This is a genomic window from Saccharothrix deserti (assembly GCF_009769385.1).
In the GTDB taxonomy this organism is placed as follows: Bacteria; Actinomycetota; Actinomycetes; order Mycobacteriales; family Pseudonocardiaceae; genus Actinosynnema; species Actinosynnema deserti.
In genome coordinates this window covers 1-56932 of record NZ_VKAB01000023.1, presented here as the reverse complement: position 1 = coordinate 56932, position 56932 = coordinate 1, and the positions used below count along the sequence as shown (strand labels likewise).

56 protein-coding genes and 1 pseudogene (1 of these 57 cut by a window edge) are annotated in these 56932 nt (G+C 70.6%); 28 read left to right on the top strand and 29 right to left on the bottom strand.

Annotated features, from left to right (window positions below):
• A protein-coding gene (locus tag FM051_RS31690; protein WP_158849818.1) for a Gfo/Idh/MocA family protein crosses the window boundary here: on the bottom strand, positions 1-393 show its beginning. Its footprint begins 627 nt before the window's first position; only the first 393 of its 1020 coding nucleotides appear in the window; it begins with the start codon at positions 391-393; the stop codon falls past the left edge of the window.
• Between the two features lie 53 nt (positions 394-446).
• On the opposite strand from FM051_RS31690, the gene FM051_RS31685 reads away from it, so the two are divergent.
• Together FM051_RS31685 and FM051_RS31680 are read left to right on the top strand one after the other, a co-directional pair.
• Positions 447-1487 (top strand): ROK family transcriptional regulator, encoded by a 1041-nt coding sequence (locus FM051_RS31685; protein ID WP_158849816.1) that lies wholly within the window; start codon positions 447-449, stop codon positions 1485-1487.
• A gap of 55 nt (positions 1488-1542) precedes the next feature.
• Positions 1543-2292, top strand: coding sequence for a PP2C family protein-serine/threonine phosphatase (locus FM051_RS31680; RefSeq protein ID WP_158849814.1), 750 nt, complete (start codon positions 1543-1545; stop codon positions 2290-2292).
• Between the two features lie 6 nt (positions 2293-2298).
• Here the strand turns inward: FM051_RS31680 and FM051_RS31675 are convergent, their stop codons facing one another.
• The gene (locus tag FM051_RS31675; protein ID WP_238412796.1) at positions 2299-2976 is read right to left on the bottom strand and encodes an ArsR/SmtB family transcription factor; all 678 of its coding nucleotides are present in this window, start codon (positions 2974-2976) and stop codon (positions 2299-2301) included.
• Between the two features lie 65 nt (positions 2977-3041).
• Here FM051_RS31675 and FM051_RS31670 point away from each other — a divergent pair, with 65 nt between their 5' ends.
• Positions 3042-4337: an isocitrate lyase/PEP mutase family protein gene (locus tag FM051_RS31670; RefSeq protein WP_158849810.1), complete on the top strand. Its 1296-nt coding sequence runs from the start codon at positions 3042-3044 to the stop codon at positions 4335-4337.
• 1 nt (position 4338) lies between these two features.
• Here FM051_RS31670 and FM051_RS31665 read toward each other — a convergent pair whose 3' ends face one another.
• From FM051_RS31665 to FM051_RS31650, 4 genes are all read right to left on the bottom strand, one after another.
• Positions 4339-6171 carry a cellulase family glycosylhydrolase gene (locus tag FM051_RS31665; RefSeq protein ID WP_158849808.1) on the bottom strand — a complete coding sequence of 611 codons (1833 nt, stop codon included), beginning with the start codon at positions 6169-6171 and terminating at the stop codon, positions 4339-4341.
• 120 nt (positions 6172-6291) lie between these two features.
• On the bottom strand, positions 6292-7251 hold the full coding sequence (locus FM051_RS31660; protein WP_158849806.1) for a PDR/VanB family oxidoreductase: 960 nt from the start codon (positions 7249-7251) through the stop codon (positions 6292-6294).
• Positions 7252-7272: 21 nt separating this feature from the next.
• The gene (locus FM051_RS31655) at positions 7273-7572 is read right to left on the bottom strand and encodes a hypothetical protein (protein ID WP_158849804.1); all 300 of its coding nucleotides are present in this window, start codon (positions 7570-7572) and stop codon (positions 7273-7275) included.
• Positions 7569-8642, bottom strand: a complete 1074-nt coding sequence (locus FM051_RS31650) for an aromatic ring-hydroxylating dioxygenase subunit alpha (RefSeq protein ID WP_158849802.1) — start codon at positions 8640-8642, stop codon at positions 7569-7571. Before FM051_RS31650 ends, FM051_RS31655 begins: the two co-directional genes overlap by 4 nt.
• A 134-nt stretch (positions 8643-8776) precedes the next feature.
• Here FM051_RS31650 and FM051_RS31645 point away from each other — a divergent pair, with 134 nt between their 5' ends.
• The 8 genes from FM051_RS31645 (at position 8777) to FM051_RS31610 (ending at position 17683) form a co-directional block, all read left to right on the top strand.
• Positions 8777-9643: a PaaX family transcriptional regulator gene (locus FM051_RS31645; RefSeq protein WP_238412795.1), complete on the top strand. Its 867-nt coding sequence runs from the start codon at positions 8777-8779 to the stop codon at positions 9641-9643.
• A 64-nt stretch (positions 9644-9707) separates the two neighbouring features.
• A complete protein-coding gene (locus FM051_RS31640) occupies positions 9708-10037 on the top strand; it encodes a hypothetical protein (RefSeq protein WP_238412794.1) in 330 nt (109 codons plus the stop codon).
• Complete coding sequence (locus FM051_RS31635) at positions 10024-11496, top strand: sensor histidine kinase (protein ID WP_158849800.1); 1473 nt, start codon at positions 10024-10026, stop codon at positions 11494-11496. Before FM051_RS31640 ends, FM051_RS31635 begins: the two co-directional genes overlap by 14 nt.
• Entirely contained in the window at positions 11493-12158 is a 666-nt protein-coding gene (locus FM051_RS31630; RefSeq protein ID WP_158849798.1) for a response regulator transcription factor, read from the top strand. The genes FM051_RS31635 and FM051_RS31630 overlap by 4 nt, the downstream gene beginning before the upstream one ends.
• A gap of 269 nt (positions 12159-12427) precedes the next feature.
• Complete coding sequence (locus FM051_RS31625) at positions 12428-13825, top strand: SLC13 family permease (RefSeq protein WP_238412793.1); 1398 nt, start codon at positions 12428-12430, stop codon at positions 13823-13825.
• 171 nt (positions 13826-13996) lie between these two features.
• Entirely contained in the window at positions 13997-15157 is a 1161-nt protein-coding gene (locus tag FM051_RS31620) for a glycerate kinase family protein (protein WP_238412792.1), read from the top strand.
• 215 nt (positions 15158-15372) lie between these two features.
• Entirely contained in the window at positions 15373-16968 is a 1596-nt protein-coding gene (locus tag FM051_RS31615; protein ID WP_202919123.1) for a pectate lyase family protein, read from the top strand.
• A 181-nt stretch (positions 16969-17149) separates the two neighbouring features.
• Complete coding sequence (locus FM051_RS31610) at positions 17150-17683, top strand: SgcJ/EcaC family oxidoreductase (protein ID WP_202919122.1); 534 nt, start codon at positions 17150-17152, stop codon at positions 17681-17683.
• 2 nt (positions 17684-17685) lie between these two features.
• Here FM051_RS31610 and FM051_RS31605 read toward each other — a convergent pair whose 3' ends face one another.
• The 6 genes from FM051_RS31605 to FM051_RS31580 all read right to left on the bottom strand — a co-directional run bounded on the left by FM051_RS31605 (position 17686) and on the right by FM051_RS31580 (position 24180).
• Positions 17686-19044: a sensor histidine kinase gene (locus FM051_RS31605; protein WP_158849792.1), complete on the bottom strand. Its 1359-nt coding sequence runs from the start codon at positions 19042-19044 to the stop codon at positions 17686-17688.
• Complete coding sequence (locus tag FM051_RS31600; RefSeq protein WP_158849790.1) at positions 19041-19697, bottom strand: response regulator transcription factor; 657 nt, start codon at positions 19695-19697, stop codon at positions 19041-19043. The genes FM051_RS31605 and FM051_RS31600 overlap by 4 nt, the downstream gene beginning before the upstream one ends.
• A 158-nt stretch (positions 19698-19855) precedes the next feature.
• Positions 19856-21028, bottom strand: a complete 1173-nt coding sequence (locus FM051_RS31595; protein ID WP_158849788.1) for an alginate lyase family protein — start codon at positions 21026-21028, stop codon at positions 19856-19858.
• Positions 21029-21061: 33 nt separating this feature from the next.
• Positions 21062-22255: an MFS transporter gene (locus FM051_RS31590; protein WP_238412791.1), complete on the bottom strand. Its 1194-nt coding sequence runs from the start codon at positions 22253-22255 to the stop codon at positions 21062-21064.
• A gap of 61 nt (positions 22256-22316) precedes the next feature.
• Complete coding sequence (locus tag FM051_RS31585) at positions 22317-23585, bottom strand: PepSY-associated TM helix domain-containing protein (RefSeq protein ID WP_158849786.1); 1269 nt, start codon at positions 23583-23585, stop codon at positions 22317-22319.
• A gap of 73 nt (positions 23586-23658) precedes the next feature.
• Positions 23659-24180, bottom strand: coding sequence for a hypothetical protein (locus tag FM051_RS31580; protein WP_158849784.1), 522 nt, complete (start codon positions 24178-24180; stop codon positions 23659-23661).
• A 430-nt stretch (positions 24181-24610) separates the two neighbouring features.
• Here FM051_RS31580 and FM051_RS53325 point away from each other — a divergent pair, with 430 nt between their 5' ends.
• Together FM051_RS53325 and FM051_RS31570 are read left to right on the top strand one after the other, a co-directional pair.
• On the top strand, positions 24611-27277 hold the full coding sequence (locus tag FM051_RS53325; RefSeq protein ID WP_158849782.1) for a helix-turn-helix transcriptional regulator: 2667 nt from the start codon (positions 24611-24613) through the stop codon (positions 27275-27277).
• Between the two features lie 67 nt (positions 27278-27344).
• Positions 27345-27608 (top strand): GNAT family N-acetyltransferase, encoded by a 264-nt coding sequence (locus tag FM051_RS31570; RefSeq protein WP_238412790.1) that lies wholly within the window; start codon positions 27345-27347, stop codon positions 27606-27608.
• A gap of 31 nt (positions 27609-27639) precedes the next feature.
• Here the strand turns inward: FM051_RS31570 and FM051_RS31565 are convergent, their stop codons facing one another.
• Complete coding sequence (locus FM051_RS31565; RefSeq protein WP_158849780.1) at positions 27640-28404, bottom strand: NAD(P)H-binding protein; 765 nt, start codon at positions 28402-28404, stop codon at positions 27640-27642.
• Positions 28405-28465: 61 nt separating this feature from the next.
• Here FM051_RS31565 and FM051_RS31560 point away from each other — a divergent pair, with 61 nt between their 5' ends.
• The gene (locus FM051_RS31560) at positions 28466-29131 is read left to right on the top strand and encodes a helix-turn-helix domain-containing protein (RefSeq protein WP_202919121.1); all 666 of its coding nucleotides are present in this window, start codon (positions 28466-28468) and stop codon (positions 29129-29131) included.
• Between the two features lie 54 nt (positions 29132-29185).
• Here FM051_RS31560 and FM051_RS31555 read toward each other — a convergent pair whose 3' ends face one another.
• The 4 genes from FM051_RS31555 to FM051_RS31540 form a co-directional block, all read right to left on the bottom strand.
• Complete coding sequence (locus tag FM051_RS31555) at positions 29186-29620, bottom strand: VOC family protein (protein ID WP_158849776.1); 435 nt, start codon at positions 29618-29620, stop codon at positions 29186-29188.
• A gap of 119 nt (positions 29621-29739) precedes the next feature.
• Entirely contained in the window at positions 29740-30246 is a 507-nt protein-coding gene (locus FM051_RS31550) for a GNAT family N-acetyltransferase (RefSeq protein ID WP_158849774.1), read from the bottom strand.
• A 10-nt stretch (positions 30247-30256) separates the two neighbouring features.
• The gene (locus tag FM051_RS31545) at positions 30257-30802 is read right to left on the bottom strand and encodes a phosphotransferase (RefSeq protein ID WP_158849772.1); all 546 of its coding nucleotides are present in this window, start codon (positions 30800-30802) and stop codon (positions 30257-30259) included.
• A gap of 1 nt (position 30803) precedes the next feature.
• A complete protein-coding gene (locus tag FM051_RS31540) occupies positions 30804-31433 on the bottom strand; it encodes a class I SAM-dependent DNA methyltransferase (RefSeq protein WP_158849770.1) in 630 nt (209 codons plus the stop codon).
• Positions 31434-31544: 111 nt separating this feature from the next.
• Between FM051_RS31540 and FM051_RS31535 the strand changes: the two genes are divergently transcribed.
• Positions 31545-32003, top strand: coding sequence for an SRPBCC family protein (locus FM051_RS31535; protein WP_158849768.1), 459 nt, complete (start codon positions 31545-31547; stop codon positions 32001-32003).
• Positions 32004-32007: 4 nt separating this feature from the next.
• On the opposite strand, the gene FM051_RS31530 is transcribed toward FM051_RS31535, so the two are convergent.
• The 6 genes from FM051_RS31530 to FM051_RS50825 all read right to left on the bottom strand — a co-directional run bounded on the left by FM051_RS31530 (position 32008) and on the right by FM051_RS50825 (position 36968).
• On the bottom strand, positions 32008-32988 hold the full coding sequence (locus FM051_RS31530; RefSeq protein WP_158849765.1) for an NADPH:quinone reductase: 981 nt from the start codon (positions 32986-32988) through the stop codon (positions 32008-32010).
• Positions 32989-33195: 207 nt separating this feature from the next.
• Positions 33196-34443 (bottom strand): RNA polymerase sigma factor, encoded by a 1248-nt coding sequence (locus FM051_RS31525; RefSeq protein WP_158849763.1) that lies wholly within the window; start codon positions 34441-34443, stop codon positions 33196-33198.
• A gap of 63 nt (positions 34444-34506) precedes the next feature.
• Entirely contained in the window at positions 34507-34953 is a 447-nt protein-coding gene (locus FM051_RS31520) for a YciI family protein (protein ID WP_158849761.1), read from the bottom strand.
• A 131-nt stretch (positions 34954-35084) separates the two neighbouring features.
• Complete coding sequence (locus FM051_RS31515; protein WP_158849759.1) at positions 35085-35924, bottom strand: SDR family oxidoreductase; 840 nt, start codon at positions 35922-35924, stop codon at positions 35085-35087.
• Between the two features lie 92 nt (positions 35925-36016).
• The gene (locus FM051_RS31510) at positions 36017-36487 is read right to left on the bottom strand and encodes a DoxX family protein (protein WP_158849757.1); all 471 of its coding nucleotides are present in this window, start codon (positions 36485-36487) and stop codon (positions 36017-36019) included.
• Position 36488: 1 nt separating this feature from the next.
• Entirely contained in the window at positions 36489-36968 is a 480-nt protein-coding gene (locus FM051_RS50825) for an MSMEG_6728 family protein (RefSeq protein WP_202919120.1), read from the bottom strand.
• A 111-nt stretch (positions 36969-37079) separates the two neighbouring features.
• On the opposite strand from FM051_RS50825, the gene FM051_RS31500 reads away from it, so the two are divergent.
• The 3 genes from FM051_RS31500 (at position 37080) to FM051_RS31490 (ending at position 39142) form a co-directional block, all read left to right on the top strand.
• Positions 37080-37724 (top strand): TetR/AcrR family transcriptional regulator, encoded by a 645-nt coding sequence (locus tag FM051_RS31500; protein ID WP_158849755.1) that lies wholly within the window; start codon positions 37080-37082, stop codon positions 37722-37724.
• A 105-nt stretch (positions 37725-37829) separates the two neighbouring features.
• Complete coding sequence (locus FM051_RS31495) at positions 37830-38330, top strand: hypothetical protein (RefSeq protein ID WP_158849753.1); 501 nt, start codon at positions 37830-37832, stop codon at positions 38328-38330.
• 170 nt (positions 38331-38500) lie between these two features.
• Positions 38501-39142, top strand: coding sequence for a ThuA domain-containing protein (locus FM051_RS31490; protein WP_202919119.1), 642 nt, complete (start codon positions 38501-38503; stop codon positions 39140-39142).
• 18 nt (positions 39143-39160) lie between these two features.
• Here FM051_RS31490 and FM051_RS31485 read toward each other — a convergent pair whose 3' ends face one another.
• Positions 39161-40426 (bottom strand): ROK family transcriptional regulator, encoded by a 1266-nt coding sequence (locus FM051_RS31485; protein ID WP_158849751.1) that lies wholly within the window; start codon positions 40424-40426, stop codon positions 39161-39163.
• A gap of 172 nt (positions 40427-40598) precedes the next feature.
• Between FM051_RS31485 and FM051_RS31480 the strand changes: the two genes are divergently transcribed.
• The 4 genes from FM051_RS31480 to FM051_RS31465 are packed head-to-tail and all read left to right on the top strand — an operon-like array spanning position 40599 to position 46003.
• On the top strand, positions 40599-42284 hold the full coding sequence (locus FM051_RS31480) for an ABC transporter substrate-binding protein (protein ID WP_158849749.1): 1686 nt from the start codon (positions 40599-40601) through the stop codon (positions 42282-42284).
• Between the two features lie 27 nt (positions 42285-42311).
• Positions 42312-43301: an ABC transporter permease gene (locus FM051_RS31475; protein ID WP_158849747.1), complete on the top strand. Its 990-nt coding sequence runs from the start codon at positions 42312-42314 to the stop codon at positions 43299-43301.
• Positions 43302-43319: 18 nt separating this feature from the next.
• Positions 43320-45146, top strand: coding sequence for a dipeptide/oligopeptide/nickel ABC transporter permease/ATP-binding protein (locus FM051_RS31470; RefSeq protein ID WP_238412789.1), 1827 nt, complete (start codon positions 43320-43322; stop codon positions 45144-45146).
• The gene (locus tag FM051_RS31465; RefSeq protein ID WP_158849745.1) at positions 45143-46003 is read left to right on the top strand and encodes an ABC transporter ATP-binding protein; all 861 of its coding nucleotides are present in this window, start codon (positions 45143-45145) and stop codon (positions 46001-46003) included. The genes FM051_RS31470 and FM051_RS31465 overlap by 4 nt, the downstream gene beginning before the upstream one ends.
• Before the next feature lie 127 nt (positions 46004-46130).
• Here FM051_RS31465 and FM051_RS31460 read toward each other — a convergent pair whose 3' ends face one another.
• The gene (locus FM051_RS31460) at positions 46131-48266 is read right to left on the bottom strand and encodes an alpha-galactosidase (RefSeq protein ID WP_158849743.1); all 2136 of its coding nucleotides are present in this window, start codon (positions 48264-48266) and stop codon (positions 46131-46133) included.
• Between the two features lie 118 nt (positions 48267-48384).
• Between FM051_RS31460 and FM051_RS31455 the strand changes: the two genes are divergently transcribed.
• The 5 genes and pseudogenes from FM051_RS31455 (at position 48385) to FM051_RS31435 (ending at position 54281) form a co-directional block, all read left to right on the top strand.
• Positions 48385-50829, top strand: coding sequence for a glycoside hydrolase family 2 protein (locus FM051_RS31455; RefSeq protein ID WP_158849741.1), 2445 nt, complete (start codon positions 48385-48387; stop codon positions 50827-50829).
• The gene (locus FM051_RS31450) at positions 50826-51656 is read left to right on the top strand and encodes a LacI family DNA-binding transcriptional regulator (protein ID WP_202919118.1); all 831 of its coding nucleotides are present in this window, start codon (positions 50826-50828) and stop codon (positions 51654-51656) included. The genes FM051_RS31455 and FM051_RS31450 overlap by 4 nt, the downstream gene beginning before the upstream one ends.
• A 10-nt stretch (positions 51657-51666) precedes the next feature.
• The gene (gene mgrA, locus FM051_RS31445; protein ID WP_158849739.1) at positions 51667-52647 is read left to right on the top strand and encodes an L-glyceraldehyde 3-phosphate reductase; all 981 of its coding nucleotides are present in this window, start codon (positions 51667-51669) and stop codon (positions 52645-52647) included.
• 122 nt (positions 52648-52769) lie between these two features.
• Positions 52770-53249: pseudogene (locus FM051_RS31440) on the top strand (Gfo/Idh/MocA family oxidoreductase); the annotation flags it as partial.
• Positions 53250-53324: 75 nt separating this feature from the next.
• On the top strand, positions 53325-54281 hold the full coding sequence (locus FM051_RS31435; RefSeq protein WP_158849735.1) for an ROK family protein: 957 nt from the start codon (positions 53325-53327) through the stop codon (positions 54279-54281).
• Between the two features lie 137 nt (positions 54282-54418).
• Here the strand turns inward: FM051_RS31435 and FM051_RS31430 are convergent, their stop codons facing one another.
• From FM051_RS31430 to FM051_RS31420, 3 genes are all read right to left on the bottom strand, one after another.
• Positions 54419-55090: a lytic polysaccharide monooxygenase auxiliary activity family 9 protein gene (locus tag FM051_RS31430; RefSeq protein ID WP_158849733.1), complete on the bottom strand. Its 672-nt coding sequence runs from the start codon at positions 55088-55090 to the stop codon at positions 54419-54421.
• Positions 55091-55264: 174 nt separating this feature from the next.
• On the bottom strand, positions 55265-55672 hold the full coding sequence (locus tag FM051_RS31425; RefSeq protein ID WP_238412788.1) for a nucleoside deaminase: 408 nt from the start codon (positions 55670-55672) through the stop codon (positions 55265-55267).
• Between the two features lie 8 nt (positions 55673-55680).
• The gene (locus FM051_RS31420; RefSeq protein ID WP_158849729.1) at positions 55681-56514 is read right to left on the bottom strand and encodes an LLM class flavin-dependent oxidoreductase; all 834 of its coding nucleotides are present in this window, start codon (positions 56512-56514) and stop codon (positions 55681-55683) included.
• Positions 56515-56617: 103 nt separating this feature from the next.
• On the opposite strand from FM051_RS31420, the gene FM051_RS31415 reads away from it, so the two are divergent.
• Complete coding sequence (locus tag FM051_RS31415; protein ID WP_158850055.1) at positions 56618-56797, top strand: Lrp/AsnC ligand binding domain-containing protein; 180 nt, start codon at positions 56618-56620, stop codon at positions 56795-56797.
• Here the strand turns inward: FM051_RS31415 and FM051_RS31410 are convergent.
• Positions 56775-56932, bottom strand: a 158-nt coding sequence (locus tag FM051_RS31410) for an integrase core domain-containing protein (RefSeq protein ID WP_202919117.1), incomplete at its 5' end; no start/stop codon positions are given. The two genes, FM051_RS31415 and FM051_RS31410, sit on opposite strands and share 23 nt — an antisense overlap.

Below are 56932 nucleotides of genomic sequence, written 5' to 3'. Positions count from 1 at the left end.
GCGGAAGTCGCTGTCCCACCGCCGGTTCTGGAACACCGTCACCGGCACGCTCCGGTACCGCGCCGCCTGGAGCACCCGACGGGCGTCGGCGGACGTCGGCGCGAACGGCTTGTCCACCACGACCGGCAGACCGGCCTCGATCGCGGCCAGCGCCAGCGGCACGTGCGTGCGGTTCGGGGTGGCGACCACGACCAGGTCCAGGTCGAGCGCGAACAGCTCCTCGGCCGTGTGCGGCAGGTCGACGCCGGGGTGGGCGGCCAGAGCCTGCTCGCGTCGCACCGGATCGGCGGTGACGACGGCGCTCAGCTCCAAGCCGCTGGTGGCGGCTATCAGCGGTGCGTGGAACACACGGCCGGCGATGCCGTAGCCGAGCAGTCCGGTGCGGAGACCCATGGGCCGATTAAAGCAACGGCGTGTAGTAACTGGCTAGGTGCGATGATGTAGTTGTGGCCAACTTGCGCTTCCTGCGGGGGTACAACGACGCGGTAGTGCTGGGCTTGGCCCGGTCGGGCGCGGTCACGAGGGTCGAACTGGCCGATCGCAGCGGCCTCACCCCGCAAGCGGTGTCCAAGGTGGTGAGCCGGCTCATCGGCGACGGCCTGCTGGTCGAGTCCGGCACCCGCAACGTCGGCGTCGGCAAGCCGCGCACCCTGCTCAAGCTCGTCGCGGACAGCAGGCTCGCGCTCGGCGCCCAGGTCGAGCGGGACGAACTGCGCGTCGTGCTCACCGACCTCGCGGGCACCGTGCTGGACCGCGCCGTCGCGCCGCTGCCGCGCGACTTCGACCCGCCGACGTTCGTGGAGGAGCTGAACCGACTGGTCGACGGTCTGCGCAGCGACCGGCTCCTCGGGGTGGGCATCGGGTTCGTCGGACCGCTCGACCACCGCACCGGCGTGGTGCACTACCCGACCGGTCTGACCGCCTGGCACGACGTGCCGCTGCGCGCGTTGGCCGAACAACGGCTGGGCCTGCCGGTCGTGCTCGACAAGGACACCAACACGGCGGTCGTCGCCGAGGCGTGGCGGCGCGGCGAGGAACTGCGCGACGCGGTGCTCGTGCTCGTCGGCACCGGCCTGGGCGTGGGGATGCTGCTCGACGGTCGCGTGCACCGGGGCGTGCGGACCAACGCGGGCGAGTACGGGCACACCACGATCCAGCTCGACGGCCCGCCCTGCGTCTGCGGCCGCAGCGGGTGCATCGAGGCGCTGCACAACCTCGCCGCCGCACGGGGTGACCTGGTCGAGGCGACGTCCATAGTGGGCGTGGCCGTGGCCGATCTGGTGCAGTTGCTCGACATCGACCACGTGGTGCTGGCCGGCCGCGCGGTGCTCGCCGAACCCACCGCCTACCTCGACGGTGTGCGTGCCCGGCTGCCCAAGGACGAGTGGCTGCCGGTGGACGTGTCGATCACCCCGCTGGGTGACGACGTGGTCGCGGCGGGTGCCGCCATGCTCCTCCTGAGCGAGTTCTACGGCCGCCCCAGGTGACCGGATTGGACATGCACTGCTCACGGGCACCCGTGCGGGTGATTCACTGTGCGACATGTATGCGCTCCGGTACGCCGTCGGCACCGACCCCGGCCTGCGCCGTGAAGCGAACGAGGACTCCGTGTACTTCAGCGAACGCCTGTTCGCCGTCGCCGACGGCATGGGCGGACACGCGTACGGCGAAGTGGCGAGTTCGATCGCGGTGGCGGTGCTGGCCGACCTCGACGTGGAGGCCGACGACCCACTCGGTGAACTGTCCGGCGCGGCACGGGAGATCGCCATCCGGCTGACCGACCTGGCCGAGGAGAACTTCGACATGCGCGGCATGGGCACCACGCTCACCGCGCTGCTCTGGGACGGTGAGCGGTTCGCGGTCGGGCACATCGGCGACTCGCGCTGCTACCTCGTCCGCGAGGGCGAGCTGACCCAGATCACCAGGGACCACACCATGGTCCAGGCGTTGGTGGACGACGGTCGGATGGCCGCCGAACAGGCCGCCGAGCACCCCGGCCGGTCCATGCTCATGCGCGCGCTCCAGGCGGGCAGCGCGCACGACCCGGACCTGTTCTTCCAGGACGTCGAGGCGGGCGACCGGTACCTGATCTGCTCGGACGGGCTGTCGGACGTGATCGGCGCGGCGGACATCGCCGGGCTGCTGGCGGCTTCCTCGGACGGTGACGAGACCGTGCGCGCGTTGATCGAGGCGGCCAATGCGGGTGGCGGGCCGGACAACATCACGTGCGTGGTGGTCGACGTGCTGCCGACGGGGAACTCCTCGTGGCTGCCGTCGTGGCTGACGAGCTGAGACGTCCTAGGGCGCGGAAACGCCGAGCAGGTCGCGCAGTGCCGCTTCGCCGGTCGGGGTGAGGCGGACGGCGCGTCCCGTGCCGATCTTCCGCACCCAGTCCCGGGCGTGGAGGTGGGAGCACACGTGCGCGCCCGCCGTGCCCGCCAGGTGGGAGCGGCGTTCGGTCCAGTCCAGGCACGCCTTGGCGAGCGGGCGGCGGGTGCCGGGTGGCGTGAACGCCAGTTCGTCCTTGAGCCACGTGAGGCCGTCGTCGGTGACGGTGAGGCCGTCGGTGAGCAGGCCGCGTGCCGTCATGGCGTCGGTGATGGCCACGCCCAGGCGGCCGGCCAGGTGGTCGTAGCACGTGCGGCCTCGGCGGAGGGCCTGGTTGGCGGCGGACGCGCTGAGGGTGGGTTTCGGCGGTTCGGTGGGACCCAGGTAGCCGAGCAGGTCTTCGAGCAGCCGGGCTTGTTTGGCACCTGCGAGTTGGACGTAGCGGTGGCGGCCTTGGCGGCGTTCGACGAGGAGGCCGCCGTGGACGAGGCGGGTCAGGTGCTCGCTGGCCGTCGAGGGTGCGACTTCGGCGGCGTCGGCCAGTTCGCCGGCCGTCCACGCCTTGCCGTCCATGAGGGCGAGCAGGAACCGGGCGCGGCTGCGGTCGGCCAGGAGCGCGGCCAGGTTCGCCAGTTCGTCGGCTGCCATGTCGGCCATTGTGCGCGTTCGACGGTTCGGCGTGCGCCGAAGTTTTTCGGGCTTACGTTCGCTCCATGACTTCCGAGGAGTTGCTGCTCAACGAGGCTTACGTCGTGACGCCGGTGCCGTTGGCGGAGTCCGGGGTGGCGTGGCTGCGGGCCGGTGTGGCGCGGTTCAGCGAGGGGGTGGACCACTCGCGGCGGCGGGCGTTCGTCGAGCGGACTCTGTCCACTGTGGATCTTGCGTCGTTGCGGCGGGCGGGGGCGCCGGTGGCGGTGTTGGCGGAGGCGTTGGGGCTGTCCCGGTCGGTCGCGTCGGATGTGGCGGTGGTGGCTCGGTGTTACCAGCCGCACGTCGAAGTGACGCGTGAGGCCGATGAGGCGGTGGCACGGCTGGTCGCCGCTTGTGGCGGGGTGTGGGACGAGGAGACGGCCAACCGGATCGGGTTGCTGGTGCAGGCGTGTGACGCGACGCGGGCGTTGATCGCCGGGGTCGAGCCGCCGGTGCCGGTGACGCGGCGGGTCGCGCCTGACGGTGCGGTGGTCGAGGTGGATCTGCGTGACGCTTGGTTCGGGGCCGGGCGGCACTCGTGTCCGGGGCGGGCGCACGCGTTGGCGTTGGTGGAGGGGGCGCGGGCGTTCCACCGGATGCACGACGGGTTCCTGGTGCTGCCGAACGCTTGGGACTTCGCGTCGGCGGCGGCTTTGGTGCGGGCCGGGTTCGCGGCCGTCGGCACGACGAGCCTGGGTGTGGCGGCGGCGCACGGGATTCCGGACGCGGCGGGGGCGGCGCGTGCGGAGACGGTGGCGTTGGCCCGGATGTTGGTGCGGCTGCCCGTGCCGGTGACGGTGGACGTCGAGGCCGGGTTCGGTGGTGATGTGCGTTCGTTGGCGGCGGAGCTGTGGGAGCTGGGCGTTGCGGGGGTGAACGTCGAGGACGGGCGTGGTGAGGGGTTGGCCGATCCCGTGGAGCAGGCGGGGATCGTGCGGGCGTTCAAGGAAGCCGCGCCCGGCATGTTCGTCAACGCCCGCGTCGACACGCACTGGCTAGGCGTAGACCGGGAATCAACGATCCCCCGCGCCCTCACCTACGTGGACGCAGGCGCCGACGGCATCTTCGTCCCCGGCCTCAAGGACGAGCAGGGGATCGCCGCCGTGGTAGCCGCCGTCCCCGTGCCCCTGAACGTGCTGGCACAGCTGGACGTCCGGATCTTGGAAGACCTGGGCGTCCGACGTGTCAGCACCGGCTCGCTGCTCTTCCGCGCCGCGCTGGGGGAGGCCGTCCGAACCGCCGAAGCCGTTCGGGACGGCGCTCCCACGCCCACCAACGTCCCGACCTACGAGGAAATTCAGTCCCTGACGGGTGTGTGAGCTACTGGGGGAAGGTGGCTGTCGCCCATGCGGCCAGCTCGGCTTGGGCGGCGGCCGGCGATCCCGTTGACGGGTTGTTGGTCACCAGGGCGAAGTGCAGGCCCGGGGTTTGGGTGGACAGGAGCAGGCGGTTCACGCCGGGGGTGCCGGGTTCCGGCGCCACGGACACGCGTTGGGTGCCGGTGTAGGCGGGGAGGCCGGTGACGGTGGCCAGGTCGCTCACGACCGTGGTGGACGCGGGGGCGAAGGTCGACGGCAGGTGCAGTTCGGTCGGGGCGGCGACGCCGTTGGAACGCCACACGAGAACGCCGAACTGTCCCGTGCCGACCAGAGCTCGCACGGCGGGCATCGTGTCGGGGATCTTGTTCCACGACAGCACGGTGCTGCCGTCCCTGGCACGGTCCTCGTAGGTGAACGCGGCGGTCTTGCCCGCGACGGCACGCGGGAACAGCCGGTCGACCACGCGGCTCTCCACCGTGAGCACGGGGTTCCCGCTGTCATCGAGGCGCACGGCCGAGAAGTGCTCGTCGTTCATCGCGTCGCCCTCGGTGCGCACCTTGTCCGGGTTGTCGTTCATCAACTCGTGGTGCCGTCCGTAGTTCACGTCCCAGTGCCACTGGCTGCCCGACAGCACCGGACCGGACCGGGCCGCGCCGGCCCACCACTGCGCCCCGGACAGCCGGGAGTCCAGCGCCTGGTACATCGCCTTCAGCACGGTCGGGTTCTTGTCCGACGTGAAGCCCGCGACCGGGTGCCCGAACTCGGACACGATCCCCGTCGTGCCGAGCGCGCTCGCACGATCGCGAATCCGGCCGAACGCGGTCGTGTACTCGCCGTCGCCGGCCTTGCCCGGCTTCAGCACACCGGACTGCGCGGCGCCGTCGTAGAAGTGCGAGTTGAACACGTACCGGCTGCCCAACGCGGGCACGGCGGGGAACCCGCCCGGTTCGGCGAAGAAGTCCACGTTCTGGTTCCAGAACACCAGCGGCTCGATGAGCGCGGGCTTGTCGGCCCAGCCCGCCTCGTCCATCCGCTGCCGGAACTGCTGGTAGAACGGCCAGAGCAGGTCACGTTCCCAAGCGACGCTGTCCTGCCCCTGGTCGTACCGCCCGGCGTAGGGCTCGTTGAGCGGGTTGACGCCGAGCACCAGCCGGAACGCCTGGGCGGACAGCCGCGACTTCACGTGCCGCATCGCCTCGCCCGCCTGGTAGTGGAACTCGTCGCGGATGCGGATCGGCCCGGCCGAGGTGGTGACCTCGCGGTTGTGCCAGAAGTCGTACACGGCGGCGGTGACCGCGTTGTTGTTCTTCATGTTCTGGCCCCAGTGCGCGCAGAGCCCGCAGGACTCCTTCGGGTAGCCGCCCGCGCGCACGACCCACTCCGGCGCACCGTCGCCGGTGTACCAGCTGTCGCGGTTGAAGATGTACCGCGAGTACAGGTCCTGGTGGAAGTCGACGTAGACCCGGATGCCCTGGTCGGTGAACGCGCTGATCTGCTCGGTCACCCGGTCCAGGTAGGCGTGGTCGATCCGGCGCGGTTCGGGCTCGACCCACGCCCACGTGACCAGGAAGCGCACCGCGTTGGCCCCGGTCAGCTTGCGCATCGCGACCGCGGACGACCGGGCGTCCGCCGTGCTGGCGAACGGCAGACCCCGGTGCTCGGCGAGCTTGGCGGTGCCGGAGACGTTGAACCCGCGCAGCACCACCTCGCGCCCGTGCTGGTCGCGGAACGCCCCGTCGGCGACCACCAGCGTGGTGTCGTCGAACGGCAGACCGTCCGCGGCCGCGACGCTGGGTGTCGCCAATGACATCAACAGCAGCACGAGCACGAGCATCGATCGCTTCACCGAACGGCCGCCCTTCACTCACCAAGAAGATGAAGACGTTTCACGTTAAGCGTAGCGGATCAAGCGAGTCGCACAAGTGCCGCAAATGGCGTCAGTGCCGTCGGCGTGTCAGAGGTCGAGCACCAATCGCGGGCCGCACGACCTCGACACGCAGATCATCATCACGTCGCAGGCGGCCTTCTCCTCGTCGTTGAGCAGGGAGTCCCGGTGGTCGGGGGTGCCCTCCAGCACGCCGGTCTCGCACGTGCCGCAGGTGCCCTCCTGGCACGAGGACAGCACGGTGATCCCAGCTTCCTCGATGGTGTGCAGGATCGACTTGTCCTCGGGCACGACCAGCGTCCGGCCCGACAGCGCCAGCTCCACCTCGAACGACGTCCGCTCGCCGCTGTCGGCGTCGGCCTTGGGCGTGAAGCGCTCGACGTGGGCGCGACCGGGTGGGAGACGCTGCTCGACGGCGGTGAGCAGCGGCTCCGGCCCGCAGCAGTAGACCGGGACGTCCGGGTCCTGCGCCACGAAGGAGTCCAGGTCCAACAGTCCCGTCTCGTCCTGCGGCGCGATGATCACCCGGTCGCCGTACCGCTCGCGCAGCTCCGCGACGAAGGCCATCGACGAACGCGTCCGCCCGCCGTACAGCAGCTGCCAGTCCGCCCCTTGCTCGTGGACGGCGGCCAGCATCGGCAGGATCGGCGTGATCCCGATGCCACCCGCGACGAACTGGTAGCGCCGCGCCTCCACCAGCGGGAAGTTGTTGCGCGGCCCGCGGATGCGCACGGTGCTGCCCGCCGCGAGCTGTTCGTGCACGTGCCGGGAGCCGCCGCGGCCCTCCGGCTCGTGGAGCACCGCCACCTCGAACACCGAACGGTCCGCCGGGTCGCCGCACAGCGAGTACTGCCGGACGAGGTCGGGCCCGAGCACGAGGTCGAGGTGGGCGCCGGGCTCCCAGGCGGGCAACGGCTCGCCGTCGGGGTGGCGCAGGGTCAGCCGCACCACGCCGTCGGCCACGCTCTCCTTGCGCTCAAGCAGGACGTCGAGTTCCACCACGGTACGAGGCTCGGTGAACGCGGTCATCCGGACTCCTGTTCGGATTGTTCAGGACTGGGCGCCGACGGGCTGCCGGTCGACAACGGGCTCGCGAGCGGCAGGCGGCTGGTCGGCGGGAAGCTGGTCGGCGGGAGGTTGGTCGGCCGCGGACGGGTCGACCGGAGGCTGGTCGGTGGACGGCGGTTCGTGGCCGTCCGGGTGGGCCAGCAGCCACTCCCACAGCTCCACCGGGTCCTCCGAGTCGTGCTCCGCGCCGCAGTGGCACACGCCGATCAGCACGTCCGTCCCCAGTTCCCAGTGGATCCGGTAGACGGTGTCGCCGCGCAGCATCGCGGCCCGGTCACTCATGCCTTGGCCGCCTTGGCCGCCTTGGCCGCCTTGACCGGCTCGTCGGACTCGGCCGCCATGCGCTTGAGGATGCGCCGCGCCGCCAGACCACCGGTGTCGATGTTGATCGACAGCTCCTGGTAGTCCTCCGGCTCCTTCTGGATCACCTGCTCGAGGATGTCCAGCGCGACGACGTCCTGCATCACCACCGTGCGGTTGTTCTCCCGCAGGAAGTCCGACACCTCCTGGTCGCCCAGGGCGAAGTCCCGCGCCACGGCCCAGAAGTCGTGCGTGCTGTGCTCGGTCTCCGGGGTGATCGCGTAGACGACCTCGACGTGGAAGGCGTCCGGGTCCGAGCCGTCCTCGTTGGGCAGCACGCCGACCGGCGCGATCCGGCTGTGCAGGATGTACAGGCACGGCGGGTGGTACTCGATGTCCTGCCACCGGGTGATCCGGCCCTCGATGCCGGTGGACTTGGAGTAGAACGGCGGGCACGCGGCGTCGGCCATGTGCCGGCTCACGTAGATGATCTTGTTGTCCTCGTCGACCTCGGTGGTGATCGGGGTGTTCGCCACCTCCGGCGTGCCGATGTAGCCACCGTGCAGGTAGGTCTCGTGCGACAGGTCCATCAGGTTGTCGACCAGCAGCTCGTACCGGGCGGCCAGCGGTTCCATCCCGCACACCGTGGTGTAGTCGGGGTCGGCCAGCCAGGGCGCCCGGGGGATCAGCGCCTCGTCGGCCCGGTCGCGGTCGCCGATCCACACCCAGACGAACGAGTCCTGCTCGACCACCGGGTACGACGCCACCCGCGCGGTCCGTGGGATCCGCGCCTGTCCCGGCACGAACACGCAGGTGCCGGCCTTGTCGTAGGTGAAGCCGTGGTAGCCGCAGACGATCGTGTCGCCTTCGAGCCTGCTCTCCGACAACGGGTAGCGCCGGTGCACGCACCGGTCGGCCAGCGCCACGACCTCGCCCGTTTCCTCACTGCGGTAGAACACCAGCGGTTCGCCGAGGATCGTCCTGCCGAACAGCTCGCGCCCGATCTCGTGGCCGTAGGCCGCCACGTACCACTGGTTGCGTGCGAACGTCATGACTCTGTTACCTCCAGGTGTGGCGAGGTGCGGTAGTTGTCGAAGTTAGGCTGATATGTGTCGGCCGTCAAGAATGTGCCTAACATCCTCGTCGAGGGAGGACGCCCGTGAACGCCTCGGGTTACGCTCGCACCGTGACCTCGCACGACGATCCGCCGGCCAGGGGTGGTGAGCAGGAAGCATCGGTCCGGCCCCAGTCGCTGATGCTCAGCTTCCTGGGCGTTCACGTGCTCAACCGCGGCATCGCGGTCTTCTCCGGCAGCGTCATCGACGTGTTCGCCCGGATCGGCGTCTCCGAGGAAGCGGTCCGCTCGACGTTGACCCGCATGGTCAAGCGGGATCTGCTGGTCAGGCACCGCAACGGCAGGCGGATGTACTTCGGGCTGACCGCGCGTTCGGCGGCCGTCCTGGACGACGGCGAGCACCGGGTCTGGCACAGCGGTGCGGTCAACAACGACTGGGACGGCACCTGGACCATGGTGGGATTCTCCCTGCCCGAGTCCTGGCGCAGCCAGCGACACGACCTCCGCTCGCGTCTCATCTGGGGCGGATTCGGTCCGCTGCAGAACGGGCTGTGGGTCGCCCCCGGCGCGGTGGACGTGCCCAACCTGGTCGACGACCTCGACCTGAACGACTACCTCAACGTGTTCACCGCGCACGCGACCAAGCCGACCGAGGCCGACCAGATCGTGCACGCCGCGTTCGACGTGTCCGCGATCGCGGAGCGCTACCACGCGTTCCTGCGCCGCTGGGACGGCGACCGCCCGTTGCCCGACGCCCCGGACGACCTGGCCAGACAACTGCTGCTGCACACCGAGTGGCTGCAGCTCGTCCGGCAGGACCCCCGCCTGCCCGCCGAGCACCTGCCGGAGGACTGGCCGGCGATCCGCGCCGAGCAGGTCTTCCGCGGTCTGGCCGAGGCCTACCGGGAGCCGGCCCGGTCGATCGCGGAGTCGGTCCTGGACACCATCCCGATCGACGGCCCGCCGACCGACTCATGACGGCTGCGGGCGGCCGACGGGCCGCTGCCGCGTCGCTTCATGAAGAAATCCTCATGGTCGTTTAATGGTCCTGCCGAAGTCGAGCGCGATGCTCGGACGCGTGACCCCCTCGCGGCGCACCGCAGCCCTGCTCGTGACGGCGGCTGCCCTGTTCGCGGCGGTCTTCGTCGTCTTCACGCTCGCCGGGCAGGCGCAGCCGCCCCGGATACCGGCCGAGGTGAGGATCGGTGAGTCCGCTCCACCGACCAGCGCGACCACGGCCCCGAGCACGTCCCTGCCGCCGACCACGTCGCCGCCCCCGACCACGCAGGAACCGCCGCCACCGCAAGCACCCCTGACCACGGTCGTGCCCCCGCCACCGCCGGTCGGAGACGATGACGATGACGACGACTGATCCTGTGCGGGACACCCGCGACCCGGATCGGATCCGGGGCACCCGCATCCCGGCCAGGGTGAAGATCATGGCGTGGATGCTCGGCCTGATGCTCCTCGTGCTGGCCACCGTCGTGCTCGTGGTCTGGCAACTGCTCGCCTCCGGCGTGGACAACCGGGTGGCCAGGGCGATCGAGCAGGAGGCGGGCGAGTTCGCCAACTTCGCCGGCGAGGCGAAGGACCCGGCCACCGGACAGCCGATCAGCGATCCGTACCGGCTGCTGGACGCCCACCTCCGCGCCCAGTACCCCGACGCGTTCGAGGTGCACCTCGGGATCACCCGGACCGGTGACCGACTGCGGGCGCTGCGCCAGGGTGAACCGCCGTACGACATCGGCGCCGACGACGCGCTGCTGCGGCAGATCGTCGACTCCCCGACGCCCCACGGCCAGGCGGACACCCCGGCCGGGCCGTTCCGCTGGGGCAAGGTGCACGCCCTGCCGCGAGAGGGGACGGGCGACGGCGGGTGGTTCGTCACCGGGTACTTCCTGACCGGTGTCGGCGCGCAGGACCGTCAGACCATCGACCTGATGGTGCTGGTCAGCGCGGTGGGACTGCTGGTGGCGGCGCTGGTGGCGTGGCTGGTCGCGGGCGAGATCCTGGCGCCGGTGCGGATGGTCCGCTTGGCTGCCGCGCAGATCGGCGAGGAGGACCTGAGGCGGCGCATCCCGGTGCACGGGCGGGACGACATCTCGGCGTTGGCCGAGCAGTTCAACGCGATGCTGGACCGGCTGGAACAGGCGTTCCGGGCGCAGCGGGAGTTCATCGACGACGCGAGCCACGAACTGCGCACGCCCATCACGATCGTGCGCGGGCACCTGGAGGTGATGGGTGACGACCCGGTGGAACGCGCCGAGGTGGTGCGGCTGTGCACCGACGAGCTGGACCGGATGAGCCGCATCGTGGAGGACCTGTTGTTGCTGGCCAAGGCGCAGCGGCCGGACTTCCTGCGCCCGGAGCCGGTGTCGCTCGCGGAGCTGACCAGCGATATCGACGCCAAGGTCCGGGCGTTGGGGCGGCGCAGGTGGGTGCTGGAGACGTTGGGGGAGGGCAATGTGCGGCTCGATCCGCAGCGGGTGACCCAGGCGGTCGTGCAACTGGCGCAGAACGCCGTGCAGCACACGTCCGACGGCGACGAGATCCGTCTCGGTTCGGCGTTGTACGGCGGCGCGGTGTCGCTGTGGATCAGCGACGAGGGCCGCGGTATCGCGCCCGCCGACCTGGACCGGATCTTCGAGCGGTTCGCCAGGGGACCGAGCAGGCCCGCCGACCGCGGCGGCGCCGGGCTGGGGCTGGCGATCGTGAAGGCCATCGCCGAAGGGCACCGGGGCACGGTGAAGGTGCTCTCCTCACCGGGAAAGGGCACCACCGTGGGAATCGAGCTGCCGAACAGTCAGTCCGTTGTGGACGGTGTCGGGTGAGCGGCCGGATCCTGATCGTGGAGGACGAGCAGCGCATCGCGTCGTTCGTGGAGAAAGGGCTCCGGGCCAACGGGTTCACGACCAGCGTGGTCGGGGACGGCGACACGGCGCTGTCGTGGGCGCTGACCGGTGACTTCGACCTCGTGGTGCTGGACCTCGGGTTGCCGGGTCGGGACGGGTTCGCCGTGCTGCGCGCCCTGCGCGAGGCGCGGGTGGCCACGCCGGTGGTCATCCTGACCGCTCGGGATTCGGTGCACGACACCGTTGCCGGCCTGGAGGGCGGCGCGGACGACTACATGACCAAGCCCTTTCGGTTCGAGGAGTTGCTGGCTCGGGTTCGGCTGCGACTGCGGCCGGCGGACCGCGCGCCCGAGGTGACCGTGCTGCGGCACGACGACCTGTCGTTGGACCTGCGCACGCGGCGGGCGCGGCTGCCCGATGCCGTCATCGACCTGACGGCCAGGGAGTTCGCTCTGCTGGAGCTGTTCTTGCGGCACCCCGGCCAGGTGTTGTCGCGGGAGCAGATGCTGTCGCACGTGTGGGGTTACGACTTCGATCCGGGCTCGAACGTGGTCGACGTGTACGTGCGGGCGTTGCGCCGCAAGATCGGCAACGAGCGGATCCAGACGGTGCGGGGGATGGGCTACCGGCTCGGGGTTTAGGCCCGGTGCGGGTTGTTGTCGGGGCGCGTAGATGAGGGCGGTTTCATCAACCGCTCACGGGTCGTTCAGCCGCCGGCAACAGGCTTGTCGTCATGAAGGTCGCGACAGACGTGAACGCGGCGCCACCCTGGGCGTCGGCCAGGACCGTGCCGATCGGGACCGTGCCGATCGGGACCGTGCCAGGCCGGAACTCATCTGGCCGGAACGCGCCGGGCCGGAACTCATCTGGCCGGAAGTCAGCGAGCCGGCCGGGGCGCAAGCGGACCGCGGTGAAGGCCGCGATCGGTGTGCTGGGCGTGGGCGCGGTGGCGCTGTTCCTGTTCATCGGTGGCACGGGGCTTCCGGCTGACGGCAAGGCGACGTTGCTGGTGTTCACCGTCGCGGTCGCCGCGTGGGTGTTCACCGGGCTGGACGACACGTACGTCGCCCTCGCCGCCGCGCTGCTCCTGGTCATGCTCGGCGTACTCGGCGGCGATCAGCTGTTCGGCGCGCTCGGCGGTGACACGATCTGGTTGTTGATCGCCGCTTTCGCCCTGGCGGCCGGTGTCGGTGCGACCGGGTTGCCCGCGCGGGTGGCGGTCGGTCTGGTCGCCAGGGCGCGCAGCGTCCGGCAACTGGCGCACCTGGTCACGGTCGCCTTGGTGCTGACCGCGTTCGCGGTGCCGGCCACCTCGGGACGCGCCGCGCTGGTCCTGCCCGTGTTCCTCGCGCTGGCCAAAGGTCTGGCCGACCGGCCACGGGTGGTTCGCGCGCTGTCCCTGCTGTTCCCCACCGTCATCCTGCTCTCCGCCGTGGCGACCCTGATCGGCGCCGGTGCGCACCTGATCACCAGCCACCTGCTGCTCACCGCGACCGGTGCGGGCATCGGCTTCGGCCAGTGGCTGCTGCTCGGGGTGCCGCTCGCCGTGGTCTCGTCGCACGCGGCGGCCGAACTCGTGCTGCTGGTGTTCACCCGCCGGTCCGACCGCGTGCGACGGCTGCGCGTCGACGCCGACCGGCTGGGCCGGCTGGCCAACGCCCCGCGCCCCGGTCGCCTCGAACCGGCGGAGCGCCGGGCGCTGATCGTGCTGGCGCTGGTGTCGGCGGCCTGGATCTGCGAGCCCTGGCACGGTGTCCCGGCCGCGGTCGTGGCGCTCGCCGCCGCGCTGGTGATCACGTCGCCGAAGCTGGGCACCGTCGCACTCGGCCCAGCGCTGGCCGGGGTCCCGTGGTCGTTGCTGCTGTTCATGGCCGCGACCGCAGCCCTCGGCACGGCGTTGACCGGTTCGGGGGCCGCCGCCTGGCTGACCGGGCACATGACGGGTCTCGGCGGCGGCGACCTGGCGTTCATGGCCGCGGTCGTGGGCGTCAGCACGGTGGCGCACGTGCTGGTGCAGTCCCGTTCCGCCCGGTCGAGCGTGCTGATCCCGGTGCTCATCCCGCTCGCCGCGGCGCTCGGGCTGAACCCGGCGGCCGTGGCTTTCGCCTCGACCGCGGCGGCGGGCTTCTGCCACACCACGCCGTCCTCGGCCAAGCCGGTGGCGATCTTCGCGACCGTGCCCGGCACCGCCACCTTCACCCGCGCCGACCTGCTCAAGCTCTCGGCACTGCTCGCACCACTCAACGCCGCGCTCGTCCTCGGGTTCGCCCTCACCGTCTGGCCACACCTCGGCCTGCCGCTGCGCTGAGTGAAGCGCTGAGTGAATCCGGCGCCTGTGCTCGCCGCGCCGCCTCCTTCTTTCCCGGCAACGTTCCGGCCGCCGGAAAAGTTTCCCAAGATCTTCCATTCACGCTCAAGTCGCTCACTCGGGTGACGTGGCTTGGGGGTTCCGCTGACCGTCCACTGTGGAGGAAACGTCATGATGCCGCTGAAGTTCGTCGTCGCACCGAGCGGGTTCAAGGAATGCCTCGACGCGGAGGAAGTGGCCGAGGCCATCGCGGCGGGCGTGCGTCGCGTCGTGCCCGGCGCGGTGGTCGACCAGGTTCCGCTGGTGGACGGCGGCGAGGGTTCGGCGAAGGCGTTGGCGGCGGCCACCGGTGGTGAGTTGGTGCCGGTGGTGGTGAGCGGACCGGTCGGTCGGCCGGTGCGGTCGCACTTCGCGGTGCTAGGCGGTCCCGGGCCGCGGACTGCGGTGGTGGAGATGGCGGCGGCGGCCGGGTTGCGGCTGGTGCCTGCGGACGCCCGCGACCCCGGGGTGACCACGACCTACGGCGTGGGCGAGTTGATCGGCGCGGCGCTGGACGCCGGTTGTGAGCGGGTCCTGGTCGGCTGCGGCGATTCCGGGACTTCGGACGGCGGTGCGGGTGCGCTGCAGGCGTTGGGTGCCCGACTGCTCGACGAACGTGGTGCGGACCTGGAGCCGGGTGGGGCCGCGCTGGCGAAACTGCACACCATCGACGTGTCCGGGCTCGACTCCCGGTTGGAGAAGATCGAGCTCACGCTGGCCTGCAACCCGCACAACGTGCTGTGCGGCGACCGTGGTGTCGCCAGGGTCTTCGGACCGCAGAAGGGCGCCGGCCCCGAGCAGGTCGAGCAGTTGGCCGCGGCGATGGACCGCTGGGCCGACGTGCTGCACTCGACGTTCGGCGTGGACGTGCGGCACGTGGCCGGTGGCGGCGCGTCCGGCGGGCTCGGGGCGGGGCTGGCCGCCGTGCTCGGCGCGACGTTGTTGCCACGCTTCGACGTCATGCTGGAGCACGTCGACCTCGACGCCCGGCTGGCCGACGCCGACCTGGTGATCACCGCCGAGGGCACGATCGACTTCCAGACCCCGCACGGGAAGGTGCCCGCCGAGGTGGCCCGGCGCGCCAAGCGGCACGGCAAGCCGGTGATCGCGCTGGCCGGGACCATCGGCAGCGGAGCCTGGCGGAGCCACGACGTGGGCATCGACGCGTACGCGGGCATCCTGGCCGCGCCCGTGCCGCTGGCCGAGGCCATGGACCAGGCGGCAAGCCTGCTCACCGACGCCACCGAACGCGTCCTGCGCATGGTGCTCGTCGGTGCCTCGCTGGGCAGGTGACTATTCGCGACCAACCGCTCGTCGCGATTGCGTCGAAGGGTCGTGGTGATGTGCCGTTGACGCGCCGGAAACAAGCCATTACCGTCAACCTGCAGTAATTGAAGTCACTTTCGACAGCGTGCCGCCAACCGCCGCCTCCGTTTGTCGGCAACCGGGTTCACCTGCGTGAACGCATTCATCAGCGTGAACTGCCGGATTCGCAACAGGAGGCTCGATTGAGCAAGCACAGATTAGCCGCGCTCGCCGCGGTGGCGAGTGGATTCATCTTCGCGGTGGCACTTCTGGTGGTGCCGTCGGCATCGGCCGCCACGCTGTTCGGTGACGACTTCGAGGACGGCAACTCGACCGGCTGGAGTTCCAGCGGCGGCAGCTGGACCGTGGCCACCGACGGATCGCGGGTCTGGCGCCAGTCCGGCACCAGCTCCGACGCCAGGGCGCTGGCGGGCTCGGTCTGGTCCGGCCAGTCGGCGCAGGCGCGGATCAAGCCGACCGGGTTCAACGGGACGGGCCGGCACGTCGCGGTGACCGCCCGCGTGCAGAACACGAGCAACTACTACTACCTGGGCCTGTCGAACGCGGGCTCGGTGGTGCTCGGCAAGAGGGTCGGCGGCGGGCTCACCACCCTGGCGACCGCACCGGCCGCCGTCACGGTCGGCACCTGGTACACGTTGCGGCTGGAGGTGTTCGGCAGCACGCTGCGCGGCTTCCTCGACGGCAACCTGGTGGCGTCCGCGACCGACACCACGTTCGGCAGCGGGCGGATCGGCTTCGCGGCCTACTACGCGTCCGCGTCCTTCGACGACGTGCTCGTGACCGACACACCGGGACCCGGCGGGCCGACGACGAGCACGACGACCACGACCACCACCCCGCCGCAGCCCGGCACCTGCGCCACCTCGGGCAGTCCGATCGGCTTCGCCTCGGTCAACGCGTGGGGCCAGAACGGCACCACCGGCGGCGCGGGCGGACCCACCATCGAGGTCGACACGGCGGCGGAGTTCCTGGCCGCGATCGCCCAGGCCGGGCCGTTGAACATCTGCGTTCGCGGCATGATCGCGTTGCCCGGCCCCATGCACGACGTCACGTCGGACAAGACGATCGTCGGCATCGGCTCCACGTCCGGCCTCACCGGCGGCGGCCTGAACATCGGCCTGCCGATCTCCGAGATCACCGCGCCGCCCGCCGACGCCGTGCACAACGTCATCGTCCGCAACCTGGTGTTCCGCAACTGGGCGGACGACGCGATCAACGTGCAGATGTTCTCCCACCACGTGTGGCTCGACCACAACGACCTGTCGAACGGCTACGACGGCGCGATCGACATCAAGCGGGGGTCCAGCTACGTCACGGTCTCCTGGAACCACACCCACAACCACGCCAAGAACATGCTGCTGGGCCACGACGACGACAACGGCGCCCAGGACGTCGGCCGGTTGAAGGTGACCTACCACCACAACTGGTTCAACGAGACACCGCAGCGCAACCCGCGGGTCCGGTTCGGCGAGCCGGTGCACCTGTTCAACAACTACTACTTCCACAACACGGACGTCGGCGTGGCGTGCCAGGCGGACGCGGGCTGCCTCATCGAGGGCAACTACTTCGAGGACGTCGAAGAGCCGGTGAGCAACAACTACGCCGGCCCGAGTGGGCGGTGCGTCGCCCGCAACAACGTCTTCGCCGGTGACGAGGCGGGCCAGCCCGACTGCAGTGGCAGTGTGCAGGAGGCGCGGGATTACTACGCCTACACGCCGGCGGACCCGAACAGCGTCAAGGCCACCGTCATGGCCGGCGCGGGCGTCGGCAAGATCTGAGCTGGTGGTGACCGGCGTGGCCGCCTCGGCCGCGCCGCTCACCTGGTCGTTTACCTACGGCCGACCTGCCCGGTGATTTCTTGGAGCAATCCTTACCGAGCGCTGTCTTTCTCCTGTCCGGCTGCTGGCGGGTGTCACACGAAAGTGGACACCAACAGCCAGGCAACACAAGGAGATGACAATGCGTAACATCGGGCGTGTTCGTATCGGAGCCGTCGCGGGTGCGGCGGCCTTGGCCCTCACGCTCACCGCATGCGGCGGTGGCGCCGCCGCCGGCAACGAACAGCCGGCCGCCGCCACAACCGCCAACGCCAGCGCCGTCGCGGTCTCCCAGCCGACCACGCAGGAGGTCGAGGCGCTGTTCACCGGCTGGAACCAGGCGCTGGCCACGGGTGACGCGCAGAAGGTCGCCGACCTCTACGCCCCCGACGGCGTGCTGCTGCCCACGCTGTCGAACAACGTCCGCTCCGACCGGGCCGAGATCGTCGACTACTTCCAGCACTTCCTGGAGAACAAGCCCAGCGGCGAGATCCTGGAGCGCCACGTGAAGGTGCTCGGGCCGAACGCCGCGATCGACGCCGGCATCTACCGGTTCACCTTCGCCAAGGACGGCAGCAAGGTCGAGGCCCGCTACACGTACGCGTACGAGAAGGTCGGCGGCAAGTGGCTGATCGTCAACCACCACTCGTCCGCCATGCCCGAGAAGAAGAGCTGACCCTAGGCAGCCCGCAGGACGATCCGGACGCACAGACCGCCGTGCTCTGTCTCGTGCAGGCTCACCGTGCCCCCGTCGTCGGACACCAGCTGTTTGACGATGGCGAGCCCGAGACCCGAGCCGGAGCGTCCGGTCAGCCCCGGACCGCGCCAGAACCGGTCGAACGCCCGCCGCCGATCGGCCGCGGTCAGGCCCGGCCCCTGGTCGGTCACCTCGATCACCGCCTTCTGGGCTTCGCGCCTGCTCGACACGGTGATCGTGGCGTGGTCCGGGGACACTCCCAACGCGTTGGACAGCACGTTGTCCAGCACCTGTTCCAGGTGCCCGTGGCCGGCCAGGGCGCGCAGGTCCGGGTCCGCGGCGTCGTGCCGGAGCCGGATACCGCCTTCCTCGGCGGCGGCGCGCCAGGTGTCGAACCGGTCCGTCACGACGTCGACGATGCGCACCGGTTCCGGCGTGGCCACGGTGGACTCGGCCCTCGCCAGCGCGAGCAGCCCGTTGACGAGCCTGCTCATCCGCACGACCTCGGCGGTGGCGTGGTCGACGTCCTCGCGCACGTACGGGTCGTCCACGCCGTCCGCGATGTTGTCCAGGGACAGCCGCAGCGCGGTCAGGGGGGTGCGGAGCTGGTGGGAGGCGTCACCGATGAACGCGCGCTGCGACCCGACCAGGGTGCCGATGGTCTCGGTCGCGGTGTTGAGCGTGCCCGCGAGCGTCCGGGTCTCCGGTGGCCCGGTCTCCGCGACCCGCGCGCCGAGGTCGCCGTCACGCAGCCTGGCCGCCATCCGGTTGAGCTCCCGCAGCGGGCGGGTGAGCCGGCGGGCCAGCAGGACGCCGACCACCGCGGCCGCGATCAGCACCGTGACGGCGAGGGCGGCCCGGAAACCCCAGATCTGCCACAGCCGGGTGCTCACCGGCGCGGACGGGTAGCTGATCCGAACGGCGCCGACGACCGTGCCGTCCGGCACCTTGGCGGGCACCGCCAGCACGAGACCTTCGGCTTGCAACGCGTCGGCGTGACGCCACTGCAGGTACTCCTGGCCGTTCAGCGCGTCGGTGAACGCCGGATCGTCGACAGCGACCGGGAGCGGCATCGGGTCCACGGCGGTGCGTTCGGCCGTCAGGACGTCCAACCGGCCGCGGGTCTGGCCCTGGTAGGCGTCCACCAGCCGGGCCAGCGCCTGCCGGGACGGCGCGTCGTCGGAGGCCAGGAGCAACGCGGCCACCTTCGCCTCGCGGCGCGCGGAGTTCTCCTCGTCGGTGTACAGCTGGTCGGTGAGCGTGAACGCCACCGGGACGGTGAACGCGGCGATGGCCACGAAGACCAGCACCACGTAACTCACGGCGAGCTGGCGGTTCACGTCAGCACCAACCGGAACCCGACCCCGCGCACGGTCTCCACGGTGGCCGCGTCACCGAGCTTGCGCCGCAGCGCGCCGACGTGCACGTCGAGCGTCTTGGTCGGGCCGAACCAGTTCGCGTCCCAGACCGCTTCCATGATCTGTTCTCTGGTGAACACCGCGTCCGGTGCTTCGGCGAGGAACGCCAGCAGGTCGTACTCCTTGGGCGTCAAGGTGATCTCGACACCGTCGACGTACACCCGCCGACCACGCCGGTCGATGGTCAGCCTGCTCGACACCGTCGCGTCCGGCTGGGCCGTCGCGGGTCTGACCCGGCGCATCACCGCGCGCATCCGGGCGATCACTTCGCGGACGCCGAACGGCTTGGAGACGTAGTCGTCCGCGCCGATCTCCAGGCCGACCACGCGGTCCGTCTCGTCGGCCCGCGCGCTGATCACGATGATCGGCACGTCACCGCGGGCGCGCAGCTCGCGGCACACGTCCAGGCCGTCCATGTCGGGCAGGCCGAGGTCGACCAGGACCATGTCGGTCGGCTCGGCCGCGAGCGCCTCGGTTCCGGTGCGCACCCACTCGACGTCGAACCCGTACCTGCTCAGACCTCGTGTGAGGGATTCCGCGATCGGCTCGTCGTCCTCCACCAGCAGCACCCGCATGCACGGATCCTCGCACTGTCCCCTTGCGACAGCTATGCCCGGACCCCGCGAGCGTTCAACTCGGGGGGTCCCGAACGTAGGACACACGCATTCTGAACGTAGGACACACGCGTTCTGGGTGTAGGACACACGGGGGCTGGAGGTAGGACTCTCGGGGGTTAGGCGGGGTTGGAGGCGTGGGTCAGGGTTTCCCAGCCTGTGAACAGGCGGTCGGTGCCGGTGGGGCGTTGGCGCTCGGTCAAGGTCTGGGTGTTGGTCATGGCGATGCCCAGCCGGGTGTTGAGGGCGTTGAACGCGACCTCGGTGGTCGGGCCCAACGCCTGTTTGAACGAGCCGCCGCACAGCCATGAGGGGACGGGCTCGGCGCCCAACTGGTACTTGGCGTGCAGGCCGTAGGCGTGGCGCAGGCGTTCGCGCACTTCGGCCCACAGGTCCTGGCCCTGGTGGCGGGCGGTCTCCGCGATGTGCGCGGCGGCGGCCAGGCCGTAGCCGGTGTGCGTGAAATCGCGGCACGTCTCCTGGGACAGGCCGTTGACGAACGTGCTCTGGTCGTGCCAGTAGGAGATGATCTCGGCCCGGGTGTCGATACCGCTGCCCGGCGGCGCCTTCGGCAGCGAGCCGTCCGAGGCCAGGTACACGAAGGCGGGCATCCGGGTCCGGAAGATCGACACCGCCTTGTCGTACACCGCGCGGTCCTCCAGGAACACCGAGATCCCGAGCGTCGCCTCCATCATGGACAGTTCCCAGTTGCCGTTCGTCGCGGCCCGCCCGTTGACGATCTCCGGCAAGTACACGTCGCGCAGCATGGTGGCGAACCGGCCGGAGTTCGGCCAGTTCCCGTGCACGTGCTTGATGATCTCCGCCGCACGCGGCCACGACGAGCCCGCCCACGCGGTCTGCAACGGCGCGTTGCTGTTGGTGTGGTCCCGGATCGTGGCCGACCAGGCGTCCATGATCTCGATCGCCTTGGTGGCGTACCGGTTGTCACGCGTGATGTACCACGCCAGTGACAACGTGTACGCGGCCAACGCGTCCTCGCGCTCGTCCGTGCACCCGTGGTTGGGGTTGGAATAAGACCCGCACTCCACCACCGCACGCGGTTTCGGCACGCGGGACAGGGAGGAGAACGGGTGCGCCATCATCCGGTCGTACGCGCCGCGCCACGGCTGCGCGCTCGCGTTCACCTTGTCGCGCACGAAGTCCAACTGCGGTTTGCTCACCAACACTCCGGGGTGGGTGAACGTGGTCGGTGCCGCCGACGATCGGGACGGCACCGCGACCACCAGGCTGACCGCCGACAAGGCGGCTAAGAGGGCCGATTTTCCGCGCATGACAACGAGTTTGTGTGGTCTGGACCACGGGCGTCAACGATGTTCACGGTGGTGAAACGACCGCATTGTCCGGTTCCGGTCGGTCGCGTTCCGGACCGTTCTTCCCGCCCGCACGAGTGGACGACCCAGTGCTCGCCGCAGGAACAACGCCGGCACGAGCACCAGAATCGATACACCCACCACGCCACCGAACACCCACGCCGCGTACACGGCGAACGCGAACACCTCGCCGCCCAGCCCCGCCACCGACGTCACGGTCGCCCGCGCGTCACCGGTGATCCTTTCCTGCAACCGGGTTTCGGCGGTCACCAGCACCAGTCGGTACAAGCCGTAGAACACCGCGACCACCGCCAGCCCCGCCGGGTGGCCGAACAGGCTCGCCGCACCCAGCAGCACCGCCGAACCGCCAAGCAGCAGACCCAACGGCCGCCGCGTGCCACCCATCGCGGCCCCGGCGGCGCCGGCCAGCGGGATGGCCAACGTCGCCAGCGGCACCAACGCCACCGGCACCCGCCAGTCCGCCGCGATCAGCGGGAAGTACTCCTCGAACGCGTCGATGCCCAACAGCATGGCCACGACCAGCACCGCGAGCCGGACGTCCGGGATCCGCACGGTCTCCGACCAGCCGGACCGCAACACGGCCAGGTACCTCTCCGGTTCCGGTCGCGGCGTCTCCGGCAGCCGGGTCGCCACCAGGGCCGCGGTCAGGCACGTCGCCACGCTCACCCACCCGGCCAGCGCGAAGCCGCCCACGTCGAACAGCACGGTGGCGAGCAGGGCGGCCGGGATCTGGGCCAGCAGGCCGACCGCGGTGACCCGACCCAGCACCCGACCGAACTGGTCCGCGGCGCCGACCGCGGCCAGACCGTCGTGCAACAGGGCTTCCAGCGCGCCCGACGACATCGCGCCGCCCACGCCCCACAGCACGAAACCCACCGCGAAACCGGTGAAGCCGGGTAAGACCGTCCACAGCGCGTAGCCGGCGGCCTGGAACACGCCGGCCCCGACGACCGACCACTTCCGCGAGAACCGGTCGGCGAACGCGCCGAACGGCACCTCCGCCACGACCGCGACCGTCGACCAGATCGCGAACAGCACCGAGACCTGCGCGTCCGACAACCCGGTGGACACGAACAGCAGCGCGTACAGCGGGTAGATCGGCACGGTGTCGGCAGGCAGCGCCCACCACACCGCGAGGCGGGCCAGCGGCCGAGCCGGAGGTGGCACAGGGTGTCAACCAAAGCGCATACACCCAGGCTAACCCGCCCCCGGCACGACCGTCACCCGGTTAAACCGGCTCGGGCACCTTGGTCCGGCGCGTGCTCAACACCGCGTCGACCAGCAGGAACGCCAGCAGGCTCAGGCCGAACAGCGGCACGAACCAGCCCACGCCCAAAGCCACCACGAGCACGGCCGCCAACTGCGCCCGGGGCACCTTCCGCCACTGGCCGCGCGGCACCGGACGGCCGAAGCCGCGGGTCGGGCGGCGCAGCCACCACACCCGGTAGCCCAGGACCACCAACGTCACCAGGCCGAGGCCGAGGGCCAGCAGGAGCAGCTGGTTCGGCCAGCCGAACAGGATGCCCATGTGCGCGTCGATGCCCCACCGGCTGAGCTTCGCGGCCAACGGGTAGTCCGCGAACCGCACCTGGTCCACGACCCGACCGCCCATCACCGCCACCGCGTCGACCTGCGACGGCCACCCGCGGCCGACCTCGGTCACCGTCCACGGCTTCTGGGCGGTGGCGGGCAGGGCGATCTCCACCTTGCCCGCGTCGATGCCCGCCGTCCGTGCGGTCGCCAGCACGGCGTCCACGTCGTCCGGTGACACCGCCGTGGTCGTGCCGCTGCCGTGCCCGGCGTGGTCGCCCGCGCCCGTGCTGAGCGCCGGAGTCGTCCAGTCGAGCGCTTTGCGCAGGTCGGAGACGTTCTCACCGGCGTAGGTCGACCAGGTCAGCCCGGTCGCGGACAGGAACAGCGCGCCGACCAGCACCCACAGGCCGAGCATCGCGTGCCGCCTGGTCGTGGGCTTGGTCCGCTGACTGCGGCGGCGGCTGAACCACAGGAACACGCCGCCCAGCGCGACCACCCACAGCCAGGACGCGGCCAGCTCGCTGTAGAGCCGGCCGGGTTCGCCGAGCAGCAGGTTGCGGTGGATCCCGTCGATCGTGGTGCGCAACGGCAGCACGCCGCTGGTGCCGTAGGTCATCAGGTCTCCGACCACCGTGCCGTCGGCCGGGTTCACGAACACCGTCGGCCGCGCGTCGTCGTCACCGGCGAACAGCACGCGGGTCGTCGCGCCGGGCTCGGGCGCCGGTCGGACGGCCACCAACTGGTCGTCGGGCCGGGTCGCGACGGCGGCCCGCACCTGGTCGGCCAGCGGCACCGACGACGTGGACGCCGGCACGCGCAGCTGGTCGGAGTAGAGCCACGACTCCAGTTGGGGAGTCGCGGCGTAGAGCACGCCGGTCAGGGCGGCGATCAGCACGAACGGGCCGACCAGCACGCCCGCGTAGAAGTGGAAGCGCAGCACGAGGCCGCGCCAGGACTCGGTCATGGCGAGAGCTCCTAGGTATGGGGAGATGCCACCGGTCCCCGGGAGCGGGACGGTGGTGGGGAGATGCGGATACCTAGGAGTGGGGCGGGCCTCGACGGGGCAGCGTGCGGCGGCGCAGCACCTCGGACAGCGGGTGCTGCGGGTGTGCGGCGATCGGGATGCGCAGCGGCGCGAACGCGGGCGGCGGGGTGAGCCTGCGCGGCAGCACCGACGCCAGGGCGGCGGCCAGCCGGAACAGGGCCTGCTCGAAGCCCGCCAGGGCCGCGACGACGATCGCCGTGGCCGCCACGTGGGCCAGCACGGTCGACGGTGCCGGCAGCACCTCGTGCGGCTGCCGGGACAGCAGGGCCAGGAACACGTGTGCGGCCACCTGCACCACGCCGACCAGGGACAGCAGTTCGGTGAACCCGAGTTGGCGGTCGGTCAGCGGCACGCACGTCCACGCGATGGCCAGCGCGAACGCCAGCACGTGCGGGAGGGAGGGCAGGTGACCGCCGCCGCTCGCGTGCGCGAGCACGGCCAGCAGACCGGTGGACAGCCCGACCGCACCGCAGCGCACCACGCGCGCGGCTCCTCGGGTCGGGGCGGGTGCCACGGTTGTGCAGCGTAGTGGGTGGACCGTTGCGCAAGAAGGGTGAAAGTTCGTCCCGCGGACGGGGAACGCCGGACTCCGTTGTCCGGGCGACCCCTATTCGTCGCTATTCACACCACTCGGGTTGGAATACCGTCGCTTCGGGTTGGAATAGTGCTGGTCAGTTGTAGGGCATTCCGCCGAACGGGCTGGTGGACACGTGTGCTGCGGTGGTGAAGACGGCGACCGTCAGGACGGCGATGAGCACTCGTGCGATTCGCATGCGTTCTCCAGTCGACAGGGGGTCGGGGGAATTCCGGCGATTACCGTGGCAGTAGTCGGTGGGACGCGGAGCGGAATCGGCGTGAACAAACGGATAACTGTGCGACGATCAGGTTAATTCGAAATAATGTAACATCTTGTTAACTTGGCGTTAGCGTCGTATTCTCGCGGTGTGCGCGCCGTCACACTGCGTCTCGCCGGTCGCGAGCGAGAGCTTGGCCGCCTCCTGGCGCTGGTGGACGACCTGTCCCAGGGGCGGGGCACCGCGCTGCTCGTGGAGGGCGAGCCGGGCATCGGCAAGACGGCGCTGGTCCGCGCGGCGTGCGACGCGGCGGCGGCCCGCGGCTTCCGGGTGTGCCGGGGCGCTGGCGACGAACTGGGCCGTCCCCTCCCGCTGCTGCCGCTGCTGGACGCGCTCGCCGTGGCCAGGTCGGAGAGTTCCGCGGTCACCGCCGAACGCCTGCTGGCGCGCGTGGACGACCTGTGCGCGATCGGGCCCGTGGTGCTGGTCCTGGACGACCTCCAGTGGGCGGACGAGGCGAGCGTCGCGGTGTGGCGGCGGCTGGCCGGCCTCGTGCCGCAACTGCCGCTGCTGCTGATCGGCGTGCTGCGGCCGTTGCCGCGCCGGGACGACCTGGCCGCGTTGCGCAAGGGCGTGAGCCGGCTGGCGCTGCCGCGCCTCGCGCCGACGGCCGTGGTCGAGCTGACCGGCGAGCTGGCCGGCGGCACCCCGGACGAGGCGTTGGCGCGGCTGGCCGAGGACGCCGGCGGCAACCCGCTCTACCTGGTCGAACTGGTCGAGGCGCTGTTACGCGGCGGTGCGATCGAGGTGGACGCCACCGGCGCGGCCCGGTTGGTCGACTCGGGCGTGCCGCCGTCGCTGTCCGCCGCGATCGCGGACCGGATCGGGTTCCTCGGCGCGGACGTGCGGCGGGTGCTCGTCGCCGCCGCGCTGCTCGGGGTGGACTTCCCGGTCGCGGACCTGGCCGCCGTGCTCGGGATGCGGGTGGTGGACCTGCTGCCCGCCTTGCAGGAGGCGACCGTGGCGGGCGTGCTGGTGGACGGCACGGCCGGCCTGTCGTTCCGGCACCCGCTGGTGCGCACCGCCTTGTACGACGAGGTGCCCGAGGCCGCACGGGGCGCGTGGCACGTCGAGGCGGCCCGCGCGCTGGTCGACACCGATGCGGGCGTGGACCGGGTGACCAGGCAACTGCTCGCCGCCGACGACCGGATGCCCGACTGGGTGGCGGACTGGCTCGTCGCGCACGGCTCGATGCTCGTCGCCCACGCGCCCGAGGCCGCCGTGGACCTGTTCGGCCGGGTCGTGGCCGCGCCGAACACCGGGTCGCGGCGCGGTGTGCTGTTGGCGCACCTGGCCGAGGCGCGGTTCCGGCTGGGCGACCACCACGGCGCCGAGGCCGTCGCGCTGGCCGGGCTGGAGCACGGGACGCTCGTGGACCTGCACTGGACGTTGGCGCAGTGCCGCAGCATGACCGGGCGTTCGGCGGAGACGTTGGTGGAGGTGGAGCGCGCGCTCGCGGCGCCGGACCTCACGTCGTCGGACCGGGCGCGGCTGCTCGTGCTGGCCGCCCGCGCGCACTGGGACATCGGCGAACTGGACGACGCCGAACGGCTCGCCCGTGCGGCGCTGGTCGACGGCGACCGGTGGGCCACCAGCTGGGCGCTGCACGTGCGCACGATCGTGGCCATGGTGCGCGGTCGGATGGCCGAGGCGTTGCCGCTGTTCGACCGGGCGTTGGCGGTGGCGATGGGTGAGCCCGCGACGTCCGACCTGCGGCTGCTGCTCCAGATCAACCAGGCCGTGACGTTGGGCGAGCTGGACCAGGGCGCCGAGGCCATCGCGTCCGCCCAGGTGGTCCGGCACGCCGCCGACCAGGTCGGCAACCTCGTGCGGCTCGCGCAGGCGCAGAGCGCGTTGGGGCAGTTGTTGCTGGACGCGGGGCGGTGGGACGAGGCGCTGGTCGACGTCGACCTGCTGGCCGACGACCTGAAGCACCCGATGGTGTCGCGGTGCGACCACGGTGTGGCGGCGTTGATCCACCTGCACCGGGGTGACGCGGAAGGCGCGCGACGGCACCTCGACGCGGCCGGGACCGGGCTGGAAGGTCACGTGATCGGGCCGTTGGCGCTGGCCGTGAGCCTGGAGCTGGAGCAGGGCGGTCGGGTGCGCGAGGCGTGGTCGGTGCTGACCGGGTGGGACTCGGTGGAGGACCTGCTGCCGGACTTCGTGCGGCTGGCCGTCGAGCTGGGCGAGGACGCTTCGGCCGCGGTCGAGCACGCTGAGGCGTTGGCCGCGGAGCTGGACGTGCCGCACCGGCGGGCGTCCACGGCCTACTGCCGGGCGTTGGTGTCGGCCGATCCGGTGGGGCTGCTGCACGCGGCCGACGAGTACCGGGTGGCGGGACGTCCGCTGTTCCGGGCCAAGGCGTTGTCGGCGGCGGCGGAGCTGTTCGCGTCGTCGGGCGACCGGTCGTCGGCGCGGGCGGCGTTGAGCCACGCGGTGGACGTGCACGCGGAGCTGGGCGCGGAGTGGGACTCGACCAAGCTGCTGGCCAGGTTGAGGGTGCACGGCATCCGGCGCGGCCCGCACGCCAAGCACAAGCGGGCCACGCACGGGTGGGAGAGCCTGACGCCGATGGAGCTGAAGGTCACCGAGCTGGTGGTGACCGGCTTGTCCAACCGGCAGATCGGGGAACGCCTGTTCCTGTCCGGCCGCACGGTGGCCACGCACGTGTCACACGTGCTGGCGAAGCTGGGCGTGCGGTCGCGGACAGACATAGCGCGCGAAGCCATCCGACACCTAGGCGCCTCTGGCTGAGGCCGACTCGCGCTTCGCCGACAAGCACTTCACGTTCTGGGAGACCCCGGACGGCACTCCCGTCTCCATGGCGGGCTCGACGTCGATGGTCGGCGGCATGATCCGGGTGGACCCCGTCTACACCCCGGCCCACCTCCGGGGACGTGGCTACGCGGGCGCCGTGACGGTCGAGGTGAGCCGGGCCGCGCTGACCGCGGGCGCGACGGACGTCGTGCTGTTCTCGGACCCGGCCAACCCCACCAGCAACGCCCTCTACCGGCGCATCGGATACGTCCCGGTTACCGACTTCGCCGGGTACGACTTCTCCTACGACGCACCAGAAGCCGGTTAGGAACACGACCGACACCTGCTGAGGTCCTGTGTCAGGGCCTTGGGTAGTGCTCGCGGGCCCATGTGGCGAACGTGCGCGCTGGGCGACCGAGGACTTCGGCAACGTCGTCGGACAGGATCGAGCCGTCACCGCTGCGGACCGCACGCACGCCTTCCGCGTACGCCTCGGGCAGTGCGTCCAGTGGAACATCTACTGTGGACAGTGTGCGGCCGAGGATGTCCGACAGCACGGCCACTTGCTCGGGGGCGCTCAGCAGTTCCGGTCCGGTGAGCGTGTACGTCCGCTCGTGGTGGTCGCCGAGCAGGGCTTCCACCGCCACCTCCGCCAAGTCGCGCGGGTCGACCACGCCGAGCCGCGTCGTGCCCATCGGGTTCGGGATCGGCTCGCCTGCGGCGATCTGCGGCGCCCACTGGAGCGAGTTCGACGCGAACAGGCTGGGGCGCAACAACGTCCACGCCGGGAACGCGCGGGTCGCCTCCTCGCCGGGCCGGTGCCACTCGGCGACCGGGCCGACCGGGATCACCGACATCTTCACCACCTTGGTCACGCCCGCGCGCTTCGCGGCGTCGAGCACGGCCAGGTCGTAGGCGGCCTGTTCGGGGGTTCCCGGCCCGAGCAGGAACAGCGCGTCCACGCCCTCGACGGCCCGGTCCAGGGACGCCGGGTCGGTGTGGTCGCCGTGTACCTGGTCGCCGGTCGGCGTGCGCGACATGGCGCGGAACGCGACCGAGCGGTCGGTGAGGAGGCGGACTACTTCACGGCCGGTGGTGCCGGTGGCACCCGTGATCAGCAACATGCGACGAGTCTGGTTTCCCGCGCCCGGGAAGGTCTTGGAAGTTTCGGCGGTTGTCCGGGAGGTGGAAGAGCGTTTGCGGCGCTGGGTCAGCGGGATCGCCGTCCAGTCGTTCGAGGGTGAGAAGTACGTGCACGCGCCGGACACGGCCACCACGCTGGTGCTGTGCACGGCGTCCGAGGGCGCGTTCGTGGTCGGGCCGCGTGATCGGGCCCGGTACACCACCGGGCAGGAGGGGCGGCGGACGATCGTGCGGTTGACGCCGGGGCGGGCGCAGGCCGTGCTGGACGTTCCGGTGGACGAGCTGGTGGACCAGGTCGTGCCGTTGAGCGAGGTGTGGGGGCGGCCGGTGGGTGACGAGGCCGCGTTGAGGTCCGCGTTGCTGAGCCGGCTCGCGTCGGCCGACCCCGGGCGGTCGGACCTCGTGCACGCGGCGGCGCGGATGCTGCGGACGCGTGGCGTGGCGGAGACGGCGCGGGCGCTCGACATCAGCGAACGGCACCTGCGGACGTTGTTCACCAAGGCGGTCGGGTTGTCGCCCAAGCAGTTCGCCCGGGTGGACCGGGTGCGCCGGGTGGTGGCGCGGGGCAAGCGCGGCGAGTGGGCACGGGTGGCGGCCGAACTGGGGTACTACGACCAGGCGCACCTGACCTCGGAATTCCGGGCCACGATGGGCGTGCCGCCCGGCGCGTACCTGGCGGGGAACCTGCCCGCTGCCACCTTCTGCTAGAGGGTGTCTCCCATCTGGCCCATGGGGACAGGACGAGGACACGTTCGCGGCCCCTCAGTCGAGACAGAACTCGTTGCCCTCGACGTCCTGCATCACGATGCACGACTCGTTGTAGCCATCGGCACGCAGCAGTTGCACGCGTACCGCGCCGAGCGCGACCAGTCGTGCGCACTCGGCCTCGAGTGTGGCGAGGCGCTCTTCACCCACGAGCCCGGTGCCGACCCGCACGTCAAGGTGCACCCGATTCTTGACGACCTTGCCTTCGGGAACGCGCTGGAAGAACAGTCGCGGACCCACACCTGAGGGATCAATGCAGGCGAACGCCGAACCCTGACGCTCAGGCGGCAGCGAGCGATCGAAATCGTCCCAGGTGGCAAACCCCTCCGGTGGCGGTGGTACGACGTACCCCAACACCTCGCACCAGAAACGAGCGACGCGCTCGGGTTCTGCGCAGTCGAAGGTGACTTGGAACTGCTTGACCGACGCCATGGGTCCACCATAGTGGCGCGTGCTGTTCACCGAGACTCCGGATGTCATCGCCGCGTGGGTCGAGGTCTCGCGTGACATGAGTTGGTGACCGCGTGGCTTACCCGATATGGGAGGCACGCCTAGAGGGTGCGGGCGAAGAACAGGGCGGTCTCGCCTTCGGCGGGCGTGCCCCGGTAGAACGTGGTGTCCAGACCGCACAGCGCGAAACCCATCCGCTGGTAGGCGCGCACGGCGGGCACGTTCACCGTTGACGTCTCCAGCCACGCGGTCAACGCGCCGTGCTCACGGCCGTGGGCGCAGGCGTGGTCGACCAGCGCCCGGCCGATACCGCGCCCCCGGTGGTCCGGCGCGACGGTGACCTGCTGGATCACCAGCCGTCGGTGCCAGTCCTCCAGGTCGACCACGACGAACCCGCGCACGCGTGGGCCGTCGGCGGCGACGAACACCGTGCCGTCCGGGTCGTCGTCCGGCGGGAAGACCTTGTGCAGTGGCGGGTCGACCGGGGTGGGGCGCAGCGTGAACCCCTGAGGGTTGGCCACCACTTCGAACACGGTGTCGGTGGTGAACGAGTCGTCCAGCGCGGCGATCCGGTCGAGGTCGGCGGGTTTGGCGGTGCGCAGCTCCACCGTGCCGAGGCTATAGCCGGGCGTGGCGGACGCCGGAGAACGTGATCCGGATGCAGGTCTCGGTGCAGCACGCGGTCGGCGTCGAGCGCGAACACGTCCGCGTCCCGGCCGGATGCCGGCGGCTCCACGTCAGGTCTCCTTCGACAGGTGGCTGATGACGCTCTCCAGTCCTTCTCGGACGATCTCGGCATCGGCGTGGTCGAGGCCGAAGACGACGTAGTGCCAGGGTTTCGTGGTGCGTTCGGCGCGGCACCCCCAGGCGGATCGCCTCGTCGGCCGGGCAGTCGTGCAGGGCGCGCAGGAACAGGCCGAGTTGGTGGCCGTGTTCGGGGATCTCCAACGGCTCGCCCGGCACGAGCACGTGCCGCACGACGAACGGTTCCTCCGACACGACCTCGGGGACCGGCACGGGCAGCGGCAGGCGGGGCGCGAGCCACGGCATCAGCCGGGTCTCCCGGCGCAGCTGCTCCACCACGTCCGGCCGCCGTGGTCGCCGCTCGACCCAGCGCCCGTCCACCAACCGCGCCAGGCTGTCCCAGCCGCCGTCGAAGTCCACGTCAGCCCGCCTTGTTCGCCAGCAGACAGGCCTGGGGCCGTGCCCCCTCCCAGAGCATCCGGGCGGTGACGACGAGCCCGGCCTCACGCAGCCACTCGACGACCCGGTCCGGCGGGAGCAGGTAGGCGTCGTAGGTCACCGGGAGGCCGTACGACTGGAGCGGGTGCAGGTGTTCGTCGCCGACGTGGAAGCCGACCAGGACCTGGCCGCCGGGCGCGAGCGTCCGGTGGAACTCGGCGAACACGCCCGGCAACTCGGCGGGCGGCGTGTGGAAGATCGACCACCAGGCGACGATGCCGCCCAGCTCGCCGTCGGCGATGTCGAGCGCGGTCATCGTCCCGACGTCGAACCGCAGGTGGGGGAAGGCCTGGCGGGCGATCTCGATCATCCGGGGCGACAGGTCGACGCCGAACGCGTCCAGTCCGAGCTCGTGCAGGTGCGCGGTGATCTTGCCGGGACCGCACCCGATGTCGGCGACCGGCCGCCCGCCCGGGACGAGCTCGGCGAAGGCGGCGAGCAGGCTGCGCTCCAGGGGCCGGTGCCCGAGCCCGAAGTCCTCCCGCCGGGCGAAGGTCTCGGCCACGGTGTCGTAGGACGCTCTGGTCGCGGCCAGGTGGGCGGGTTCGTTCATGGTCGAATTCCTACCTCTCCGAACCCCTCCGCGCCCGCTGTTTCGCGGGTGAGGTGATCAGGCGAACGGTATGTCCGCCTGCCGAGCCGATTCCCGTCGTAGGGTCGGCCGATGACGCGCTTCGAGGTCGTCACCCCGATCGCCGCACCACCGCGGCGGGTCTTCGACATCTCGCTGGACGTCGAGGTGCACACCGCCTCCATGGCCGACGCCGCCGAGCAGGCCGTCGGCGACATCACCTCCGGCCGGCTCCGATCCGGCGACACCGTCACGTGGCAGGCCACGCACTTCGGCGTGCGCTGGCGGATGACCTCCCGGATCAGCGTATTCGACCCGCCGCGGTACTTCGTCGACGAACAGGTGCGCGGCCCGTTCAAGCGCTGGCACCACGCCCACCACTTCGAGCCGGACGGGCGCGGCGGCACGGTGATGCGCGACGTCGTCGATTTCGCCGCACCGCTGGGCCCGCTCGGAACCGTCGCCGAGCTGGCCGTGCTCGACCGCTACATGCCCCGGCTGATCAGGAGCCGCAACGAGCACGTCAAGGCCGTCGCCGAGGCAGGCGGCTGAACCGTCAGTCGGGGATGGTGAGCAGGACGCGGCCACGGCTGCCGGCGTCCACACCGTCGTGGGCGGGTGCGATCTCCGCGAGCGGGTATCGGGAACCGACCGCGATCGACAGGGCTCCGGCGCCGGCCGCCGCGGTGAGGTCGCGGGCCGCCTGCTGCTTGGCCTCGGGGGAGAAGTCGTCGCTGCCGAGCAGGCGCAGGGTCACGTTGGCGAACAGCAGCGGCCAGAACGGCAGTTCCGGACGGTCCGCGCGGGTGGCGTAGGCGGCGATGACGGCGTCGTTCGCGACCACCGCGGCGTCCAGGTCGGCGTTCTCGGACATGGCCACCTCGACGACCCGGTCCACGCCCCGGGGCGCGTGCTCGCGGATCGCTCCCGCCGGGTCGGGCTGGTCGAGGGCGACGGCGTGGGACACCGCGGACGGATCCACCCGGGCCAGGTCCGCGCTGCGCAGCACGGTCGCGATGACGGTGGCCCCACCCCACGCGGCCAGCTGGGCGGCCACCGAGCCGACCCCGCCGAGCACTCCGTGCACCAGCACGATCCGCCCGTCGACCGGGCCGTCGCCGAACACGGCCCGGTGCGCGGTGATCCCGGGGATGCCCAGGCTCGCCCCGAGTTCGTCACCGACGTGGTCGGGCAGCGCCACGGCCTGGTGCGCGGGCACCACGGTGTACTGGGCCGCCGTCCCGGACGGCCGGTACGACTGCGCGCCGTACACCCACACCCGCTCCCCGACGCGGACGTGGTCGACGCCCTCGCCGACGGCGTCCACGACACCGGCCCCGTCGCTGTGCGGGACCACCCGCGGGAAGGGCATCGACGAACCGAGCCAACCGCGCCGCTTCTTGGTGTCACCGGGGTTGACGCCCGACACGGTCACCCGCACCCGTACCTCGCCGGGACCGGGCGCCGGATCGGGCAGCTCGCCGACCTCGAGCACGTCGTCCGCCGGGCCTTGCCGGTCGTACCAGGACGCGAGCATTCGATGACCTCCGTCGATCTCTACTCCGATCAGGGTGCGCCCAGCCGGTTCGAGCCGGTGCAGATCGTCGCACGGCCCCGGACTGCCGACTGCGGGGCACGAACCCTCCGAGGCGCCGTGCGTTCCGGTTGACATCGAGGCGCGTCGGTGGCGACGAGCGGCCGACCTCCCGGGCGACCGAGCCCGCCGTCTGCGGAGCAGCGGCAATCAAACACAGGCGGCGGCGCGGTCGAGTAGCAGCTTGCGCTCCCGTTCGTTGCGGGTGAGCCCGGCCGCCCGCTCGAACTCCGCCCGCGCCTCGGCGTGCCTGCCGAGCTTGGCCAGCAGGTCGCCGCGCACGCTCGGCAGCAGGTGGTAGTCCTTCAACGCGGGCTCGTCCACCAACTCGTCCACCAGTTCCAGCCCGACCGCCGGGCCGAACGCCATCCCGATCGCCACCGCGTGGTTCAGTTCCACGATCGGTGACGGCGCGACCAGCGACAACGCCTCGTAGAGGCCGGCGATCCGGGTCCAGTCGGTGTCCTCCGGCACGCGTGCCCGCGCGTGGCACGCGGCGATGGCCGCCTGCAGCGCGTACGGTCCGCCGGCGCCGCCCAACGACTCGGTCTTCGCCAACGCCGCCAGGCCGCGGCGGATCAGCATCTGGTCCCAGCGCGCCCGGTTCTGCTCCAGCAGCAGCACGGGTTCGCCGTTCGGGCCGATCCGGGCCTTGGCCCGGGACGCCTGGATCTCCAGCAACGCCACCAGCCCGTGCACCTCGGGTTCGCGCGGCATCAGGCCGGCCAGCACGCGGGCCAGCCGGAGCGCGTCCTCGCACAGCGCCGGGCGCATCCAGTCGTCACCCGCGGTGGCCGAGTAGCCCTCGTTGAAGATCAGGTAGATCACGCCGAGCACGGACGCCAGCCGGGCGTCCCGTTCGTCCTCCGCCGGGACCTCGAACGGGACACCGGCCTTGGCCAGCGTCTTCTTCGCCCGCACGATCCGCTGCGCCACCGTCGACTCGGGCACCAGGAACGCGCGGGCGATCTCGTCGGTGGTCAGCCCGCCCAGCATCCGCAGGGTCAACGCCACCTGCGCCTCAGTGGACAGCACCGGGTGGCAGGCGGTGAACACCAGCCGCAGCAGGTCGTCGTCGATGTCGCCGACGCGGGCCCCCGCGTCCGGCACGTGGTCGGACTCGGTGCTCCGGCCGATCTCCTCCAGCTTGCGCCGGTAGTTCTGCTTGCGCCGGATGATGTCGACGGCCCGGTTCTTCGCGGCGGTCATCAGCCACGCGCCGGGGTTGCGCGGGATGCCCTGCTCCGGCCACTGCTCCAAGGCGCTGACCATCGCGTCCTGGGCCAGTTCCTCGGCCAGGCCGACGTCCCGCACCATTCGCGCCAGTCCGGCGATCAGGCGGGCGGACTCGATCCGCCACACCGCTTCGACCGCACGACGCGCATCGGTAGCTGCCACGACCTGGGATCAGATCAGCTACCGATGCGCGTCGGCAAGGCGAAGGGACGAGCAGCCCCCGGTTCAGCGGTTCTGGTTCAGCTCGGCCTTGGCTCGGGCGTCGAACTCCGCGCGCAGCTCGCGCTCGCGCTCCACGAGCCCTTCCGGCGCGTTCTCGAAGTCCTCGGGGTCGAAGACCTGGCGGATCTCGATCTGGGACTCCTCGCCGGTCGGGTTCGGCACCCGCTTCACCCACTCGATCGCCTCATCGATCGACTTCAGCTCGAGCAGCCAGAACCCCGCGATCAGCTCCTTGGTCTCGGTGAACGGGCCGTCGACCACCGTCCGCTTGTCACCGGAGAAGTAGACCCGCGCGCCCTTGGAGCTGGGGTGCAGGCCCTCGCCGGCCAGCATCACGCCCGCCTTGACCAGCTCCTCGTTGAAGGCGCCCATCGCGCTGAGCATCTCCTCGCTCGGCATGACGCCGGCCTCGGTGTCCTCGTTGGCCTTGACGATCACCATGAAACGCATTGTGTTCTCCCTGTCGGTTCATCGGCCGGTCCATCCTGGCCTCTACTGACGCGACGAACGGGGAGCAGCCGGAATCGACACGCGGGCCGAGATTTTTCCAAGATTTTTTAGCGAGTCCCTGACCAGCGGTTTTACGTGATCGGTGAGCCGCCGGTCACGCCGATGACCTCGCCGGTGATGTAGCTGGAGTCGGACGAGGCCAGGAAGACGTAGAGCGGCGCCAGCTCGGCGGGCTGGGCGGCGCGGCCGAGCGGGGCCTGTTCGCCGAACCCCTCGACCGAGTCCGGCGGCATGGTGGCCGGGATGAGCGGCGTCCACACCGGGCCGGGCGCGACCGAGTTCACCCGGATGCGCCGGTCGGCGAGGTTCTGCGCCAGGCCCTTGGTGAAGTTCACGATCGCCGCCTTGGTGGTGGCGTAGTCGAGGAGCTGCGGTGACGGCTGGAACGCCTGGATGGACGACGTGGTGATGATCGTCGAGCCCTCGGCCATGTGCGGTACGGCGGCCCGGCACAGCCAGAACATCGCGTAGACGTTCGTCTTCAGCACGCGGTCGAACTGCTCGGTGGTGATGCCGAGCAGGCCGTCGGGCTGGGCCATCTGGTACGCGGCGTTGCTGACCAGGATGTCGATCCCGCCGAACGCCTCCACGGCCCGTGCCACGACCGCCGTGCACTGCGACTCGTCCACCAGGTCGCCGGGGACGGCGACGGCCGTGCGGCCCGCGTCCTCGATGAGTCGGGCGGTGTCGCGGGCGTCCTTCTCCTCCGACTCCAGGTAGGAGATGAGCACGTCCGCGCCTTCGCGGGCGAACGCGAGGGCGACGGCGCGGCCGATGCCGGAGTCGCCGCCGGTGATGACGGCTTTCCTGCCGATGAGCCGCCCGGTGCCGCGGTAGGTCGCCTCGCCGTGGTCCGGGGTGGGTCGGACCTCGTCGGTCAGACCGGGGTACTTCACCTTGGTCTCCGCCATGTCCGGAGGGTGCCCACCCGTTCGTCACCTGAACACGCCGACGGCGCACCTCCTGGGTGGAGGTGCGCCGTCGGGAGTTCCGGTCGGCGTGCTTACTCGCCGGTCTGCCTGCGGAGGGCGCGCTGGACCGTGAAGGCGCCCGGCCCGAAGGCGGCGAGCAGCAGGAACACCCAGCTGTAGACGGCGGCCAGCTCACCCATGTTGTGCATGGGGAGCAGCGCCTCCGGTTGGTGGACGGTGAAGTAGGCGTAGGCCATCACACCGGAGAGCACGAACGCGGCCGGGCGTGCCGCCAGACCCACCAGCACCAGGACCGCGCCGACCAGTTCGATCACGCTGCCGTACCAGCCCGGCCACGAGCCGAACGGGACCGCGGTGCCCTGGCCGTCGATACCGCCCAGGAAGCCGAGGCCCTGCAGGCCGTGGCAGCCGAACAGGAACGACACGACGATGCGGAAGGCGGCGAGCACCAGGTCGTTGCGCTTGGTCGTGACGGCGGCGGCGGTCGCGGTCGCGGTGGTGGCGGTGGCGGTGGCGGTGCGGGTGTCGGCCGTGGTGGTCATCTCAGCTCCCCTTCTCGGTGGTCTTACTAGAGCGACGAACGGGGTTGCGCCGGATCGACACGTCCGCGGAACTTTTTTCGCCGAAGTCGAGCTCGAGGGTGAAACGGCTGGTCGGAGGGGGAAGGGGCTGGCCGCGGCGGAAGAAGCGGACCTTCCTCGGGTCGGTCGCCTCGGCCAGCATCGCGTCCATGTCGGCCTCGGTCGGGATGCGGCCGACCGATGGGCCGGGGAGGAGCACGGCGCGCGTGCCGTCCCGGTGGCCTCGGCGTCGCCACTCGTCGCACACGGCCAGCCCGTAGGCGACCAGTGCGGGGGTGAAGCCGCGCCACATGAGGACGGCCGGGTGCCGTTTCCAGCCGTACTCGGGCCAGACCAGGGCGCGCAGGATCTGCAGGGTCTCGACGCGCTGCTTGCCGAGCCGCCGCGTGTCCAGGGTGGCGGCGCTGCGGCCGAAGGTGGCGCGCGGCAGGAACGTCTGCACCCGTTCGGCCTACCCCGCCGTCCTCCTGCCAAGCACACCGTCCCGCATCAGGTGCCGTGGCCGACCGGTCGTCCACGCTGCAAGAGACCGGCGGGCTGTTAGCCTGGGTCGGTGGAGTTCCAGCGCGCCAGAAGGCCCGAGCAGGTGGAGCAGCGGCGGCGCACGATCCTCGACACGGCGTGCGCGATGCTGCGGGAGCGGTCCGTCGCCGACATCAGCCTGCGGGAGCTGAGCCACCGGGTCGGGCTCGCGAAGTCGAACGTGCTGCGGTACTTCGACAGCAGGGAGGCGATCTTCCTCGAGGTGTTGGACGAGGAGTGGGGCGCCTGGCTGGACGAGGTCGAGGGCGCGCTGGCGGCCGACGGTTCGGATGCCGTCGAGGTGGCGACCACGATCGCGCGGTCCCTGCTCCGGCGGCGGCTGATGTGCGAGTTGATCAGCGGCATGGCGGCGGTTCTGGAGCGCAACATCCCGGTCGACTTCGCCCGAGTGTTCAAGCGCAGGGCGACCGCCCACACCGCCCGTTTGGCGGACCTGGTGCGGGCTCGCGTGCCGGTGCTGGACGAGGCGGCGGCGCGGCACTTCGCCAAGACGGTGCTGGTGATGACGGCCGGGTTGTGGCCCCATGCGAATCCGACGGACGCGGTCGCGCAGGCCATGCGGGAGATGGGCGCGCCGACGGCGGGGGAGATGTTCACCGTCGGGCTGACCGAGGGCTTGGTGAACCAGTTGGTCGGCCTGGTCGCTCGGGCCTGACGGAGGTCTCCCAGTCGCCGGACGGGTGTTGTCCCGGTGGTTCGAACGGGGGAAGATCCGCCACGAATGTGGGAGGCGCACCGCCTCGGTCCGTGAGGGGGCGTTGTGCCGGTCGGTCGTGCTGTTCGGGTGCTGTTGTCGGCGTTGGCGGTCTCGGTGGTCCCGTCGGCGCTCGTGGTGAGCCAGCCGGTCGCACTGGTCCCGTCGGGTGACACACCCCCGAGTGCCGAAACCGCCTCCCTGCGGCACTGGTGGCCGGACGGTCAGCCGCCCCGGCCCGCCGCCGAGCCCGCACCCGCCGAACCGGTGGCCCAAGCGGAGCCGAACGCCGAGTCGCCCGCCGAGCCCGGTGCCGTCCTCCAGGCCGCACCGCAACCCGGCGTGGGTGCCGCACCGTCCGACGGCCTGTCCATCGCCGAACGCAACAACCGCATCGCCACCCCACGGCCCTCGATGGACGAGACCCTCGGTGAGCCCGTGAAGCCGCCCGTACAGGTGATCCGCAACGACCCGCCGCCACCGGTCGCCGACCCGACCACCGACCCCGCCCCGCCCGCCCCGGCGGACCCCGCACCGACAGCCACCACCGAGCCGCCCGCGCCGTAGCGGCCCACCGGCGACAACTACCTGCGGCCCCGCGCCGCCGAGTGCGTTCGCTTGCTGGTTTCGTTGGCACGGCGGCAGAGCTGGCCGACCTGCTCGTCGAGTGGCACGCGGCGGGCGTCTCCTGGTTCCGCTTGCGGCTCGCCCGATCCGGTCGCCTAGGGTGCTGTTCCGTGAAGGCACTCGTGGTTCGTGGTGGCTGGACCGGGCACTCGCCGGTGGAGGCCACCGACGCGTTCCTGCCGTTCCTGCGCGGTGCGGGGTTCTCGGTGGACGTGTCGGACTCGCTGGACGCCTACGACGCCGGTCTGGGCGCGTACGACCTGATCCTGCAGTGCTGGAGCGACGGTGTGCTGACCGACGACCAGTTCGCCTGCCTCGACGCGGCCGTGCGAGCCGGGACGGGACTGGCCGGGTGGCACGGCGGCCTGGTCGACTCGTTCCGCCACTCCCGCGGCTACATGCAGTTGGTCGGCGGGCAGTTCGTCGCCCACCCCGGTGATTTCGTGGACCACCGGGTGGAGATCACGTCCACCCACCCCGTGGTGGAGGGCCTGTCCGGCTTCTCGCTGCGCACCGAGCAGTACTGGGTCCTGACGGACGACCTCAACGACGTCCACGCAACCACGACCTTCGCCGCCGCCGCACCCTGGCAGGCGCAGTTGACGGTGCCGGCGGTGTGGACGAGGCGATGGGGCGCGGGCCGCGTCTTCGCCTGCACGATCGGCCACTCCCCGGCCGACCTCGCCCTGCCGCCGGTCCGAGCCCTGGTGGAACGCGGCCTGCTCTGGGCCGCCCGCCCCGCCGACCGCTAACCCCGGCGAGCCGTCCGCTCAGGCGCCTGAAGCGGGCAGCGCGGCGGGCTCCGAGTCGGACAGGTTTTCCGGCAGCCTCAGCCCCTCGTGCAGCGGCACGAGTTCGGATTGCAGCACCAGTGCCGCACCGCCGATCGCGGACGCAGTGGCGGCCGAGCGGGACAGTCGTACGTCGACGCCGTGCGCCGCCCGGGAGAAGAACGCCCGGTCCAGTTCATCCCGCACCACCGGCAGGTACACCGAACCCGCGATCGCGAAGCTGGGTCCCGTCAGCACCAGGACCTCCAGGTCCATGATGTTCGCCAACGTCCGCGCCGCCACCGCGATGTACCGCGCCGAACGCTCCAGGATCGCCATCGCCGACGGTTCGCCGCGCCGCGCCGCCCGGCTCACCGCCGCGAAATCCGACGACACCGACCGAGCCCGCCCGGTCAACCCCGCCGAACCGGCCAACGCCGCGTCCGCACGCGCCGCCGCGACCACCGCCGCCGGACCGGCCATCGTCTCCACGCAGCCACGGGCGCCGCACCAGCACTCCGGCCCGTTCGCGTCCACGCAGATGTGCCCGATCTCCCCGGCGTTCCCACTGCTCCCGCGGTACGCGATGCCGTTGATGACCAGACCCGCGCCGATACCCGTGCCCATGTACAGCGCCGCGGCCGTGCCGCCGATACCGCCCGACCAGTGCTCGCCCAACGCCGCCGCCGTGGCGTCGTTGTCCAGCACCACCGGCAGGTTCACCGCCTGCTCCAACGCCTGGTCGAGCGGGAAGTCCTCCCACTTGCGCATGGACGGCGGCGTCAGGCCCATGCCGGTGCTCGAACTGAGCGGCCCGGGGGAGACGAGACCGAGCCCCAGCACCCGCTTGTGGTCCACGCCGACGCTGTCGATCAAGCTCTTCACCTCGGCGGCCATCCGCCCGACCACGGTCCGCGGTTCCGCCGCACCTGCCCCGGCCCGCGAAATCCGTGCGACCACGGATCCGCCGAGGTTGGTCAGTACATACGTTATGCCCGCGTGGTCCAGGTGCACGCCCACCGCGTAACGGGAGGAGTGGTTGAGCTGGAGCAGGACCCTCCGCTTGCCGCCGGTCGATTCCGCACGACCGGTCTCCACGACCAGACCCTCGTCGATGAGCTTGCGGACGACGGTCGAGATCGTGGCGCCGGTGAAGCCGGTGGCGTTGATCAGGCCGACGCGGCTGATGGTGCCCGCGGCGCGGATCACGTCGAGCACGGCGGATTTGCTGCTCGCGTGTTGCGTAGCCCGCGCCGGTCCGCTCACCGGGACCCCCTGCGTCCGTCTTGGTTCGTTCGTCCTTAGTTCGTTCGTCGGACGAAGCGTAGCAACTTGGCCTGCAGATGACGTCGAGGTGTTGACTTCGTTTCTTCGATGACTTAACAATCCACCTCAACGCGGGACCGCGGCCGGTCTCGGGCCACGAGAGGAATCAACGATGTTCCTGAAGGCAAGGCGCTTCTCACGGACGCGCATGGCGGCGGCCGGACTGGCCGCGGTCGCCATGCTGGCGACAGCGTGTGGTGGATCCAGCGCGCAGAACGACGCGAACAAGGACACCCTGGTCCTGCCCGGCCCGTCCGGCGACATGCAGGCGAACTTCAACCCGTTCGTGCCCACCCTGCTCGAAGGCCCCGGCACCATCTTCGAGCCGATGTTCTTCTTCAACAACATCCGCGACGTCGAGCCCAGGCCGCGGTTGGGCAAGACCTTCGAGTGGAACGCCGACGGCACCCAGCTCGACATCGAGCTGCGCGACGACGTCAAGTTCACCGACGGCCAGAAGATGACCTCCAAGGACGTCGTCTTCACCCTCGACATGATCGCCAAGAACCCGGGTATCAACGGCACCAACTACAAGGGCGTGGCGACCGCGATCGACGAGACCCACGTGTCGATCAAGTTCTCCGAACCGTCCTACATGGACGGTCCGCAGGTGCTCGGCAAGATCTACATCGTCCCCGAGCACAAGTGGAAGGACATCGGCAACCCGGCGACCGAGCCCCTCAAGGAGCCGGTCGGCACCGGCCCGTTCATGCTGGAGGAGTTCAAGGCCCAGGCGTTCACGCTCAAGGCGAACCCCGACTACTGGGGCGGTGAGCCGGCAGTGAAGAAGATCCGCTACATCTCGCTGTCGGGCAACCAGGGGGTCGTCGACGCGCTGAAGGCCGGCCAGATCGACTGGCAGACCGGCCCGGTACCGGACATCAAGAACGTCGAGAAGAACTACCCCGGCTACAAGGCCATCACCACCCCGTTGAACCAGGTCGCCCTCTTCACCTGCTCGAACGCCGCCCTGGGCTGCCAGGGCCCGCAGACCGACGTGGCCGTCCGCAAGGCCGTCTACTACGCCATGAACCGCACCCAGATCAACGCGCTCGCGTTCGAGAACACCGCCAGCGAGGTGTCCCCCGGCGCGGCGCTGCTGGAGCGGGACAAGGACCAGATCTCCAGCGAGCTCAAGGAGAAGACCGCGCCGATGCAGCCGGACACGGCCAAGGCGACGCAGCTCCTGGAGAGCGCCGGCTACACCAAGGGCGGTGACGGCATCTACCAGAAGGACGGCAAGCCGCTGGCCATGACGCTCAAGGTCGTCGCCGGCTGGACCGACTACATCACCGCCGTCGACACCTTGAGCCAGCAGCTCCAGCAGGTCGGCATCAAGATCACCGCGCAGCAGCTGTCCTGGAACGAGTGGTCCGACGCGCGTGGCCAGGGCGAGTTCGAGCTGCTGATCGACTCGATCCACCAGGGTCCGGCGCCCGACCCGTTCTACAACGCGTCCTACTTCTTCAGCACCGCGACCACGGCCAAGGTCGGCGAGGTGGCGAACCCGAACTTCTCCCGCTTCTCCAACCCCGAAGTCGACGCCGCGCTCACCGCGCTGAAGGGCATCGACCCGGAGGACGACGCCGCCCGCCAGCCGTACTTCGACACCATCCAGACGGAGATCGAGGAGTCGATCCCGTACATCCCGGTCCTGACCGGTGGTATCACCAGCGAGTACAACGCGAAGAAGTTCACCGGTTGGCCCACGAAGGAAGACCTGTACGCGTTCCCGGCACTGTGGGCGCGCCCCGAGGCTTCCGAGATCATCATGAAGCTCAAGCCGGCCGGCCAGTGATCGACTGAGTGAGCGATAGGCGGACCGATGAGGTACTACGTCCGAAAGTTCGCGTTCTACCTGGTCGCCCTCTGGGCGGCGCTGACGCTGAACTTCTTCATCCCGAGGCTCCTGCCGGGCAACCCGGTGGACATCCTCATGGCGAGGCTCTCCCAACGGGGCGGAACCGTGGACCCGTCGGCCCGCAGAGCGTTCGAACTGATGCTCGGCACGAACAGCAGCGAATCGCTCTTCCAGCAGTACATCTCGTACCTGGGCAACATGCTCCGCGGTGACCTCGGCATCTCGGTGAGCGCCTTCCCGGCGCCGGTGTCCGAGGTCATCGCGACCGCCCTGCCGTGGACCCTGATGCTCGTCGGCATCGCGACGTTCCTGTCGTTCGCCTTCGGCATCGTCCTCGGCACGTTCGTCGGCTGGCGGCGCGGCACCTGGCTGGACAGCCTGGTGCCCGCCACCACCGTGCTGTCCGCCGTGCCGTACTTCTGGCTGGCCCTGCTCCTGGTCGCGGTGCTGTCCTCGGCGTGGGGCTGGTTCCCGCTCCAGGGCGGCTACGACATCCTGCTCTCGCCCGGCTGGAACGGCGAGTTCATCGGCTCGGCGATCTACTACGGCACGCTGCCCGCGTTGACCATCGTGATCTCGTCGGTCGGCGGCTGGCTGCTCGGCATGCGCAACATGATGGTGTCCTCCACCGCCGAGGACTACGTGCTGACCGCGAAGGCCAAGGGGCTGCGCGACTCCCGGATCATGATCAAGTACGCGGCCCGCAACGCGGTGCTGCCGTCGGTCGCCGGTTTCGCGATCTCCCTCGGGTTCGTGGTGTCCGGCGCCGTCATCACCGAGCAGGTGTTCTCCTACCCGGGCATCGGGTCCAAGCTCCTGCAAGCGGTGCAGAACAACGACTACGCCCTCATGCAGGGCATCTTCCTGGTGATCACGGTCGCCGTGCTCGGCGCGAACCTCGTGGTCGACCTGCTGTACGCCGTCATCGACCCGCGCACCCGCGTCAGCGGCTGAGCAAGGAGAACGGACACCGTGACGAACCTCAGTGCTGTCACCGTCGAGCCTCCGCGCGGACGGGCCGGCTGGCGGTCGATGCTGCCGCGCTGGTCGCCGAAGCTCGGCGTCGGCCTGGTCCTGATCGCGCTGATCACGTTCCTCGGCGTGATCGGCCCCCTCCTGGTCGGCGACCCGAACACGATCCGCGACATCAGCCTGACGCCGCCGAGCGGCGACTTCTGGCTGGGCACCACGTGGACCGGCCAGGACATCGTGGCGCAGCTCGCCCACGCGACCAGGGGATCGCTCTACATCGGCCTGCTGGTCGGCGTGATGTCCACCGCCCTGTCCGCGCTGTTCGGCATCGTCGGCAGCTACATCGGCGGGTACGTGGACGAGGGCTTCAACCTGTTCTCCAACGTCATGCTGGTGATCCCCGGCCTGCCGCTGGTGATCGTCATCTCCGCGTTCGTGCCCGCCGACCAGCGCGGCATGTGGACGATCGCGGTCGTGCTGGCGATCACCGGGTGGGCCGCGTCGGCACGGGTGCTGCGCGCGCAGACGTTGTCGCTGCGCAACCGGGACTACGTCGCCGCCGCCAGGGTGTCTGGCGAGAAGCCGTGGCGCGTCATCACGGTCGAGATCCTGCCGAACCTGCTGCCGCTGCTGGCCTCGCAGTTCGTGTTCTCGGTGATCTACGCGATCCTGAGCGAGGCGGGCCTGTCGTTCCTCGGCCTGGGCGCGTCCAACTCGTCCACGCTCGGCACGATGCTCTACTACGCGCAGAACAGCTTCGCGCTGCAACGCGAGGCGTGGTGGTGGTTCGTGCCACCGGGCCTGATCATCGCCCTGTTCGGGTGCGGTCTGGCGCTGGTCAACTTCAGCATTGACGAGATCATCAACCCGAAGCTGCGTGACATCCCCCGTCGCAGCAAGGCGGAGGCGTCACGGGTTCCCGAGCCCGTTTCGCGGACCGACGACGACGTGGTGCTCACCGTGAACAACCTGTCCGTCGTCTACCAGGTGGAGAACCCGGTGCACGCGGTCAAGGACGTGTCGATCACGTTGCGGCGCGGTGAGATCCTCGGCCTGGCCGGCGAGTCCGGCTGCGGCAAGACCACCCTCGCCTACGCGATCAACCGGCTGCACCGGCCGCCCGCCGAGGTGACCGCGGGCGCGGTGACGTTCCACGACCGCGAGGGCGGCGACATCGACGTCCTGGCGCTGACGCCCGGCGAGCTGCGGGCGTTCCGCTGGTCGAAGCTGTCCATGGTGTTCCAGGGCGCGATGAACGCGCTGAACCCGGTCATCACCGTCCGGGCGCAGCTGGAGGACGTGCTCACCACGCACCGGCCGGAGATGACCAAGGCGCAGCGCAAGGCCAAGTGCGAGGAAGTGCTCAAGCTGGTCGGCGTGGACGTGCGGCGGCTCAGCTCCTTCCCGCACGAGCTGTCCGGCGGTATGCGGCAGCGCGTGATGATCGCGATGGCGCTGCTGCTCGACCCGCAGGTCATGATCATGGACGAGCCGACCACCGCGCTGGACGTGGTCGTGCAGCGCGGCATCCTGCGGGAGATCCTGCGGCTGCGCGACGAGATCGGCTTCGCCGTCCTGTTCATCACCCACGACCTGCCGCTGCTGCTCGAACTCGCCGACCGCATCGCGGTGATGAAGGAAGGCGAGGTCGTCGAGTACGCGACCGCGCAGGACATGTACGAGCAGCCCGCGCACCCCTACACCCGCCAGCTGCTCGACTCGTTCCCCAGCCTGACCGGCGAACGCGGTTCGTTCGTCCGCTCCGGCGAGCAGATGACGCCGGTCGACCGTTCCGGCGAGCCCACCGCGTCCGGAGGCGTCCGATGACCACGTTGGAAGCGAACGAGCTGGTCAAGGACTTCCACGTCCGGGTCGGCCTGCGCCGGGTCAAGCTGCGGGCGGTGGACCACGTGTCGTTCACCCTCACCCCCGGCCGCACGGTCGCGCTGGTCGGCGAGTCCGGTTCGGGCAAGTCGACCATCGCCCGGATGATCGCCCGGCTGGAGAAGCCGAGCAGCGGTTCCATCACGGTGACCGGGCCGGAGGGGAAGCGCGTGCCGGAACGGCAGTACCGGGACAACGTGCAGATGGTGTTCCAGGACCCGTTCGCCTCGCTGAACCCGTTCCACACCATCGAGCACCACCTGGCCCGGCCGTTGAAGCTGCACGGTCAGCCGCACGGCTGGAACGACGTGGTGCAGCTGCTGGAACGCGTGTCGCTGCCCGGACGCGACATCGCCGGACGCCGTCCGCACGAGCTGTCCGGCGGTCAGCGGCAGCGGGTGGCCATCGCGCGGGCGTTGGCGCCGGGCGCGAAGGTCGTGGTGGCCGACGAGCCGGTGTCCATGCTGGACGTGTCGATCCGGCTGGGCGTGCTGAACCTGATGGCGCGCCTGCAACGCGAGGAGAACCTGGCCGTCCTCTACATCACGCACGACCTGGCCACGGCACGGCACTTCTCCGACGACATCCTCGTGCTCTACAAGGGGCGCGTGGTCGAACGGGGACCGGCGGACGACGTGATCCTCAACCCGCAGCACCCGTACACCCGGATCCTGGCGTCCGCCGCCCCGAACCCCGATGCACGCGGCCGTGCCGTGGACATCGACCCGGCCGACGTGGAAAAGGCCGGCGCCGCCGCCGCATACGACCACAACAGCGGACGGTGGGAGGAAGCGAGCTGATGGCGGTCACCTGGTCCTGGTGAACCGGTGCGATTCGGCTGCTGTCAGGTGTTCCCGGGGACCGGTGAGCCTGATCTCGTTGCGACCGGACGGGCCGTGAGCGGGGAGCTCACGGCCCGTCCCGACGCTAGACCGCTGTGGCGCGCACGAGCACCAACCGCTCCGGGTGCTGGACAGGCGCCTGCAAACCGGCGTTCTCCAGCACACGACCGGGCAGCGTCACGCCCTCCGGCGTCCACCAAGGCAGGCGCACGCCCCAGTTGTCCGCGTTGCCGTCCGGGACGTCACCGGGGGCCAACGGCCGCACGTGGTACGAGCGGTCGGGCGACAGGCCCGGCAGGCGCACGGTCCCCGGCGGGTAGAACTCGGACGTGGCCAGGGCGACGATGGCGAACACGCCGTCCGAGCCGTCCTCCGCCACCACGCCGTGCACCTCGATCGCCGGATCGGCGTGATCGCCGTGCACGGACACGCCGGTGTGCAGCAGCGGCCGCAACTCCTTGTACAGGGCCACCCACGACGTCAGCCGTGCGAGATCCTCCGAGGAAGCCTTGGTCAGGTCCCACTCGATGCCGAAGTGCCCGAACAGCGCCGTCCCGGCCCGGAAGTCGATCGGGTGCTGCCGGTGCGTGGTGTGCGACGTTCCCGAGCCCACGTGCGTCCCCATCAGCTCCAACGGGATCAGGGCGTTGGTCCACCGCTGCATCGACTGCCGCTCCAGCGCGTCGATGCAGTCCGACACCCACACCCGGTCGGTGCGCTCCAGGATCTCCAGGTCCACCCGCGCGCCACCGGACGAGCAGGACTCGATCTCCACCGTCGGGTGACGCCGCCGCAGCTCGTCCAGCAGCCGGTAGGTGGCCAACGTCTGACCACGCACCCCCGCCCGCCCGGTCGGCCGGTGCCCGGCGTCCACCAGGTCCCGGTTGTGGTCCCACTTCAGGTACGAGACCGGGTAGGTGGACAGCAGCTCGTCCAGCCGCTCCAGGATGTACTCGAACGCCTCCGGCCGGGCCAGGTCCAGCACCTGCTGGTGGCGCGCCGGACCGGGCAGCCGGTCGCCCGCCGCCATGATCCAGTCCGGGTGCGCCCGCGCCAGGTCCGAGTCCGGGTTGACCATCTCCGGCTCGACCCAGATGCCGAACTGCATCCCCAGCCCGGTCACGTGGTCGGTCAGCGGCTTGAGGCCGTCCGGCCACACCTCGTCCGACACGTACCAGTCGCCGAGACCTCGGCTGTCGTCCCGCCGCGACCCGAACCAGCCGTCGTCCAGCACGAACCGCTCCCCACCGACCGAGGCGGCGGCGTCCGCGAGGGCCTTCAGCCGGTCCAGGTCGTGGTCGAAGTACACGGCCTCCCAGGTGTTCACCACGACCGGGCGCGGCGACTTCGGGTGGGACGGGCGCGACCTCATGTACTTGTGGAACCGCCCGGACACCTCGTCCAGCCCGTGCCCGTACGAGGCGTACTGCCACGGCGACGTGTACGACTCGCCGGGAGCAAGCACCACCTCGCCGGACAGCAGCAGTTCGCCGGACCCGAGCAGCGACACCGAGTGGTAGGTCTTCTCGGCGAACGTCCGGTGGTTGCCCGACCAGGCCGTGTGCACGGCCCAGATCTCGCCCGACCGGTTGTCGAACCCGGCGGTGCCTGCGGCGAACAGGTACGCGGAGTCGTAGCCGGTCCGCCCGGTCCGGTTCTCCCGCACGCGCAGGCCCTGCGTCCACCGGGTGCGCTGCGGGCTGCGCTCACGCGTCCACCGCCCGGTGAAGTCCAGGATCTCGACCGCCTGCCCCGGCACCGGCAGGGTCAGGTTCACCGCGTCCACGGCGAACTCCGACGAGCCGGTGTTGGACAGCACGGCGCGCTGCCGCACCAGCCCGGACGGGGTCAGCTCGATGACCAGTTCCAGCCCGAGCCCGGCGACTTCGTCCACCGCGTGCACCACCGATCGGCCCGCCGCCGAGCCGTCGACCGACACGACGCGGAACGCGGTCGAGAAGTCCCGCCCGCCCCGGTTGCCGACGATTCCGGGCGTGCCGAGCCAGCCGGCCGACTGCTCCGGCAGCACGGCCACGTCGACCGCGCCGTCCACCGAGAAGCCGACGGGGTGCGGCGCTTGGGCCAACAGCACCGCGTCCAGTTCCGCCGGATCGAGCCCGCCCAAGTCGGCGCCCCAATAGCGGACCCGGGGAAGCCTGCTTCCGGAGAAGTCGAGCACCAGGCTCACACCTGCCGCCCGCAGGTGCGTCACATCTGCCACTTGTGGTCTTCCTCTCTGGTGGTGAACCTCGTTGACTTACTTTAGTTGCTGGCGTAAGAATCGCCATACCTAGTTCACGTAGCTGAAACCACCGCCGCGCCGCCGGAAAAGGGGAACGATGATCCGCACGACCTTGCACGACGGGTGGCGAATGAGCGCGGTGGGCGGCCCGATCCCGGAGGCCCTCACCGGCCGTGAGGTGCCCGCCGCCGTTCCCGGCAGCACGCACCTCGACCTGCTCGCGGCGGGCCTCATCCCGGAGCCGTACCTCGACACGAACGAAGTCGAACTGGCCTGGATGCACCGCGCCGACTGGCGTTACGCCCTCACCTTCGAGGCCGAGGCCGCCAAGTCGGGGGAGAAGGTCGAGCTGGCGTTCGACGGCCTCGACACCGTCGCCGCGGTCGAGCTGAACGGCCAGGTGCTCGGCAGCACCGCCAACATGTTCCGCTCCTACCGCTTCGACGTGCGCGAGCACCTGAAGGACGGCGCGAACGACCTGGTCGTGACGTTCCGCTCCGCCCTCGCGTACGCCGAGGAGCAGGAGGAGGAGCTGGGCTGGCGCGACCGCGTCTACCCGCACCCGATGAACGCCATCCGCAAGATGGCCTGCTCGTTCGGCTGGGACTGGGGCCCCGACCTGCAGACTGCCGGCATCTGGAAGCCCGTCCGGCTGGAGCGCTGGACCGAGGCGCGGCTGAGCCAGGTCCGCCCGCTGGTCACCGTGGACGACGACGGCACCGGCCGGGTCGAGGTGCACGTCGAGGTCGACCGCGCCCGCGACGCGGACCTGACCGTGATCGCCACGGTGGGCGGCGTCGAGCAGCGCGCCCACGTCGGGGGCGACACCGCCGTGGTGACCGTCGAGGTGCCGGACGCCGAACTGTGGTGGCCTGCCGGCTACGGCGATCACCCCCTCTACGACCTGCACGTCACCCTGCTCTCCGACGACTCCGAAGTGGACCGGACCAATCGTCGCATCGGCTTCCGCACAATCACGGTCGACACGACGCCGGACGACATCGGTACCCCGTTCACGTTCGTCGTGAACGGCAAGCCGGTGTTCGCCAAGGGTGCCAACTGGATCCCGGACGACCACTTCCTGACCCGCGTCACCCGCGACCGCCTGGTCCGCCGGGTCGAGCAGGCCCTCGACGCGAACATGAACATGCTCCGCATCTGGGGTGGCGGCATCTACGAGACCGAGGACTTCTACGACGTCTGCGACGAGCGCGGCGTGCTGGTCTGGCAGGACTTCCTGTTCGCCTGCGCCGCGTACGCCGAGGAGTCGCCGCTGTGGGAGGAGGTCGAGGCCGAGGCCCGCGAGAACGTCGCCCGGCTGACCTCGCACGCCTCCCTGGCCCTGTGGAACGGCAACAACGAGAACCTGTGGGGCTTCGCCGACTGGAACTGGCCAGAGCAGCTGCGAGGCCGCACGTGGGGCCTGGGCTACTACACCGACCTGCTGCCCAAGATCGTCGCCGAGCTCGACCCGACCCGGCACTACACGCCGGGCAGCCCGTACAGCCCCGGTGACCTGCACCCGAACGAGGAGACCCACGGCACCCGCCACGAGTGGGAGGTCTGGAACCGGATCGACTACACCCACTACCGCGACTTCGCCCCGAGGTTCTGCTCGGAGTTCGGCTTCCAGGGCCCACCGACCTGGGCGACGCTGACCAAGTGGGTGCACGACGAGCCGATGACCCCGACCTCGACCGCGTTCCTGCTGCACCAGAAGGCCGAGGACGGCAACGGCAAGCTGGACCGCGGCCTCGCGCCGCACCTGCCCGCGCCGGAGGCGTTCGAGGACTGGCACTGGGCGACCCAGCTCAACCAGGCCCGCGCGGTCGCGTTCGGCATCGAGCACTTCCGCTCGCACTGGCCCCGCACGGCCGGCGCGCTGGTGTGGCAGCTCAACGACTGCTGGCCGGTCACCTCGTGGGCCGCGATCGACGGCGACGAGCGTCCCAAGCCGCTGTACTACGCGCTCAAGCACGCCTTCGCGCCACGCCTGCTCACCGTCCAGCCGCGGGACGGCCAGGAGGCGTTGTTCGCGGTCAACGACACCGATGAGATCTGGACCGGTGAGGCGACGCTGGAGCGGCAGACGTTCGCCGGTGACGTGATCTCGGGGGTTAAACTCCGGCTCGACGTGCCGGCCCGGTCGGTCGCGCGGCTCGAGTTGGCGGCCGAGCTGGTCACGCCGGGCGACCCGAAGGCGGAGGTGCTGGTGGTGAGCACGGCCGAAGCGCGCACCGCGCACCTGTTCCGGGAGGACCTGGAACTGTCCTACGACCCCGCCCCGCTCACCGCCGAGGTGCACCGGGTGGCCGAGGGCTACCGGGTCGACGTCACCGCGTCGTCCTTCGCCCGCGACGTCGCCGTGCTGGCCGACCGCGTCGCCGAGGACGCCGTCGCCGACGACACCCTGGTCACCCTCGCCGCGGGCCAGTCGCACTCGTTCCTGGTCCGCACCGCGACCACGCTGACCGACCCGGCCGCGCTCACCGGCCCGCTGGTGCTGCGCTCGGCCAACAGCCTCTGCGCGGTGCGGACGTGACCACCACCCCCGGCTCCGTCGGCCTGGTCCTGGCCCGCCCCGCGCGGCTGCTGGGCGCGGAGCCGTTCTTCATGGAGTTCATCGCGGGCATCGAGGAACGGCTGGCCGAGGACGACCGGTCCGTGCTGCTGCACATCGTGGGCACCGAAGACGCCGAGATCGCCGCCTACCGCAGGTGGGCGGCGGGCGGTGTGGTGGACGCGGTCGTGGTCGTGAATCGGACCGTGGACGACAACCGCCCGGCGGTGCTCCGTGAGATGGGCCTGCCCGCGGTGTACGTCGGCGAGCCCGACGACATCGCCGTGCCCGCCGTCCGCACGGACGACGCCGGCCCGATGCGCGAGGCCCTCGCGTACCTGCTCGACCTCGGCCACCGCCGCATCGCCCGGGTCAGCGGCCCGGAGACGTTGCTGCACACCAGGGCGCGCACCGCGGCCCTGCTCGAAGGCTGCGCGCAGGCGGGCATCGAGCCCGTCGTCCTGGAGGGCGACTACTCGGAGGAGTCGGGCGCGAAGCTCACCACCGTGCTGCTCAACGCGCCCGAGCCGCCCACCGCGATCCTCTACGACAACGACGTGATGGCCGTCGCCGGTCTGAGCGTCGCCAAGGAACTCGGCGTCGCGGTGCCCGACCGGCTCAGCCTGGTCGCGTGGGACGACTCGTCGCTGTGCCGGCTCGCGTCACCCGCGCTGACCACCATGAGCGTGGACGTGCACCAGTTCGGCATCACCGTGGCCGAGTCCGTGCTGGAACTCGTCGAAGGCCGCGAGGTCGCCGAGCGCTGGTCGCCGAAAGCCACGCTCATCCCGAGGGAAAGCACCCGATAAGAGGACCGACATGACCCACCAAGCCGCCGAGTCGCGGTACGACACCATGCCCTACCGCCGGTCCGGCCGCAGCGGGCTCAAGCTGCCCGCCGTGTCCCTCGGGCTGTGGCACAACTTCGGCCACGACAAGCACCTGGACGGCCAGCGCGCGATCCTGCGCCGCGCGTTCGACCTGGGTGTGACCCACTTCGACCTGGCCAACAACTACGGTCCGCCGCCCGGCAGCGCCGAGGAGAACTTCGGCAGGCTGTTCGCGTCGGACTTCCGGCCCTACCGGGACGAGATCCTGGTGTCCACCAAGGCCGGCTACCACATGTGGAACGGCCCGTACGGCGAGTGGGGGTCACGGAAGTACCTGGTCAGCTCGCTGGACCAGTCGCTCACCCGGCTGGGCCTGGACTACGTCGACATCTTCTACCACCACCGGCCGGACCCGGACACGCCCATCGAGGAGACGATGGGCGCCCTGGACGCCGTGGTGCGGCAGGGCAAGGCGCTGTACGTCGGCATCTCGAACTACTCCGCGTCGCAGACCCTCGAAGCGGCCCGCGTGCTGTCCTCGCTCGGCACGCCGTTGCTGATCCACCAGCCGTCGTACTCGATGTTCAACCGGTGGGTCGAGGACGGGCTCCTCGACGCGCTGGCCGAGGTCGGCGCGGGCAGCATCGCGTTCTCGCCGTTGGCACAGGGCGTGCTGACCGACCGTTACCTCAACGGCGTGCCGGAGGGCTCACGTGCGGCGGGCGCCTCGCCGTTCCTCTCCTCGTCCAACATCGGTGACGAGACGCTGGCGAAGGTCCGGGCGTTGAACGACATCGCCAAGCGTCGCGGGCAGACGTTGGCCCAGCTGGCGATCGCCTGGGTGCTGCGCAACGTGACGTCCGCTCTGATCGGCGCGTCCAGCGTGAAGCAGCTGGAGGACAACGTGGCCGCGACGGCTCGGCTGTCCTTCGAGGCGGAGGAGCTGGCCGAGATCGAGCGGCACCTGTGACCGCCGTCCCCCGGACCGCGCGGTGATCCGCACGGTCCAGATCGGGCTCGGCTCGTGGGGCACCGACTGGGCCGTGCGGGTGCTGCCGGAGGCGCCGGAGCTGGACGTGGTCGCACCACTTCGACTTGCTGCGGTTCCTGCTCGACGACGAGATCGCGGCGGTCACCGCCCGGCCGTGGCGGCGTGGACAGGACCCGGACACCCTGCTGTCGTCGTTCTCGGCGACCGTCGAGCTGACCGGCGGCGCACTGGTCGAGTACAGCGCGAGTTCGACGAGCCAGGCGGCCGTGACGCCGTGGTCGGGCGACTGGCTGATCGAGGGCGACACGGGCGTGGTCGAATGGGCCGGCGAGAGCCAGGTGAACCTCTCCCACGCAACGGTCCACCGCGCCGGCTTACCCCCCGAGACCGTCCCGATCGAAACGCTGCCGACCAAGGATGGCGTAGCGGACCGAGTGGCCGTGGTGCGCGACTTCGCCGACGCCGTGCACAGTGGACGTGCGTCGGGCATCAGCGGTCGCGCCAACCTGGGCACGGTCGCGGCCCTCCTGGCGACGTGGAAGAGCCTCCAGTCCGGAAACCGCGTCGAGATCCACCCGTAACGACCGACGTGCATGCTCATTCGGAACCCGTCAACCCCTCTTGACGAAACTTTGCTTAACCGCTTAACTAAGTCCATGGGCCAAGTACTCGACCCGGTCGCCGTCGCCATCGACATCGGCGGCACCAAACTCGCCGCGGCGCTGGTCGAGTCCGACGGCACCGTCCTGGCCCGCCGCACCACACCGACACCGCCCGGTGACGCGGAAACCATCTGGCACGGCCTGGCCGGCGTGCTGGACGAACTGCTGGCCGTCGCCGCGGACCGCGCCGTGCTGGGCGCGGGCATCGCCTCAGCCGCCCCGATGGACCTGCGCACGGGCACGATCAGCCCGGTGAACATCCCCGGCTGGCGAGACTTCCCGATCACCGCTCGCGTCGGCGACCTCCTGTCGGGCCTCCCGATCCGACTCGGCGGCGACGCGCTCTGCATGGCGCTGGCCGAATACCACCACGGCAACGGCCAGGGCAGCGAGTGCCTGCTCGGCATGGTCGTGTCCACCGGCATCGGCGGCGGTTTCGTGTTCGACGGCCGACCGCACTTCGGCACCACCGGCAACGCGGGGCACGTAGGCCACTTCGTGGTCGACCCGGCGGGCCCGCTGTGCGGGTGCGGCGCGAACGGCTGCTCCGAGGCCATCGCCAGCGGCCCGTCGATGGTCCGCTGGGCGTTGGAACAGGGCTGGAAACCCCTCAGCGGCACGGCGGACGGCGTCGCGCTCGCCGCCGCCGCCCGTGCAGGCGACCCGACCGCACGGGCGGCGTTCCGACGTTCCGGCGAGGCCGTCGCACACGTCATCACAGTGGCCTCCGCGCTGTGCGAGATCGACCGCGTGGTGATCGGCGGCGGCGTAGCGCAAGCCTGGGACCTGCTAGAACCAGCCATAACCCGCCCGCTCGCGGATTACGCGGGCCTGGCCTTCATGCGCCGGGTCGAGGTGTGCCAGGCAACGTTGGGCGTCGACTCGGGCCTGATCGGCGCGGCGGCACTCCTCGCGGACGAACGCGTCCCGTCCCTGCCGGTAGGGATCTGAGCAACCCCCAATCGCCACCAGTCGGACCCAACCTGTGGCGTACACGGAGACCAACAGATTAACCGTTTAAGGGCGCACACGCGTGCGGCGGAGGCCTGAGGACGCTTGAGTCTCCGCCGCACCCGTGTGTGTTCGTACTACTGGAAGTTCACGTCACTGCAGAGGTAGTACGCCTGGTCCATGTGGCTGGCCTGCCAGATCGTGAACACCACGTGGCGCCCGGTGCGGCTGCCCGCGTTGACCTGGGCCTGGTACAGCCCCGTGGTGCCGTAGCGGCCGGTCGTGGTGACCAGCTCCAGGTCGCTCCACCTCAGCGGCGTGGTCGCGGTGTTGACGCCCTGGCGGGTGATGTAGATGCGCAGGTAGTCCGCACCGTGCTTGGCCTGGTCCGTGATCGTGAGGGTGAACTGGCGCGGCTTGTTGGCCGTGTTCCACGCGCCGACCGCGTCGAGTGCCCGGTACCGGCCGCCCTCGGCCAGGCCGCCGCTGCACAGCTGGCCGTTCGGCAGGGCGCCCTGGTGGTTGCCGCCGACCCCGTTGCGGTACAGGCCGTTCCAGTTCCACATCGCGTTCGGGTCGGCCTTCCAGGCCTGGGCGCACATGGGGTCGGTCAGGTGCATGTTCGGGTTCAGGTGGTCGGTGCCCCAGCGCTGGTGACAGCCGTAGTTGCGCGACGGCGGGTCGGTGACCGAGCCGTGCGCGCTCGCGACACCCGTCGTGCTCACCAGGACCACGACGCCGGCGGAGAGGACCGCCAGGACCGAGCTGAAGACGCCGATTACCGTGCGGAGACCACGTCTGAAGGTCATGTCTTGTCCTCCACGTTGAGGATTTACCGACGACGGACTGGGAGCGCTCCCAGGGTCTCAAGGTAGCGAACCGGGCACAATCTGTGAACCCCATGAGCAAACGAAGCTCTTCAGCCGCTACGGCACCGGCAACCAGCGCACCCCGCACCCCCAAAAGCCGGAGAGCCCTACCGGCTACCGGTAGTAACCCATGACCGGAACGCCGGCTTCCTCCGGCAACGCCGGACCCTCCTGCGGCACGGCGGCGAAACCGCCACCCGGCTTCAGCGCGTTCAGCTGCTCGGTCGACAGCGCGAACACCACCCGCCCCAGCCCCGACCGCTCGATCGCACCCACGCACATCCCGCACGGCTGGCAGCTGGTGAACATCGTCGTCCCGGCCGCCACCTCCGGGGAGAGCGACCGCGCCGCCCACCGCGCCAGCTTCAGCTCCGGGTGCGCGGTGATGTCGTCGTCCGTGACGCTCGTGTTGCGCTCCTCCGCCAACACCGCGCCGTCCGGCCCCACCAACAACGACCCGAACGGCGGGTTCCCAAGAGCCCGAGCCTCAGCGGCCAACTCAATCGCTCTGAGCAAGCTCATCCGCGAGCTCATCGGAACTCCTTCCGCACCGTGGCCAACGCCTGCCACGCGACTTCCGGGTGGACGGTCTCCTCCGGATCGCCCAAGAACGGGTCCAGCACCACCGCTTCCACCCCGAGCGACCGCAACTCCGCCAGATCACCCACCACCTGCGACACCGTGCCCTCACCCAACCGCCGGTCCGGCCCCACCTCGTCGGAGGTGATGTTCAAGATGATGCGAGGAGTCAACGCGGGCAAAGGCTTCCCCTCCTCCGCCGCGATGACCTCCAGTCGCCCCAACCCTTCCCGGAACGCCGAAGGCGTGAGACGCAGGCTGTGCCAAGCGTCCCCGAGCCGCACGGTCCGCCGCAACGCCGCGTCGGAGTGCCCGCCGACCCAGATCGGGATCCGCCCGGCCCGGTAGTCCGCCTCGTCCTGCCACGCCGCCCGCACCGCCCGCAGCCCCTCGTCGGTCAACCGACCCCGGTCCGCGAAGCGCACGCCCAACGCCTCGTACTCCTGCCGCGCCCACCCGACCCCGACACCCAGCACGAACCGCCCGCCGGACAGCTCGTCCAGGTTCGCCGCCATCCGCGCCACCAGCAGCGGGTGCCGGTACGGCAGCACCACCACGGTGGTGCCGAGCCGGATCCGCGACGTCACGCCGGCCAGCCACGACAGCGCGGTGAACGGCTCGTAGAACGGCGCCGGGTACTTGCTCGCCACGTCCGGCGTCACCGCCACGTGATCGGACACCATCAACAGGTCGAAACCGAGGCCTTCGACCGTCCGAGCCCAGCTCCGCAGCACGTCCGGTGACGTGCCGGGGCCGAAATTGGGGACGTTCACACCGATCTGCACCGGACCAAGGCTAGGCACCGATCAGCCGATCCTGAAGAGAGCAGCCCCGGTCTCACCCCCGGTCCACCGTGGATTCCCCGGTAATCTGCCCCGATGACCGGCAATCTCGACCACCGGCGACGACTGCTGCACGCTCAAGGTCGCCGCCACGTCCATGACGCACCTGGAGCAGGTGGTCAACGACCTGACCGGTTTCGGCGGCACGACCACGAACATCGTCTACAGCCAGAGGGACTTCACCCCGGATGTTGGACACGGGGTTATGCGGCTGGGGTCAGCGTAGCGGGTGTTGGGGTGAGGCTGTTCTCGTAGTCGATCGGGGACTTCTGGCCGAGGTGGGAGTGGCGTCGTCGGGTGTTGTAGCGGTGCGCCCAGCCGAACACGGCCAGGCGTGCTTCCCTTTCACTGGCCCAATTCT

Bases quoted from the DNA above. Each gene is read 5' to 3' on its own strand.
- FM051_RS31455 (WP_158849741.1), top strand. From the start codon at position 48,385: ATGATCCGCACGACCTTGCACGACGGGTGGCGAATGAGCGCGGTGGGC.
- FM051_RS31565 (WP_158849780.1), bottom strand. From the start codon at position 28,404: ATGTTGCTGATCACGGGTGCCACCGGCACCACCGGCCGTGAAGTAGTC.
- FM051_RS31535 (WP_158849768.1), top strand. From the start codon at position 31,545: ATGACGCGCTTCGAGGTCGTCACCCCGATCGCCGCACCACCGCGGCGG.
- FM051_RS31425 (WP_238412788.1), bottom strand. From the start codon at position 55,672: ATGAGCTTGCTCAGAGCGATTGAGTTGGCCGCTGAGGCTCGGGCTCTT.
- FM051_RS31475 (WP_158849747.1), top strand. From the start codon at position 42,312: ATGAGGTACTACGTCCGAAAGTTCGCGTTCTACCTGGTCGCCCTCTGG.
- FM051_RS31515 (WP_158849759.1), bottom strand. From the start codon at position 35,924: ATGGCGGAGACCAAGGTGAAGTACCCCGGTCTGACCGACGAGGTCCGA.
- FM051_RS31465 (WP_158849745.1), top strand. From the start codon at position 45,143: ATGACCACGTTGGAAGCGAACGAGCTGGTCAAGGACTTCCACGTCCGG.
- FM051_RS31650 (WP_158849802.1), bottom strand. From the start codon at position 8,642: ATGACGTTCGCACGCAACCAGTGGTACGTGGCGGCCTACGGCCACGAG.
- FM051_RS31600 (WP_158849790.1), bottom strand. From the start codon at position 19,697: ATGCGGGTGCTGCTGGTGGAGGACGACGAGCCGATCGCGGAATCCCTC.
- FM051_RS31635 (WP_158849800.1), top strand. From the start codon at position 10,024: ATGACGACGACTGATCCTGTGCGGGACACCCGCGACCCGGATCGGATC.
- FM051_RS31510 (WP_158849757.1), bottom strand. From the start codon at position 36,487: ATGACCACCACGGCCGACACCCGCACCGCCACCGCCACCGCCACCACC.
- FM051_RS31570 (WP_238412790.1), top strand. From the start codon at position 27,345: ATGGCGGGCTCGACGTCGATGGTCGGCGGCATGATCCGGGTGGACCCC.
- FM051_RS31675 (WP_238412796.1), bottom strand. From the start codon at position 2,976: ATGGCAGCCGACGAACTGGCGAACCTGGCCGCGCTCCTGGCCGACCGC.
- FM051_RS31670 (WP_158849810.1), top strand. From the start codon at position 3,042: ATGACTTCCGAGGAGTTGCTGCTCAACGAGGCTTACGTCGTGACGCCG.
- FM051_RS31610 (WP_202919122.1), top strand. From the start codon at position 17,150: ATGCGTAACATCGGGCGTGTTCGTATCGGAGCCGTCGCGGGTGCGGCG.
- FM051_RS31595 (WP_158849788.1), bottom strand. From the start codon at position 21,028: ATGCGCGGAAAATCGGCCCTCTTAGCCGCCTTGTCGGCGGTCAGCCTG.
- FM051_RS31435 (WP_158849735.1), top strand. From the start codon at position 53,325: ATGGGCCAAGTACTCGACCCGGTCGCCGTCGCCATCGACATCGGCGGC.
- FM051_RS31665 (WP_158849808.1), bottom strand. From the start codon at position 6,171: ATGCTCGTGCTCGTGCTGCTGTTGATGTCATTGGCGACACCCAGCGTC.
- FM051_RS31655 (WP_158849804.1), bottom strand. From the start codon at position 7,572: ATGAGTGACCGGGCCGCGATGCTGCGCGGCGACACCGTCTACCGGATC.
- FM051_RS31540 (WP_158849770.1), bottom strand. From the start codon at position 31,433: ATGAACGAACCCGCCCACCTGGCCGCGACCAGAGCGTCCTACGACACC.
- FM051_RS31680 (WP_158849814.1), top strand. From the start codon at position 1,543: ATGTATGCGCTCCGGTACGCCGTCGGCACCGACCCCGGCCTGCGCCGT.
- FM051_RS31585 (WP_158849786.1), bottom strand. From the start codon at position 23,585: ATGACCGAGTCCTGGCGCGGCCTCGTGCTGCGCTTCCACTTCTACGCG.
- mgrA (WP_158849739.1), top strand. From the start codon at position 51,667: ATGACCCACCAAGCCGCCGAGTCGCGGTACGACACCATGCCCTACCGC.
- FM051_RS31660 (WP_158849806.1), bottom strand. From the start codon at position 7,251: ATGACCGCGTTCACCGAGCCTCGTACCGTGGTGGAACTCGACGTCCTG.
- FM051_RS31555 (WP_158849776.1), bottom strand. From the start codon at position 29,620: ATGGCGTCGGTCAAGCAGTTCCAAGTCACCTTCGACTGCGCAGAACCC.
- FM051_RS31620 (WP_238412792.1), top strand. From the start codon at position 13,997: ATGATGCCGCTGAAGTTCGTCGTCGCACCGAGCGGGTTCAAGGAATGC.
- FM051_RS31430 (WP_158849733.1), bottom strand. From the start codon at position 55,090: ATGACCTTCAGACGTGGTCTCCGCACGGTAATCGGCGTCTTCAGCTCG.
- FM051_RS31640 (WP_238412794.1), top strand. From the start codon at position 9,708: ATGGTCCTGCCGAAGTCGAGCGCGATGCTCGGACGCGTGACCCCCTCG.
- FM051_RS31530 (WP_158849765.1), bottom strand. From the start codon at position 32,988: ATGCTCGCGTCCTGGTACGACCGGCAAGGCCCGGCGGACGACGTGCTC.
- FM051_RS31520 (WP_158849761.1), bottom strand. From the start codon at position 34,953: ATGCGTTTCATGGTGATCGTCAAGGCCAACGAGGACACCGAGGCCGGC.
- FM051_RS31480 (WP_158849749.1), top strand. From the start codon at position 40,599: ATGTTCCTGAAGGCAAGGCGCTTCTCACGGACGCGCATGGCGGCGGCC.